Origin of the sequence: Azospirillum endophyticum, from assembly GCF_016595245.1 — a bacterium.
GTDB lineage: Bacteria > Pseudomonadota > Alphaproteobacteria > Azospirillales > Azospirillaceae > Azospirillum > Azospirillum endophyticum.
Window position 1 is genome coordinate 337,033 of the sequence record NZ_JAENHM010000073.1, and the last position, 54,197, is coordinate 391,229.

The following is a 54,197-nucleotide window of genomic DNA, read 5'->3' on the forward strand; positions in this document are numbered from 1 at the left end:
GACTTGTCGCAGGCGCTGGAAACCGCCCGGGCGGATCGCGCGACCGCCCAGGCCACCGCGGAGGCGGTGTCCCAGCGTCTGGAGGTCGCCATCGCCCGACTGCAACAAGTGCTGGAGAGCTGACGCCATGGCCCAGGTCGACATCGAAGTGAACGGCCGCTTCTATCGGATGCTGTGCGAGGACGGGCAGGAGGCGCGGCTGCGCGAATTGGCAGCCTATGTCGACGACCGGCTGCACCGGCTGACCGGCGGCGGCCGCAGCGGGTCGGAAGCGCAGATGATGCTGATGACCTGCCTGGTGCTGGCCGACGAGCTGCAGGACGTGATGTCCGGCAAGGGCATCGCCCCCGCGGTGGACGAGGGCGCGGTGGTCGGTGAACTCGATCGTGTCGCAAAACGCATCGAAGAGGTTGCCGCGCGGCTCGAACGCGCCTAGATTGGTACACGGAAGGACCGCTGCCTGGTTCGACAGGCTGCAATAATCCCCAGGGCCGATAACCTTGATCTCTAGGGAGCTGTCCCTGTCCGGCCCATCGGGCCGGGTACACGGCGCCCACCTGCTCATGCAGGCCATGGAGGATAGGCACATGGCCACCGGCCGAGGCGGCGCCTTCCACCCTTTTCCGGGGCCTCCCTCTTTTCGGGGCCGCTCCTCTCCCCTACGCAGTCCGCGATGACCGATCCGCAAGCCAAGGACGCCGCCCGACGCGAGGCGCGCGCCCGGCGCGATGCCATCGCAGCCTCCGACCATCCCGCCGCCGCCGCCGCCGTGCGCGACCGCATCGCCGAACTGGCGCAGGACGGCCATCTGCCGCGCGGCGCCGCCGGGGGATATTGGCCGCTCGCTTCGGAACTCGACGCGCGACCGGCCTTGCTCCATCTCAAGCGTCTCGGCCACTCGATCGGCCTGCCGGTGTCCGGGCCGCGCGGCACCGCGCTGCTGTTCCGCGACTGGGCTCCGGAGGCGCCGATGGCGACCGGCCGCTACGGCATCCGGGAACCCGCGGAGGGACGCGCGGTGCTCCGGCCCTCGGTCCTGCTGGTGCCCCTGTTGGCCTTCGACCGCTCCGGCCATCGGCTGGGCTATGGCGCCGGCTATTACGACCGGACGCTGGATGCGTTGCGGGACGACGGCGCGGTGATTGCGGTCGGCGTGGCCTTTGCGGCGCAGGAGATGCCGGCGGTGCCGGTGGACGCCCATGACGAGCGGCTGGACTGGATCCTGACGGAGCGCGAGACGCTCCGCATTCGTAAGTAGCCATAGCTCCGTCCGTTTAATATGAAACGCACGGAGCTATGGTTTTGTGTATGACGATCGGATTCACGCCTCAAATCGATACCGATTTTACGCGATCCGATCCAATCGGGAAGGTTGGGGCGATGCGGATTCTGTTCTTCGGCGATGTTGTGGGCCGGGCCGGGCGCGATGCGGTGCTGGCGCACATGCCGATGCTGCGCGAGAAGCTGGACCCCGACCTGACGGTGGTGAACGGCGAGAACTCGGCCGGCGGTTACGGGGTGACGGTCAAGATCGCCGAGGAGTTCTTCGAGGCCGGCATCGACGTGGTGACGCTGGGCAACCACACCTGGGACCAGAAGGAACTGGTCGGCACCATCGAGCAGCAGCCGCGCATCGTCCGCCCGGTGAATTATCCCGAAGGCACGCCCGGCCGCGGCTTCGTCCTGTTGCAGGCGCGCGGCGGGCGCAAGGTGCTGGTCGTCAACGTCCTGCTTCGCCTGTTCATGGAACCGATGGACGACCCCTTCGCCGCGGTCGACCGGGTGCTGAAGGCGCATCGGCTGGGACCGGGGGGCGTCGATGCCGTGCTGATCGACATGCATGGCGAAGCGACCAGCGAGAAGATGATCATGGGCCATTTCTGCGACGGCCGCGCCTCGCTGGTGGTGGGCACCCACAGCCACGTGCCGACCGCCGACCACATGGTCCTGCCGAAGGGCACCGCCTATCAGTCCGATGCCGGCATGTGCGGCGATTACGACAGCGCCATCGGCATGAAGAAGGAAGTGGCGCTGGCCAAGATGGTGCGCAAGCTGCCGACCGAACGGCTCTCGCCGGCGGAAGGCGAGGGCACCGTCTGCGGCTGCTACGTCGAGACCGACGACCGCACGGGACTGGCGGTCCGCATCGAGCCGTTGCGCATCGGCGGGCGGCTGAGCCAGACTTTGCCGGAACGGATGCAATAGCCGGAGCGCCGCGCCATGGGCTTCCATGCGAAGCATGATGAGGATTTCTACGCCTGGGCGATCGAGCAGGCGGCCCGCCTGCGCGAGGCCGCGGCGTCGGGAACCAACCTGCCGCTCGATTGGGAGAATCTCGCCGAGGAAATCGAGAGCATGGGTGGGCGGGACCGTCGGGAGCTTCTCAGCCGGCTCATCCGGGTGATCGAACATCTGCTGAAACTCGAACTGTCGCCGGCCGAGGGGCCGCGCGAGGGGTGGAAGCGCTCGGTTCGCCAGCAGCGCCTGTCCCTGGCGCGGCTGCTCAAGGACAGTCCCAGCCTGAAGGCGCGCCTGAGCGAGGTTCTGCCGGATGCCTGGGCCGGAGGACGCGAGGAGGCGTTGATGGGGCTGGAGTGCGACGGGCTCTATGAGCAGGACCTTCCCCGCGACTGCCCTTATGACGTGGGGGAACTCCTCGACCCCGCATTCTGGCCGGCCAACGGGCACGGGCTGACGTGACGGCGGCCCAGGGGCTCCGGTGGGGCTCCGGTCACGCCGCAATCTCGCCATATTGACTTTCTAATCCCGTGGGTGTCGTCTCCCGCGCCGAAGAGGTGCGGTGGGGCGGCAGACCTGTTACATGTGTCGTGCGCTCACCCCGCCCGATTGACCAATTCCGTTTCGAGGCTCGTTCGACCCATGGCCGGTCATTCCCAGTTCAAGAACATCATGCACCGCAAGGGCGCGCAGGACGCCAAGCGGTCCAAGATCTTCAACAAGCTCGCCCGCGAGATCACCGTGGCCGCCAAGAGCGGCTTGCCGGACCCGGCGGCCAACCCGCGCCTGCGCGCCGCCATCCTGGCCGGCCGAGCGCAGAACATGCCGCGCGACCGCATCGACCGCGCCATCAAGCAGGGCACGCCCGGCGGCGGCGACGACGCGAACTACGAAGAGGTGCGGTACGAGGGCTACGGCCCCGGCGGCGTCGCGCTGATCGTCGAGGCGCTGACCGACAACCGCAACCGCACCGCCGCGGAAGTGCGCTCCAGCTTCACCAAGTATGGCGGCAGCCTGGGCGAGACCAACTCGGTCAGCTTCATGTTCAGCCGCATCGGCGCGATCTACTACCCGGCCGCCGCGGCGGATGCCGACGCCGTGTTCGAGGTCGCGCTGGAGGCCGGCGCCGACAATGTCGAATCCGACGAGAACGGCCACGAGGTCACCACCACGGTGGAGAATTTCGGTGTCGTCCGCGACGCGCTGGAGGCCAAGTTCGGCGGTGCGGAGAGCGCGCGCCTGACCTGGCGCCCGCTGAACACCGTCGCGCCTTCCGAGGACGCCGCGGCCAGCCTGCTGAAGCTGCTGGACGTGCTGGAAGACAACGACGACGTCCAGGTGGTCGAAGGCAACTTCGACATCTCCGAAGAGCTGATGCAGAAGCTGACCGCGTAAGTTCGACGCGGGTCTTGCAAGCGGAGAGCGGGTGTCGTGTTTGCGCGGGCAGGACGAACTGGGGCGGCGGTGCCTTCGCCGGTGCGGCTGCTGGGGATCGATCCCGGCCTGCGCCATACCGGCTGGGGCATCATCGACGTGGCGGGCAACCGCCTGAGCCACGTCGCCGACGGCGCGGTGCATTCCGACGAGTCCTGCCCGCTGGCCGAGCGGCTGGTGCAGCTCCACGACGCGCTGTCGGCGGTGGTGGAACGCTATCGCCCCGACGAGGCGGCGGTGGAGGAGACCTTCGTCAACAGCAACGCGGTCTCGACGCTCAAGCTGGGGCAGGCCCGCGCCGTGGCATTGCTGGTGCCGGCCCAGGCCGGGCTGGCGGTGGCGGAATACGCCAACAACATGGTCAAGAAGGCGGTCGTCGGCCAGGGCCGCGCCGAGAAGGCGCAGGTCCAGACGATGGTGCGCCTGCTGCTGCCCGGCTGCGAGATCGGCTCGCCGGATGCCGCCGACGCGCTGGCCGTGGCGATCTGCCACGCGCACCACCGCGCGAGCTGGACGATGTGGCGGCGGAATGCCGAAGCGCCGAGACAAACCCTCTCCCCCCCGGGGAGAGGGCAGGGTGAGGGGGATGCACAATGTTCCTCTCCCAAGACTCCACGCGGCGCTTCCCCCTCACCCCGACCCTCTCCCCGGGGGGGAGAGGGGGAGAGCCCCGGGCGAGTGGGGGACATGGCGCTAGTTGCGAAAACCAAGCCCACTGACTACATAACGGGACGGGCGCGCGACCTGCGGATGAACGCCACGGATGTGGAAAAGATCGTCTGGCAGAAGCTGCGCAATGCCCAGCTCGGCGCGAAATTCCGGCGGCAGGAGCCGATCCTGGGCTTCGTCGCCGACTTCGTCGCCCACGACCATCGCCTGATCATCGAACTGGACGGCGGCCAGCATGCCGAGCAGCGCGCCGCCCATGACGAGCGGCGGGCGCGCATGCTGGAGCAGGCCGGCTTCCGCATCCTGCGCTTCTGGAACACAGATGTGATCGACAACCTTGACGGCGTGCTGGAGATCATCCGCGCGCGTCTCGAAGAGACTTCCATTCTTCGCAGCCAGCCCTCGGGCCGGGAGTTCCCATGATCGCCAAGCTGACCGGCATCGTCGATTCCACCGGCACCGACTGGGTCGTGCTCGACGTGAACGGCGTCGGTTACCTGCTGTCCTGCTCCAACCGCACGCTGTCGCGCCTGGCGGTGGGAGAACGGGCGTCGCTGGTGGTCGAGACCTTCATCCGCGAGGAACGCATCGTCCTGCACGGCTTCGGCGATCAGGCGGACCGGGAGTGGTTCAAGCTGCTGACCACCATCCAGGGCGTCGGCGCCCGGCTGGCGCTGTCGATCCTGGGTGTGCTCGATCCCGACCAGCTGACCCGCGCCATCGCGTCCCAGGACAAGACCGCGCTGGTGCGCGCCGACGGCGTCGGGCCGAAAGTGGCGGCGCGCATCCTGAACGAACTCAAGGACAAGGTCGGCAATCTGGCGCTCGGCCCCGCGGCGACAGCGGGCGCGCCGGCCGGCAAGGGTGCCCCCGCCGCCGTGCCGGGCGCCACTCCGGCGCTGGCCGATGCGGTGTCGGCGCTGGTCAATCTCGGCTATGGCCGGTCGGAAGCCTTCGGCGCGGTCGTCGCCGCCGGGCGGGTGCTGGGCGATGACGCCGGCGTGTCCGATCTGATCCGCCAGGGCCTCAAGGAACTGAGCCAATGAGCGACCCCAACCACGATCGTCTGGTCCAGCCGGGCCAGGGCCAGGGCGATTCCGCCGAGTCGTCGATCCGTCCGCTGTCGCTCGCCGAGTTCATCGGCCAGCGACAGGCGCGCGAGAACCTGTCGATCTTCATCCAGGCCGCCCGCTCCCGCAACGAGGCGCTGGACCATGTGCTGCTGTTCGGGCCGCCGGGTCTGGGCAAGACCACGCTGGCGCAGATCGTGGCGCGCGAACTGGGGGTGGGGTTCCGCGCCACCTCCGGCCCGGTCATCGCCCGGGCCGGCGATCTGGCGGCGCTGCTGACCAACCTCCAGCCGCACGACGTCCTCTTCATCGACGAGATTCATCGCCTTAATCCCGCCGTGGAAGAGGTGCTCTATCCCGCCATGGAGGATTTCCAGCTCGACCTCATCATCGGCGAAGGCCCGTCGGCGCGGTCCATCCGGATCGACCTGCCGCCCTTCACGCTGGTCGGCGCGACGACGCGCAGCGGCCTGATCACGCGCCCGTTGCGCGAACGCTTCGGCATTCCCGTGCGCCTGCAATTCTACGAGCCAGACGAATTGGAGTTGATCGTGCGCCGCGCCGCCGGCGTGCTGGGGATGGGGATCACGCCGGAGGGGGCGCGCGAGATCGCCAACCGGGCGCGCGGCACGCCGCGCGTGTCGGGCCGGCTGCTGCGCCGGGTGCGCGATTTCGCCGCGGTCGCCGGGGTGGAAGAGGTCGACAAGCGCGTCGCCGATGCAGCCCTCACCCGGCTGGAGGTCGACCGGCTGGGGCTGGACAGCATGGACCGCCGCTATCTGGGGCTGGTCGCCAACAATTACGGCGGCGGTCCCGTGGGCGTGGAGACGTTGGGGGCGGCGCTGGGCGAACAGCGCGACGTGCTGGAGGAGGTGGTCGAACCCTACCTGATCCAGCAGGGCTTCCTGCAGCGCACCCCGCGCGGGCGCATGCTGACCGACCAGGGCTTCCGCTATCTCGGCCTCAACCCGCCGAGCGCCCCGCTCCGGCAGCTCGACCTGCTGGACCGGGTTCCGGACGCGACGGAGGCGGAGGGCGATGAGTAAGGCCGCCCTTTCCGGATGGTTCGCGGAGGACGGCAGCCACCGCTATCCGCTGCGGGTCTATTACGAGGACACCGACGCCGGCGGCATCGTCTATCACGCCAACTATCTCCGCTTCGCGGAGCGGGCGCGGACGGAGATGCTGACCCTGATGGGCTTCCGTCAGGCGGAAATGGCGGCCGGTTCGGGCGATGTCACAGGTGTGTCATTTGCGGTACGGCGCCTGACCATTGATTTTGACGCCCCCGCCAAGCTGGAGGATACGCTTGAAGTGGAAACCCGAATCGTCGATATCCGCGGTGCCTCCTTCGCAGTTGCACAAGTCATCCGCCGCGACGGTCGCGTGCTGGTGCACGCCGACCTGCGGCTGGTGACGATCAACCGGGCCGGGCGGGCCGTGCGCCTTCCCGACCCGGTGAAAGCGGCGATGGAGACGCTGCATGCCAAGCAAAACGCCTCTTCGCCTGCGTCGACTGACTGACTGACCTTATCGACCGTTTCCTTCCACTCCCCGTGCCAACAGCGCAAACGCGAGACTCACTGCGATGGACGCCCTGCAAACCGCCCAGCTGGCCGGCAATGCCGCCGCCACGACGGCACATGAGATCACGATCCTCGGCCTGTTCTGGCAGGCCGACGCGGTCGTCAAGATCGTGATGATGATGCTCGTCATCGCCTCGATCTGGTGCTGGGCGATCATCATCGAAAAGCTGATGCGCATCCGCCGCCTGAACGCCCAGGCCGATTCCTTCGAGGAGGCCTTCTGGTCGGGCGGGTCGCTCGACGCGCTCTACGACCGCATCGGCCAGGCTCCGGCCGACCCGATGGCGGCGACCTTCGCCGCCGGCATGCGCGAGTGGCGCCACGCCGCCGACCGCGGCATCGGCGGCACGATGAAAAGCTCGCTGCAGCAGCGGGTGGAGCGGGTGATGGCGGTGACCATCGGCCGCGAGATGGCGCGGGCCGAACGTTACATGACCTTCCTGGCCTCGGTCGGGTCGACCGCCCCCTTCATCGGCCTGTTCGGCACGGTGTGGGGCATCATGAACTCGTTCACCTCGATCGCCGGGTCGGGCAACACCAGCCTCGCCGTCGTGGCGCCGGGCATCGCCGAGGCGCTGTTCGCCACCGCCATGGGCCTGCTGGCCGCCATCCCGGCGGTGCTGTCCTACAACAAGTTCTCCACCGACCTCGGCCGCTACGCCGACCGGCTGGACACCTTCTCGGGCGAGTTCTCGGCGATCCTGTCCCGCCACCTCGAGGAGCGGGGAGCCGCCTGAACCATGGCCGGACAACTCGCAGGCAAATCCCACGGGCGCGGCAAGCGCCGGGGCTATCGCGCGATGGCCGAGATCAACATGACGCCGTTCATCGACGTCATGCTGGTCCTGCTGATCGTCTTCATGGTCGCCGCCCCGATGCTGACCGTCGGCGTCCCGGTCGACCTGCCCAAGACCAACGCCGCTCCGCTGGAGCAGCAGAAGGACCCGCTGTTCGTCACCGTGCAGACCGACGGCCGCGTCTTCGTCCAGGAGACGCCGGTCGAGCTGACGAACATGGTGGCGCTGCTGATCGCGGTGACCAACAACAACCCCGAGGCCCGCATCCTGGTCCGCGGCGACGCCAAGATCGCCTATGGCAAGATGCTGGAGGTGATGGGCACGATGAGCGCCGCCGGCTTCAAGAAGGTCGGTCTGGTCGCCGAGATGCCGAACGGCCCGACCGCGTCCAGCGCGCGGGTCGGCGCGCCCAAACCGGCGCGTTGAGGCGGGCGGAACTCCCATGCGCAAGCCCCTGATCGCCTCGGCGGTGCTGCACGTCGCGCTGGTCGCGCTGATGGTGCTCGGCATGCCGCCCAGCGATCGCAAGCTCGAGATCGCCTCCTCGATCCCGATCGAGATCGTCGACATCGGCGAAGTCACCCAGGCCGCCCGGACCGAGAAGGGCGAGCCGAAACCGGCCAACGCCGCGCCGCGCCCGCCGATGCCGGAGGCCAAACCCGCCCCGCCGGCGCCCGAGCCGCCCGACGAGGAGGACGAGCCCCCGCCGCCCCCGCCGCCGCCCACCAAGACGCCGGAGCCGCCGAAGGTCGCCCAGGTGCCGCCGCCCCCGCGCGAGCCGACGCCGCCGCCCAAGCCGACTCCGTCGCCTCCTCCTCCGCCCCCCCCACCGCCTCCGCCCCCGGATCCGGCGCCGTCGCCGACTCCGAAGCCGCCGGAACCGCCGAAGCCCGAGCCGCCGAAGCCGGAACCGCCCAAACCGGAACCGCCCAAACCGGAACCGCCCAAGCACGAGCCCAAGCCGGAGCCTCCGAAACCGGAGCCGCCCAAGCCTGAGCCGCCCAAGCCCGAGCCGAAGAAGCCCGAGCCTGCCAAGCCGGAACCGCCGAAAGCGGAACCGAAGAAGCCGGAGCCGGCGAAGGAGCCCGCCAAGGAGGTCGCCAAGGCCGAGCCGAAGAAGGCGGAGACCCCGGCCAAGCAGCCGGAGAAACCGTCGGCCAAGACCGACCCGCTGTCCGACCTGCTGTCGAATGTCGGGAAGATCAAGCCGTCGGACAACCCGAAGGCGGACGGCAAGGCCTCGGCCAGCGCCAACAGCGACGCCAAGCCGAGCCAGAAGACCGCATCCGCGGCGCCGGCCGGGGCGGCGAAGGCAACGAACGGCCCCGATCGGCCGTTCAAGCCGTCGGGCCGCGCGCTGGACGCCATCCGCGGCCAGCTGAGCAAGAACTGGAACTTCGACAGCGGCCGCAAGGACGCCGGTTCGATGCAGATCGAGATCCATGTCGAGGTCGGTCGCGACCACAGCGTGGTCCGTGCCTGGATCGACGACAAGTACCGGTCGCGCTACATGTCGGATGCCGCCTTCCGGGCGTCGGCCGACGCGGCGGTGCGCGCGGTCAAGCGGTCCAGCCCGCTGGAACTGCTGACCAGCGAGTTCACGCCACAGACCTATGAAGACTGGCGCTTCATCGTGTTCAATTTCGACCCGAGGGACATGTTCTGACCATGACGACGAAGACGAGGCTTCTCCTGAAGCTGGCCGGGGCCACCGGCGCGCTTCTCCTCTCCCTCGGCGTTGCCGCTCCGCAGGAGGCGCGCGCCGAGTTGCGCATCGACATCACGCGGGGCGTGTCCGAGCCGCTGCCCATCGCGATCACCAGCTTCGCCGGATCGGGCGGGCGTGATGCGCAGATGGGCGCCGACATCTCCAAGGTCATCTCCGACGACCTGGAGCGCTCCGGCCTGTTCAAGCCGCTCGATCCGCGCGGCTTCCTGCAGACGCCCGACCAGCTGCGCAGCGGCGAGCCGCGCTATCAGGACTGGAAGGCGCTGGGCGCCCAGGCGCTGGTCGCCGGCAACACCACGACGGGCGGCGACGGCCGGATGAAGGTCGATTTCCGCCTGTGGGACGTCGCCGCCGGCCAGTACATGCAGGGGCTGAGCTACAGCGCCTCGCCGCAGGAATGGCGCCGCATCGCCCATATCGTGGCCGACGCCATCTACAAGCGCCTGACCGGCGAGGATGGCTATTTCGACACGCGCGTCGTCTACGTCGCCGAATCCGGCCCGGCGAACGCGCGCAAGAAGCAGCTGGCCATCATGGACCAGGACAGCGCCAACCATCAGTTCCTGACCGACGGCCAGACCCTGGTCCTGACGCCGCGCTTCTCGCCAACGTCCCAGGAAATCACGTACATGTCGTACTTCAACAAGAAGCCGCGCGTGTACCTGTTCAACATCGACACCGGCCGCCAGGAGGTCCTGGGCGACTTCCCCGGCATGACCTTCGCCCCGCGCTTCTCGCCGGACGGCAACAAGGTCATCATGTCGATGGCCCAGAACGGCAACACCGACATCTATACGCTGGACCTGCGCACCCGCCGCCAGACCCAGCTGACCGACGCGCCGGGCATCGACACCGGCCCCAGCTATTCGCCGGACGGCCAGCGCATCGTCTTCGAGTCGGACCGCGGCGGCACCCAGCAGCTCTATGTCATGGGCGCCGACGGCTCGGGCGTGAAGCGGCTGACCTTCGGCGAGGGCCGTTACGGTACGCCGGTATGGTCGCCGCGCGGCGACCTGATCGCCTTCACGCGCCAGCGTGGTAGCAGCTTTGCAGTCGGCGTAATCCGTCCGGATGGGTCAGGGGAACGAATCCTGACCGAAGCCTTCCACGTCGAGGGACCGACCTGGGCTCCCAACGGCCGTGTTCTCATGTTCTTCAAGGACTTGCCCTCGGGCGACGGCCGTGGCCGCAACGCGAAGCTGTACAGCATCGACATCACCGGCGCCAACGAGCGTCGCGTGAGCACCCCGGTTGACGCGTCGGATCCCGCGTGGTCGCCCTTGATTCCCTAGTGGAGTAGCCCTATTTTGCGGCGACGCGGGAGCAATGCTCAAGACAAAGGTCGAACGTCGTCTTTTCGTCGGGGATTGGCGGAAAGAAGCTGCTCCTGTGCAGACAAAGTTCGACCATCAAACAAGTTTCGTTCAAGGGGTCCCTGAACATGCGCATGAAGTTCCTCGCTCTCGCCGCGGTCGCTCTGCTCGCCGCTTGCGAATCCACTCCGAACGACGCCGCCAACGGCGCCAACACCGGTGCCCAGCAGACCTCGGTCCGTCCGGGCTCGGCGGAAGATTTCGTCGTCAACGTCGGCGACCGCGTCTTCTTCGGCCTCGACCGCTTCGACCTGTCGCCGGAGGCTCGCGCCACCCTCGACCGTCAGGCCAAGTGGCTGCAGACCTACGGCTCGGTCACCGTCACCGTCGAAGGCCATGCCGACGAGCGCGGCACCCGCGAGTACAACCTCGCCCTGGGTGAGCGCCGCGCCAACTCGGTGAAGAACTACCTGGCCGCCAAGGGCATCACCCCGAACCGCGTCAATGTCGTGTCCTACGGCAAGGAGCGTCCGGCGGTGGTCGGCTCGAACGAGGCCGCCTGGTCGCAGAACCGCCGTGGCGTGACCGTCGTCAACTGATGACGCCGGTCCCCGCCTGACGGGGAACAGGGAAGGGCGCCGCCGCCGGGAAACCGGGGCGGCGCCTTTTCTTTTGGCGGCCGGCTTTTTGCCATGAGGTCGGTTCTTTGCGCCGTCGCGCAAGTTCTGCTAAACAGCGGCCATCGCGCCGCCTTTATCGTTCGCCATGGTCGCCGTGGGCCCGTCCCCCGGCATCAGATCTCCTCAGGATCCCACGCGCATGACCAACATCCGTCCCGTCGCCGCCCTGCTGCTGGGTGGCATGCTCGCGGCAACCCCCGCCCTGGGCCCCGCCCTGGCCCAGTCGAAGGGGCAGATCGAGCGGCTGCAATCGCTGGAAACCCAGGTCGCGGCGCTGGGCGGTCCGGTGGAGGTGGCGCAGCTGTCGCCCTCCGTCGCCGCCGATTTCGAAATCCGGCTGCAGAATCTCGAACGGTCCATCCAGGACCTGACCGGGAAATACGAGGAATCGACCTATCAGGTCACCCAGCTGCGCGAAAGGCTGGAGAAGGTGAACGCCGACGTCGATTTCCGCCTGAAGGAGCTGGAGAAGGGCGGCGGGTCCACCGGAGGCGCCATGGGGGGCGCGATGTCCGATGCCGCCCCGTCCAAGCCCGCCAAGGCCGCCGCCGACGACAAGAAGGCGGCCGACAAGCCGGCGCAGAGCGCCGCGGCCAATCCGCCCTCCAGCGCCGGCCTGTCGCCGGAAAAGCAGTATGAGCAGGCGTTCGAACTGCTGCGCAACTCCGACTATGACCGGGCGGAGAAGGCGCTGCAGGAGTTCATCGCCAAGAACAAGTCCCATGCTTATGCCGGCAACGCGCAGTATTGGCTGGGCGAGAGCTATTACGTCCGCAACAAGTTCCCGGAAGCGGCCCAGGCCTTCGCCGAGGTGCTGTCCAAGTACCGCACCAACCCGAAGGCGGCGGACAGCCTGCTGAAGCTGGGCATGACCCTGCAGCAGATGAACAAGAAGTCGGACGCCTGCACCGCCTTCGGCCAGCTGCTGACCAAGTTCCCCGAAGCCTCGGCCAGCGTGAAGCGCCGCGCCGACACGGAGCGCAAGCGCATCAATTGCCCGGCCTGATGGGCGGTCCCGGCGGCGACCCGGTATCGCAGCCGGTATCGCGGGAGGAGTTCGCCCGCACGCTGGCGGCGCTGGGCGGTTTCGAACCGGCGCCCGCCGTCGCGGTCGGCGTGTCCGGCGGCGGCGACAGCGTGGGGCTGGTCGTGCTGCTGCGGCACTGGGTCGCGGAGCGGGGCGGAAGCCTGCTGGCGCTGACCGTCGATCATGGGCTGCGACCGGACTCCGCCGGCGAGGCGGCGGCGGTCGGGCAGGCGATGGCCCGACTCGGCATCCCCCACCGTATCCTGCGCTGGGAGGGGGAGAAGCCGCCGGCCGGAGTTCAGGCGGCGGCCAGGGTGGCGCGGCACCGGCTGCTGGCCGACGCTTGCGCCGACGCCGGCATCCTGCATCTGGCGCTCGCCCATCATCGCGACGACCAGGCGGAGACGGTGCTGCTGCGCCTGGCCCGCGGGTCCGGCATCGACGGGCTGGCGGGCATGGCGCCGGTGCGCGCCGATGGCAGGGTGCGGGTGATCCGGCCGCTGCTCGGCTTTTCCCATGACCGGCTGCTGGCGACCTGCCGCGCCGAGGGCGTGGAGTGGATCGAGGATCCCTCCAACCGCAACCCGCGTTTCGCCCGTGCCAGGCTGCGCGCTGCTCGCGACCTGCTGGGCGGCGAGGGGCTGGACGGTGCCCGGCTGGGCGAGGTCGCCCGCCGGGCCGGGCGGGCGCGGGCGGCGCTGGAGCAGGCGACCGCCGTGCTGTTGGCCGAGATCGCGACGGTCCATCCGGAAGGCTGGATCGCGCTGGCTCCCGCTCCCCTGTTCGCCGCCCCGGCGGAAATCGCGCTGCGGGCACTGGCCCGCGCGCTGGCGGTGGTCGGCGGCCCGGCCCACCCGGTGCGGGACGAGGCGCTGGAACGGTTGTTCGCCTCGCTGCCGGACGGGCAGGGCGGGACATTGGGCGGCTGCGTGGTGCGGATGCGCCGCGGTACGGTCATGGTCGCGCGCGAGCCGGTGGCGGCGACGGAGCGGCTGAGCGTGCCGCCCGGCGGGACCGTACGCTGGGACGGGCGATTCGACCTGCGGCTGTCGCCGCGGTGGGGCCGGCCGGTCACGGTCGCGGCGCTGGGGGCGGCAGGCTGGCGCGAATGGGGGGCGCGGCGGGCACCGGAGCGGTTGCCCGACCTGCCGGTTCCGGTGCGGGAAACATTGCCAAGCCTTTGGTCGGGAACGGAATTGCTTGGTGTGCCGATGATCGGTATGTGCTACGGGTTCGGCGCGGATGGGCAGCACCCGGTGGACCGCGCAAGCTTTTGTCCACTTTCGTCGTTGGGAAGACCAGCTTTTACGGTTGTTTCGGACCGGGACGGCATTATTTAATCAGGGAACGTGCCCGTAGGAGACCGGGGTGCGGCCTTGTCGGCGCACCGCATGGCGATGGGTTCGCAGAAAGGCGTGTGACGTGAACAATTTCGGCAAGAACCTCGCTCTCTGGATCATCATAGGGCTGCTCCTCGTGGCCCTGTTCAACCTGTTCCAGAGTTCCTCCACCCGCAGCCCGCAAACGACCGTTCCGTTCAGCGAGCTTCTCGCCGAAGTGGACCGGGGCCAGGTCGCCGACGTGACGATCAAGGGCAACCAGGTTTCGGGCCATTTCTCCGACGGCCGCTCCTTCAGCACCTATGTCCCGCCCGAAGCGGGGCTGGTGGAGCGCCTGACCAACAAGAACGTCCGGATCAACGCGGTCCCCGACGACAGCAACGTGCCGTCGCTGTTCTCGGTGCTGCTGTCCTGGTTCCCGATGCTCCTGCTGATCGGCGTCTGGATCTTCTTCATGCGCCAGATGCAGTCCGGTGGCGGCAAGGCCATGGGCTTCGGCAAGTCGCGGGCGCGCCTGCTGACCGAGAAGGTCGGCCGCGTCACCTTCGACGACGTCGCCGGCATTGACGAGGCCAAGCAGGAGCTGACGGAGATCGTCGAGTTCCTGAAGGACCCGCAGAAGTTCCAGCGGCTGGGCGGCAAGATCCCGAAGGGCTGCCTGCTCGTCGGTCCTCCGGGTACCGGCAAGACGCTGACCGCCCGCGCGGTGGCCGGCGAAGCCAATGTGCCGTTCTTCACCATCTCCGGTTCGGACTTCGTCGAAATGTTCGTCGGCGTGGGTGCGTCCCGCGTTCGCGACATGTTCGAGCAGGGCAAGAAGAACGCCCCCTGCATCATCTTCATCGATGAAATCGACGCGGTCGGCCGCCATCGCGGTGCCGGCCTGGGCGGCGGCAACGACGAGCGTGAGCAGACCCTCAACCAGCTGCTGGTCGAGATGGACGGCTTCGAGGCGAACGAGGGCGTGATCCTGATCGCCGCGACCAACCGTCCGGACGTTCTCGACCCCGCTCTGCTGCGTCCGGGCCGCTTCGACCGTCAGGTCGTGGTGCCGAACCCCGACGTGCTGGGCCGTGAGAAGATCCTCAAGGTCCATATGCGGAAGGTCCCGCTGTCGCCTGACGTCGACGCCAAGGTCATCGCCCGCGGCACCCCCGGCTTCTCCGGCGCCGATCTGGCGAACCTGGTGAACGAGGCGGCGCTGCTGGCGGCCCGCATCGGCAAGCGCGTCGTCGGTATGAGCGAGTTCGAGAACGCCAAGGACAAGGTCATGATGGGCGCGGAACGCCGCTCCATGGTGATGACCGAGGACGAGAAGAAGCTGACCGCCTACCACGAGGCCGGCCACGCCATCTGCGCCATCCACTGCGCCGACAGCGACCCGGTCCACAAGGCCACCATCATCCCGCGCGGCCGTGCGCTGGGCATGGTGATGCGCCTGCCGGAAGGCGACCGCATCAGCCTGTCGCAGGCCAAGCTGCTGGCCGACCTGACCGTCGCCATGGGCGGCCGCATCGCCGAAGAACTGATCTTCGGCAAGGAGCGGGTGACCACCGGCGCCTCGGGCGACATCAAGATGGCGACCGAAATGTCGCGCCGAATGGTGACGGAGTGGGGCATGAGCGACAAGCTCGGTCCGCTGCTCTACGGCGAGCCGACGCAGGAGGTGTTCCTGGGCCATTCGGTGACCCAGCACAAGAACATGTCCGACCGCACCGCCCAGCTGGTCGACGAGGAAATCCGCCGCATCGTGGACGAATCCTACGACCGCGCCCGGATCATCCTGACCGAGAACATCGACCAGCTGCACACGCTCGCCAAGGGCTTGCTGGAGTATGAGACGCTGAGCGGCGACGAGATCAACCGCCTGCTGCGCGGCGAACCGATCCTGCGCGACGACGAGCGCGAGACGATGCCCGTCCCGCCGCGTCCGACCACCGGCAGCGGCCGCCGGTCCTCCGTCCCGCCGAGCGGGCAGGAGAGCGGCGGCATGGGCCCGGAACCGCAGGGCACCTGAGGGTTCGGGGTTCAGATATGAAGAAGGCGGCGCTGCGAGGCGCCGCCTTTTTTGATGGGCCAGAAGGTTATTGGTAAGAGATTGACGATTTGCCGGTTCGGTATCAGACTCCGATGCCTGGAAGGGGAGAGGTGGCATGACCGGTCAGAACTTCAGCCTGACGGACCGTTTGAGCGACTTCATTGACCAGCAGGTCGAACACGGGCGGCATCAGGACGCCAGCGAGGTCGTTCGCGAGGCGTTGCGCCGCTATCAGGACGATCTGGAGGCGGAGCAGGCGAGCCTTGCCGCCATTGGCGCCATTGCCAACCGAGGCATTGTAGCTGTCGAGCAGGGTGATTTCCGCCTTGTGCAAGGCGAGGAAGGGCGGCGCGACCTGCTGGCCGACCTGAACCGCCGTGCTGCCACGCGTGCCGCGGCTGGACGGGGATGACGTTGAATGCCTTCCGCCTTACCGGTCCGGCGGAGGCCGAATTGGATGACATCCTGGACTGGAGCGAGCAGAACTTCCACGAAATCGGGCGCATACGCTACGCGGCCCTTCTCGTCCAGGCGATGCAGGACATTGCAGACGATCCGCAGCGCTATGGCGCCGAGTGGTTGCGAGCGGCAGGGCAGCGGGTCGGGCTCTATCACGCGTGGCACAGCCGTACCCACACTGCCGATCCTGCGGATCGGATCCAGGCTCCGCGCCACCTGATCGTCTTCCGGACCGCAGAGGATGGCGTCGTCGATATCCTGGGCTTCGTCCATGAGAGCATGCTGCGCGGCCGTGCGCTCAGCAGGATCGTCCGGGCGAATGCCTGACAATATCTCCGCCGCCCGATAGCCCAGGTAGGACCGTCAGGCGGCGGAGAAATGCCTCAGAGCGAGCCCTTCTGCTCGCGGCGGCGGTCCAGCGCGACGTCGAACTGGCGCAGCAGCTTCTGCATGCCCTCGAAGTAGAGCTTGCGCGACGGCGTGTTCTTCATGCACCGGGCATCGAGATGAGCGACGCTGGTCAGGGCCGACACGCAATAGCCGAGCAGCCAGTAGCGCGAGCGGATGCTGCGCAGGTAATCACGGAAGGGCTCGGGCTGGCCGTTCATGAAGCTGCTGAAGGCCGTCTCGTAGTCGGACAGGATGGTGCGGATGTCGAGCAGCGTCGTTTCCAGCAGCTTGCCCACCCGTTCGATGTGCATCAGCAACTGGGTTTCGTAGGGCTTGTGCATGCGGATGTCGACCGGGATGCACTCGCGCGACTTCAACCAGGTCAGGATGGTGCGGGCGCGCGGCGCGATGCGGCGCAGCTGGTATTCGTAGAAGGTGGTGCCCTTCCACGCGCTGAAAATGGTGTCGGCCTCTGAGCGCTCGATGCCGAAGGCGGAGACGAACAGGCCGGCTTCCTCGAGGTTGGGGTTCCAGATCGCTTCCAGGAAACGTTCGACGCTGCCGGCGCTGCCCTGGCTGCCGGACAGGGCCTTGCGGACGATCGGCTCGATGCGGGCGCGGATCAGGCGGCGAAGCTGGTGGTCTTCCTCGTTGCTGATCAGCCAATGACGCGCATCGATATTGACCTTCTCCGCTTCGAAGCAGGTCTTCAGCAGGAAGGCGTCGAGCGACGGCACGTCGTCGATCATCGACAGCATCTTCAAGTCGCCGATGATGCCGTTTTCCTGCGGCCCGTGCTTCAGGCCGAACTGCTCTTCCAGCAGCGCCGCGCTGTTGCGGCCGCGCAGGTAGATGGCGAGGCCTCCGGCCTCCGGCGCACGGGCGTTGTGCGGCACGTAGATGCCGGTTTCGACCGGGCGCTCGCCCCCTTCCATGTCTTCGTCTTCGGCCATGGGATCGCCGCCGCCGTCATCGTCGCGGTCGTCGAAGTTCGGGTACTTGAACAGGATGCAGTTGTTCAGGCCCTGGGCCTTGAACATGCGCTGCTCTTCGGGGATCTCGCGCGTGATGGCGATGAGATTCATCGACACGCTGGACCCGCCATAAAGGATCTGTTCAAGGATCGGAGAAACCGAGTCCATTTTCTTGCGAGCGCGCATGAATATTACCCAATCCGGCGAATATTGCGCAAATCATAAACGTCGCCTTCGCAAACGCAAAGAGGGATCGGCGGACCGATCCCTCCCTTCGTCATACGATGGCGGGCACATTGGTCCCGCCCGACCGCTCCGGGCTTAGCCCACGGCCTTCGGCGTGCCGCCCAACGAGCCCAACAGGCTGGCGACCTCGGCCGCCTTGTCCACCGCGACCATGCCGACGGTGTGATAACCGCTGTCGACATGCATCACCTCTCCGGTGACGCCGCTGCCCAGATTGGACATCAGGAACAGGCCGGCGCCGCCGACCTCCTGGATGGTGACGTTGCGCTTCAGCGGGGCGTTCAGCTCGTTCCACTTCAGGATATAGCGGAAGTCGCCGATGCCGCTGGCGGCCAGCGTCTTGATCGGACCGGCCGAGATGGCATTGACACGGATGTTGCGGCCACCCAGATCGACGGCCAGATACCGCACGCTGGCTTCCAGCGCGGCCTTGGCGACGCCCATCACATTGTAATGGGGCATGACACGCTCGGCGCCATAGTAGGATAGGGTAAGCAGGCTGCCGCCGTCCTTCATCAGCGGCACGGCGCGCTGCGCCACCGCGGTGAAGGAGTAGCAGGAGATGTCCATGGTGCGCAGGAAGTTGGCCCGCGTGGTGTCCAGGTACAGCCCGTCCAGCTCGTTCTTGTCGGAAAAGGCGATGGCATGAACCACGAAGTCCAGCCCGCCCCATTCCTTCTCGATGGCGGCGAAGGTCGCGTCGATGCTGGCCTCGTCCGTCACGTCGCAAGGCAGGACGAGCTTGGCGCCGACCTGCTCGGCCAGCGGCTTCACCCGCTTCAGCAGCGCGTCGCCCTGATAGGTGAAGGCAAGCTCCGCCCCGTGCTGGGCCAGGATGGAGGCGATCCCCCAGGCCATCGAACGATCGTTGGCCACGCCCATGATCAGGCCACGCTTGCCGGCCATGAGCGGCATCGGATTGGACATCGGAACCTCGTGAACGACGGATGTGCTGCGGCTCCAGCCGCGAAAAGTGCCGCGCATCCTACACGAAAGCGCCCGATGGTCAAACCGGCGCGGGCCTCCCTGCCACAGGAGGCGTCGCATGGCTCACGCTAAGGACGGTTCCGGCCACGACGAGGAGCGCAGCCGCCTCCTGGCCGGGCTGAGGGAGCTTGGCGGCTTCTTCGGCCATTCGATGCTGCGCTTCTACAACGACAACTGCTTCCAGACCGCCGCGGCGCTGACCTACACCTCACTGCTGGCCATCGTGCCGATGATGACGATCGGCTTCGCCATCTTCTCCGCTTTTCCGGCCTTCAGCGCGCTGCAGTTGCGCATCCAGACGGCGCTGGTCAAGAATCTGGTGCCGGAGATCGGTGACGCGATCCTGGAATATCTCGGCCGCTTCATGGCGAATGCCGGGCAGATGCCGATCTTCGGCGTGATCGGGCTGGCGGTGTCGGCGGTGCTGCTGATCTGGACCATCGAGGGCTCCTTCGCCACCGTCTGGCGCGTTCGGGAACCGCGGTCCTACGTCACCCGCATCCTGTCCTTCTGGGCGGTGGTGTCGCTGACGCCGCTGTTCGCCGGCGCCAGCCTGTCGCTGTCCAGCACGCTGTGGACCGCGCTGGAGGTGGCGCATCTGGAAGGCGTGGTCCATCCGCTGGCGGGAATCGGCATGCTGCTGCCGTTCGGCCTGCAGCTGCTGGGCTGCTCGCTTTTGTATCTGATCATCCCGAACCGCGACGTGTTCTGGCTGGATGCGCTCTGCGGCGGCGCCATCGGCTCGATCCTGCTGGAGGGATCGAAGGCGATCTTCGGCTGGTACATGCGCGAATATCCGGCCTACCAGACGATCTACGGTGCCCTGTCGGTGGTGCCGATCTTCCTGTTCTGGCTCTACATCGCCTGGTCGACGATTCTGTTCGGCGCGGTGGTCGCCGCGTCGCTGCCGGAATGGCGGGCGGGCAAGGTCACCCGCGGCGGGATGGAGGGGCTGCTGCCAGCCCAGCGTCTGGCGCTGGCGCTGGCGGTCCTGCACGAGCTGATGGAGGCGAGCCGGCTGGGGGTGGGCATGCGCCGCCGCACGCTGGTCGGGCGGGTGCCGGTGGGCACGCTGCTGATCGACGGCATCCTGGAACAGCTGCGGGATGCCCATTGGGTCGCTCACACCACCCGGGACGCCTGGGTGGTGACCCGCGACATGGGCGAGGCGACGCTGCTGGAGCTGATGAAGGCGCTGGGCATCGGCATGCGCGGCTCCGTGCATGGGCTGGGCGGGCTGGATCTGCCCTGGCAGGAGCGCACCGCCCGCCTGCTGGATGCCGCCGAGACACGGCAGAGCGACCTGCTCAACGTGCCGCTGAAGGCGCTGCTGAACGACGACCTCCCGCCGGAAGGGCAGCCGGCCGGGCAGGGGAGCGTAGGGGGGGCGGCCGGGCCGGTGCCGCTGCGGGCGGTGAAGAAGTGACGGTCAGGCGATGGCCGGCGAGCCGGGGGCCGGCTGCGGTGGCGGGCCGAAACGATTGGCCGTCGCGTCGCCCCTGGTCGCCGTCCAGACGAGCAGGATGATCCATCCGACCAGCGGAACCACGGCCAGCAGCAGCCACCAGCCGGACCGGCCGATGTCGTGCAGCCGACGGGCCGACACCGCCAGCCCGGGCAGGAGGAGCACCAGGTTGGTGATGGAGTTCAAGGGGCTGACATTGCTGAATGGAAAGAGAGCGTAGTCGAGAATGCTGGTCCCTATGCTGACCAGCACGGTGAACAGGACCCAATACCAGTATTCCGACCGCAGGGCGCGGCCGGAAAAGCCGACATACTGGGAAAGCACCGATCTTATCGCATCAAAGAAGTTCATTTTCCTCCGCCTTGGCGAATGGCCCGTTGTGAATGACGGTGAAGACGGACCGAGGTTCGCCAGGCAATCAGTGCGATGCAACACTCTCCATTGGGGTAGAAGCGCCCGGCATTGTGTCGCAGGGTGGAGGAAACGAGGAGAGGTCGGGGGAGCCGCCGGTGCGAGCCCTACTCCAGCCCGGCCTTCTTGCGGACGTCGTAGCTGCGGGTCTTGGACCACTGCTCGACGAACTTGACCAGTTCGGCGTCGGGCGGATCGGGCAGCACCACCTTCAGCTTCACATACTGGTCGCCCGGCTGTTTGGTGGCCTGGTTCACCACCCCCTTGCCGCGCAGCCGCAGGACGGAGCCGGTGTTGGCGCCGGGCGGCACCTTCACCGCCACCTTACCGCTGATGGTCGGCACATGGATGGTGGCGCCCAGAACCGCTTCGTTCAGGGTGATCGGCAGCTCGACATGGATGTCGCCGTCCTGCCGGGTGAAGAAGGGGTGGGATTCGACATGCACCTCGACGATGGCGTCGCCGTTGGGCATGCCGCCCATGCCGGGAAGGCCCTGACCCTTCAGGCGAAGCTTCGACTCGTTCTCCGTCCCCGGCGGGATGGCGACGTCGATGCTCTTGCCGCTGGACAGGTTGATGCGGCGCTTCGATCCGTTGGCCGCCTCGACGAAGGAGACGGTGACCGAATAGGAGATGTCGCTGCCCCGTACCCGGGGCCCGGTGGAACCGCCGCCGGCCCCGGTCCCGGCCCCGGCGGGGCGGCGCCGGCCACCGCCGAACAGGTCGGAGAACCAGTCGTCGCCACCGCCGAAGAAACTGTCGTCGGCGGTGCTGCTGTAGGCCTGGCTGCGGTTGCCGCTGCGGCCGCGCGGGCCGAAGCCCGCGTGCCGTTCCTGCCCCGACGGGTCGATCTCGCCGCGGTCGTAGCGGGCGCGCTTCTCGGCATCCGACAGCAGCGTGTAGGCTGCCGAGATTTCCTTGAACCGCTCCTCGTTGGCGGCATCGCCCGGCTTCAGGTCCGGATGATGCAGCTTGGCGAGCTTGCGGTAGGCCTTCTTGATGTCGTCGGCAGTGGCGGACCGGCTGACGCCGAGAACGCTGTAGGGATCGCGCGTTGCCACGGGCAGAGAATTCCCGCCCCAAGGGGGCTCAAAGGTTGCGAGTGGGGTTGCGGGTCGGCGGTGTTACGAGTTGCCGACGATCTTCCACGTACCGTCGGCCTGTTTGCAAGCGGTTCCGTAAGCCTGCTCGGTCCGGCCCTTGACGACGATGGTCTGCTGGAACTCGCGGCAATAGGTGCCGACGTTGCTGTAGCCGTCGCGGGTGGTGACGATGGTGCCGGAATTGCCCGACTGCGGGTTGTTCCAGTTGATGCGGTCGCCGAGCGGAGCGGCATAGGCCTGACGGGCCGCGGTCTCGGCATAGCCGGCGTCGGCCTTGTCGAGCGAGCCGCCGATCTCCTTGCCGATGAAGGCGCCCAGCAGCGTGCCGACGCCGGTCGCCACCAGCTTGCCCGTTCCCCCGCCGATCTGCGAGCCGATCAGGCCGCCGGCGACCGCGCCGCCGACCGTGCCGACCGTTTCCTTCTGACCGCCCAATTGGCACCCGGCCAGCAGGCCGGCGACGATCACGGCCGGAACGACTTTCTTCACGAACATCCTTGCGCCTCGAAAAGGTTGGTTCCGCGGCACCCAATCGGTGGCTTCGCGGTGGACAGTGATATAAGCGACCCTATGCTTGCTGTGAATTGTGATGAGGCTGTGACCCTTGCGCTTTTTGCACGGAAGCCCGCTCCCGCGCCGGCCGCCCGGCGGTGCGGGACCCATCGAGACAGGACCACAGGCATGACGGACACCAACGACCGCAATCCCTACGATCTCTTCGCCGAATGGATGAAGGAGGCGGAGCAGAGCGAACCCAACGACCCCAACGCCATGGCGCTGGCCACCGCCGATGCCGGCGGCATTCCGTCGGTGCGCATGGTGCTGCTGAAGGGGATCGATCCGCGCGGTTTCGTCTTCTACACCAACACCGAAAGCCGGAAAGGCGGGCAACTGCTGGCGAATCGGAACGCCGCCCTCTGCTTCCACTGGAAGAGCCTGCGCCGCCAGGTGCGGGTGGAGGGGCCGGTGGAGACCGTCACCGACGCCGAGGCCGACGCCTATTTCGAAAGCCGCCCGCGGGAGAGCCGCATCGGCGCCTGGGCCTCGCTGCAGTCGCGCCCGCTGGAAGGCCGCTGGGAGCTGGAGAAGCGCGTGGCGCAATTCGCCGCCAAGCACGCCATCGGCACCGTGCCGCGCCCGCCGCACTGGACCGGCTTCCGGGTTCTGCCGTCACGGATCGAGTTCTGGCGCGACCGTCCGTTCCGGCTGCACGACCGCCTGGTGTTTCTCCGCGCCGGGGGGACGGACGACAATCCGCCGGTTTGGACCACAGAACATCTTTATCCTTGAACGGGTGCCGGCCGTAAGCGACCCGTAAGGGCGGGCCGCTACGGTCGCGCGCCGGCCATGGCGGCCGGTTCTGCGGATCAACCAGTCCTGCCGATTCATCCGACTTGCGATTCAGGGGGAATGTTGAGCGACAAAGCGGGAAACGCGGCATCGGCGGATCGCCTGCGCCGCTATGCCACCTATGCCAGCGTGTCGGTGGCGTCCACCCTGATCGCGGCGAAGCTGGGCGCCTATCTGCTGACCGAGTCGGTCAGCATCCTGTCCTCGCTGATCGATTCCTGCACCGATCTGATGGCCTCGGTGGTGACGCTGCTCGGAGTGCGCCATGCCCTGCGGCCGGCGGACGCCAACCACCGCTTCGGGCACGGCAAGGCGGAGGCGCTGGCCGCCCTGGCCCAGGCCGCCTTCATCGGCGGCTCCGCCCTGCTGCTGAGCGTGGAGGCGGTGCGGCGGCTGATCCGGCCGGAGCCGATCGGCGAAGGAGCGATCGGCATCGCCGTGATGGTGCTGTCGATCGTGCTGACCGCCGGCCTCATCACCTTCCAGCGCCGGGTGCAGGCTGCCACCGGCTCCGTCGCCATCGGGGCCGACCGGCTGCATTATTCGGGCGACCTGCTGATGAACGGAGCGGTCATCGTCGCCATCCTGCTGACCGAGGCGACGGGATTGACCGTCGTCGATCCGCTGTTCGGCGTCGGCATCGCCCTGTTCCTGCTGAACGGAGCCCGCGGCGTCGCTCGCGACGCGCTGGACGTGCTGATGGACCGCGAACTGGGGCAGGAGGAGCGCGACCGCATCGCGGATCTGGCACGGGCCGAACCAGGGGTGCGCGGCCTGCACGACCTGCGCACCCGCAATGCCGGCACCGGCTGCTTCATCGAACTGCATCTGGAACTGGACGGTGGCCTGACCCTGACCGCTGCGCACGAGATCGCCGACCGTGTCGAACGGCGGTTGCAGGAAGCCTTCGTCAATTCCGAAGTGATGGTCCACCAGGAGCCGGCCGGGCTGGTCGACGAGCGGCTGGACCACAGGATTTCCGGCTGATCGGGCAGGCGCCGGGCCGCCTCCGGACGGCTGTGTGGGGTGCGGCCGACGATACGGATCCGTATTGCGGGATAACCCGTATTTCGCGTCCAAAGAGGCTTACTGCACAATCCTTAGGCGTGGCTTCTCCTTAGGGTATCCTACCAAAGGACAGGGGGTGCGGGATCGACTCCGGCACCCCGTTCGTTGCGGATCTGTATCAAAAGCGCAATAATAGTTCCTGGGAGAAAGCGCTCAGCTACAAAACAGCAAAAATGGTGGGTCTCATGGAGGGAAGCTTTGAGCTTCGGCCGCATCTGATCGCGGACATCGCGCAGGAAGCGGGCAATCTCGGCATCGAGATCGCGGATATCGCCGGCCATATCGAGGACGTGAACGCCCGCGTCACCCACCAGTCGGAGGTGTTCACGCAGCTTCGCGACACCGGTGCCAAGATGTCGCGCAGCACCCAGCGGATCTCGGAGGCTTCGGCGGTCGCCCGTTCGGTTACCGAGCAGGCTCGGCAGGAGGTCGACGGGTCCCACGACCGGGTGCAGCAGTCGCTGTCCGACATCCATGCGCTGGTGTCGTCCGTCACGGGAATCGAAGGGCAGATCGCCGGTCTCCGTGATGCGCTGGAGCGCGTCGGCAAGGTCGCCAAGGAGATCTTCACCATCGCCAAGCAGACCAACCTGCTGGCGCTCAACGCCACCATCGAGGCGGCCCGGGCCGGGGATGCCGGACGCGGCTTCGCCGTGGTGGCGAACGAGGTGAAGTCGCTGTCCACCAAGACCAGCGAGGCGACGACGGAGATCGATGCGACGCTGAAGGTGCTGAACGAGCAGGCCCAGCGCCTGATGGTGGAGAGTGCCTCGAGTGCCGCCAAGGCCCGCGCGGTCAGCGAGGGCACCAGCGCCATCGGCACGGTGATCGAGACGGTCGGCCGGGCCATGCGCGAACTGAACGGCGAGACCGACAAGATCGACGCCGCTTCGGCCGAGATCGGCGGCAACTGCGGCGAGTTGGAGCGCGAGATCGCCGATCTCGCGGTGGGCGTGAAGCTGTCCAGCGAGAATCTGGCCCAGGCCCGCGACCGGGTGAACACCCTGGTCGGCATGAGCGAGCGGCTGATCGGCATCACCGCGGAACTGAACATCGAGACGGTCGACACCCCCTTCATCGCCACCGTCAAGGAGGCTGCCGCCAAGGTGTCCGCCGCTTTCGAGGAGGCGCTGGCCCGCGGCGACATCAGCGTATCCGACTTGTTCGACCGCGATTACCAGCCGGTGGCCGGTTCGGACCCGCAGCAGGTGACGACCCGCTATACCCAGCTATGCGACCGCGTGCTGCCCGGCATCCAGGAACCGGTGCTGTCGGCCAACGGCCGCATCGTCTTCTGCGTGGCGATCGACGAGAACGGCTATCTGCCGACTCACAACCGGCAGTTCAGCCATCCCCAGGGCCGCGATCCGGTGTGGAACGCCGCCAACTGCCGGAACCGCCGCATCTTCAACGACCGTGTCGGCCTTGCCGCCGGCCGCAACGCCAAGCCCTTTCTGCTGCAGACCTACCGGCGCGACATGGGCGGCGGGACTTATGCCCTGATGAAGGACGTTTCCGCCCCCGTCATCGTCCAGGGACGCCATTGGGGCGGGCTGCGGCTGGCCTACAAGGTGTGATGGGCGCGGTCTGATGGGCAAGCCGCGGCAACGCGGCTTTCCGGACTTCCCTCTTGATCCGTATCAACGCATGGGATCAGCCTTGCGGGTGAAATGGCGGGGCAGAGGGGGCGACCATGAAATATGTCGAAGAGTTCCGCGATCCGGTTCTTGCCCGCAACGTCGCCGCCGCCATCGCGCGGGAGGTGCGGGCGGAGCGCTCCTATCACCTGATGGAGTTCTGCGGCGGCCATACCCATGCCATCTCCCGCTATGGCATTCCCGACCTTCTGCCGGACAATGTCCGGATGATCCATGGACCGGGCTGCCCGGTCTGCGTGTTGCCGGTGGGACGGATCGACGACGCGATCGCGCTGGCCCGCCGGCCGGAGGTGACGCTGTGCACCTATGGCGACGTCATGCGCGTTCCCGGATCGGGGCGGCTCAGCCTGCTGAAGGCCAAGGCGCAGGGTGCCGACGTGCGCATGGTGGTGTCGGCCGACGCGGCGGTGCGGATCGCCGCGGAGAACCCGGAGCGGCAGGTGGTGTTCCTCGCCATCGGATTCGAAACGACGACCCCGCCCACCGCGCTGGCGGTCCGTGCCGCGGCCGCGCAGGGGCTGAGCAATTTCTCGGTCTTCTGCAACCATGTGCTCACCCCTTCGGCCATCCAGGGGATCCTGTCGGGAAAGGACGAGGGGCTGTCGCTCGACGGCTTCGTCGGGCCGGCCCATGTGTCCGTCGTCATCGGGTCGGAAGCCTATGCTCCCGCCGCGGCCGAGCATGGCAAGCCGGTGGTGATCTCCGGATTCGAGCCGCTGGACGTGCTGCAATCGATCCTGATGCTGGTCCGCCAGATCAACGACGGGCGGGCGGAGGTCGAGAACCAGTTCACCCGTGCCGTCACCGCCGACGGCAACCGCAAGGCCCAGGCGCTGGTGCTGGAGATCTTCGAGACCCGGACGTCCTTCGAATGGCGCGGCCTGGGCAGCATCCCGCATAGCGGGCTGAAGCTGCGCGAGGCCTATGCCGCCTTCGACGCCGAGCGGCGCTTCCCCATTGCCGGGGCCAGCGTGCCCGACCACAAGGGCTGCGATTGCGGCGCCATCCTGCGTGGGGTGAAGCGGCCGACCGACTGCAAGCTGTTCGACACCGTCTGCACGCCGGAAAACCCGATGGGCTCCTGCATGGTCTCGGCCGAGGGGGCCTGTGCCGCCCATTACACCTATGGTCGGTTCCGCGACGCCTGACCGGGGCGGCGGCGCCCCAGGCCGTCGCGGCCTTTCACCGCAGGCTGGACGAACGCCGTCCGGCCAAACATGATGCATATGAAACAATCCGCCGGAGCGGTCGTCGGTCCTGCGGAGAATGGCGGATGTCGGAAGACGGCGCATTCCATACCGGGAGGACCCGCATGACTTACAAGCACATCCTCGTCCATCTCGACAGCAGCCCGCATGTCGAGGCGCGGCTCGACGCCGCCGTTGCGCTGGCCCAGCGCCACGGCGCCTTCCTGCGCGGCCTGTTCGCGCAGGGCGACCGCAATGCCACCAGCGTGATCGCCCGCCGGTCCAGCGACCATCTGGTCGAGGCGGCATCCCGCAGCGAGGCGCTGTTCAAGGAAAAGCTCGCCGCCTCCGGCCTGCAGGGCCAGTGGCACGGCCTGACCCATGGCGAGTACAACCACGTCATCCGCGAGGTCATCATCTGGTCGCGCTTCGCCGACCTGACGGTGCTGGGTCAATACGACCGCGAGGCCGGATCCCAGGCGGCGCCGGAGGAACTGAACGAGCAGGTGGTGCTGAATTCCGGCCGCCCGGTGCTGGTCGTTCCCTATGCCGGCCGCTTCGCGGTGATCGGCAAGCGCGTCGCCGTCGCCTGGAACGCCGAGCGCGAGGCCGCCCGCGCCCTGTCCGACGCCATGCCGATGCTGGAGAAGGCCGACGAGGTGACGGTGATCACCGTGCTGACCCAGGCATCGAGTTCGGCGGCCGAGGCGCCGCGGGTCGGCGTGCTCGATCATCTCGCCTTCCACGGCGTGACGGCGGAGCAGACCCACTTCACCGTCACCGACATCGGTGCGATGGACGCGCTGCTGGCCCGCGCCATGGACACCGGCGCCGACCTGCTGGTGATGGGCGCCCACGGCCATTACGGCTTCCCGTTCCTGCACCGCGGCAGCGGCACCCGGCATGTCCTGCGCACCTGCCCGGTGCCGCTGCTGCTGTCGCATTGAGCGATCGCCGGGCTTTGAGGAGAGTGGGGGAGGGGGCGTCTTGCCGATGCTCCCTGCTCGACAATCTCGCTTGAGGGGGCGTTCGATCCGTCGTGCCGCGACCCCTCGCGGTCCGGCGATCCAGGGTCAGCGCCGCAGCCGCATATCGATGTGGAGGATGCCGAAGTCGTCATAGGGTTCGGTTTCCCGAACGAAGCCGAAGCTGCCGTAGAAGCGCTCCAGGTAAAGCTGCGCGCCGATGACCACGTCGAGGCCGGGCCAGCGTTCCGACAGCACCGCCAGCGATTCCACCACCAGCGCCCGCCCCAGCCCGGTGGAGCGTTGCGACCGGTCGACCGCGAGCCGGCCGAAGGAGACCGTCGCATCGGGCGCCTCGCCATCGGGTTCGAGGCAGCGGGCGCAACCGACGATGTCACCTTTCCCGTCCGTCGCGATCAGGTGAAGGGCGGCGGGATCGCGGCCGTCGATGTCCGGATAAGGGCAGGACTGCTCGACGACGAAGACGCTGCTGCGAAGCGCCAGCAGGTCGTGCAGGTCGGTCAGCGTCAGGGCATCGAAGGCGGTGCGGCGGATGGGAGGAGCGGGCATTGTTCCGGGAGACTCAGGCAGTCGCGTTGCGGATCATATAGTCGGCGATGTCCTTCGGCTTGACCTTGACGTCGGTCAGCGGCTCGTCGGCGGTCATCGCCTTGGCGACCAGCATGCTGTTCTGCACATTGGTCAGGGTGATGCGGAACACGCCGGCAGCCCCCTTGAGACGCGGATAATAGGTGGGATCGATCGCCTTCTCGCGCCGGGCGAGACGGGCCAGTGCCTCTTCCTCATCCGATTCGTCGACCTGCTTGGACTGGATGAGCTTCCAATCGGTCTCCCCACCCCATCCGGCGGCGACCGCGGCGTTGACCGCGTCGTCGTCCACCGCGATCCCCAGCTTGTAGATGTGCTTTCCCTGTCCGACATCGGACGCCCATTTCGTCAGGGCGGCACTGCGCGCGACATAGACGACGGCCATGGTGACTCGATCCTTCCGGCACGAAGTTGGGAGTGGTTTCTTGCGGCGACGCTCTATTGCAGCGAGGACTGGCGCGCGATCGGCGTGATGAGGATGCGGGTGACGACATCCTTGCCGAACATGGCGACGACCGATTCGTCGATGCGACGGCGCAGGGCGGGAACGTTCGCGATGTTGCCGCGGACGATCCAGCCTTCGTCGACTCCCTTGTAGATGGCGGTCAGGATGGCGTCCTGCAGGCGGGGAATGCTCAGTTGCACCTCGCCCAGCTTCAGGGCGTCGCCGACTTCCAGGTTCACTTCGACCTGGGTGTATTTCTCGATCCGGCCGGCATTCACCACCGGGACCATCAGCGGCTTGATCCGCACCGACGGCGGCAGGGCGCCCGGCGCCCCTTCGTTGGCAATGGCCGACTGTGCCGACGGGAGCGTCAGGACCAGGGCAAGGCTGAGGGCAGACAGAAGGCCGCGCATGACAGGATACCGCGAAGGACCGGATGGCGGCGATGCTACCGGTCCGACGCGGTGGTTGCAACCGGGGCCCGGCCCTTAGTCAGGGCCGGGAGGATTGGTCACAGTGGGCTTTGCTTCAGGAGAGATTTCGCCTTTTGGGGAAACTTCGGGCTTCGGATGGAACTCAGGCGGCTTTCTTGCCGCTGGCCGCCATCGCCTTCTTGTTGACGTCGCCGATCGCCAGCTTGTTCAGCAGGGTGTCGGTGTCCTTTTCCTCCTGCAGAGTCTCGTCCAGCAACTGGGCGACCGTGTCGAGGCCGCAGGCGGTGGCATAGGCATGCAACGTGCCGTAGCTGGCGATCTCGTAATGCTCGACCTTCTGGGCGGCGGCGATCAGGGCGGCGTCCTGGACCTCGGGGGCAAGGCCCATTTCCAGGATTTCCTGCGCCTCGCTGATCAGTCCTTCCATGGCGTCGCAATGCTTGCCGCGGGGACGGGTGTCCAGTTCCTCGAAGACCTGCTGCAACCGTTCGATCTGGCCGTTGGTCTGTTCCAGATGGGCTTCGAACGCTTGACGGAGCTGGGCGGAACTGGCGGCCCTCGCCATCTTGGGCAGGGCCTTCGCGATCTGCTTCTCGGCGTGGTAGATGTCGCGAAGATCCTCGATCAGCAGATCCTGCATCGTCTTGGCGGCCATTGTGATGGTCCTTCCTCGCTATGGGTGTTGGCGGAGCCTGGGCTCCTTCGCGCCGAATGGCAGCGTGGACAACAGCGACCGCCACCGGATGTTGCGGTCTCGAAGGGAGATCGGCTTTTGGGCAAGGGAGTGCGCGGATCATGACGGCAGCGGGTGGGACGGCAGGTGGTGATGGCGAGGTGCTGTTCGAGTTCCAGCGGGTCGGCAGCTATCTGAGGGTCACCGCCATCGACGGCCGGACGGGCGTCGAGGTGACGGTGGCCGGCCCGGCGACCGGCAGCCTGGAGTTGCTGAAGCGGACCGCGATCAGCAAGCTGCGTTTCGTCCAGAACAAGGACGCCAAGGACGCCGGAAAGGATCCCGGCAATGGCGGACCGGGAAAGCCGGGACCCAAGCGGGGCGGCCTTTACTGACGTCTGGCGTCGGGGGGCGCCTTTCCCGACAATTTTTTCCGGCAGTGGGGCAAAGAAAACGCGCCGCCGGATGGGACCGACGGCGCGCGTGGAAGTCTGGCTTTTGCTGATGGTGAGCGCCGGCATACCTCCGCCGGCAATCATGGCCTCGGGCCTCGCTTGTGCATAAGCCCTGGACCGGACTGCCGGTCGTAGAGCGAACCGCTCGACCCCGACAGTAGACCTATGCCTGCCCGTTGACACTGGCGCAGCGGATGTAACGCTTGTAGAACCGCCCATCTCCGAACGAATGGCGCATAGATAAGGCCCTTTTCCTGCGCCGTCCGTCCGTTTAAGCGGAAGTGCCGGCCGGGGCCGCTTCCAAACCGGCTTTCGGACAGAGGAACGAAACACCAGAGGATCGAGGCCATGGTTCGTGTGACGGCTTTCCTGCGCGTGTCGCTGATGTCGGCGGCGTTGACGGCAACCGCCTTGGGGGCGGCCCTGCCGGTGCTGGCGACGACAGCGACGACAGCCGCCGCGGCTTCCAGCCAGGGCGCGGGGAGCCAGAAGCCGGGACATGGAGGGCAGGACCATGGCGGAAAGCCGCCGACGGCCGGTGCCGCATCGTCAAATGCGGGAGCGCAGGCCGGTGGTGCGGCATCCGCGCCCCAGGCGACGACACCGGCCGCGGGCTGCCTGAAGCCGGGGGTGCCGCTGTGCATGGACGACCAGTCGACCTTCCTCAGCGCCGACAAGATGTCGTCCTGTCAGGGCGAGGTGAAGGAGTATGTCGACAAGTCGATGGCGTACCTGACTTGCCTGAATGAAGAGAATGTGGCGACCGGGCGGGAATTGAGTCGCAACGTCGATCGTTTCAACTGCCGCCTGTCGGGACGGAAGGGCTGCGCCAACTGAGGCGGGCGGCCCGCCCGCCATGGGGATGCGCGGCGGGCGTTATCCCCAGGAGACTGGTGAAAACCGGGACGCGGGAGGCGCACCTTCAACCAATTCGACGGGCTTGCCGTCGCCTTGACACGCACGCGGGCCGCATCCCGGGGGGATCGGCCCGCGTTGCATACGGACTTTTCTCGGTCAGCCGGCCTTGCGGCGGGTCTGACGGCCAGAGCTGCGGCCGAGGCCGATGCGCTTGGCGAATTCCGAACGCTGAGCGGCATAGTTCGGCGCAACCATCGGATAGTCCGGCGGAAGTCCCCAGCGGGAGCGATATTCGTCCGGCGACATGTTGTAGGTGGAGCGAAGGTGCCGCTTCAGCATCTTCAACTTCTTCCCGTCTTCCAGGCAGACGATGTATTCGGGCGTCACCGACTTGCGAATCGGAACGGCGGGCTTCAGCGGCTCCGCCGCGACCTCACGAGGCTGACCATTCAAGCCGGTCAGCGACGAGTAGACCGTATTGATCACGTCGGGAATTTGCTGAGCAGGCAACACGTTCTTGCTGACATACGCCGATACGATGTCGGCGGTCATCCGCAGCAGCGCATTGTCCGGTACATCGGCGCGAAGCTGGTCGCTCATTGCACTGTGTCCTGGTTTTTCATTTGTCCGTACGAACCAAGTTGCATACCGTGATTTGAGTGTCAATATAATTTCCGCGAACGGCAAATTAGTTGCTCTTGGCGGCCAGAACAAAGGAACGAGGCGCAAATCAGCTTTCGCTGAAAATCGTTGCCGGGTTGTGGCTGTGTCGCGGCTTTAGGGCACGTCTAGTAAGCGCGGGCTTGCGATTTTCCCCCGACCCCGCTCCGGCAATTGGCTGATTTCCCGCTCCTATAACGAATCGGTTATCTCCCTTGTTTCGAGCGCCCGGCAACGAAGAGGCGAAAACCGCCGCCACACTTTCTTGGCGCTCGAAATGCCGATCCACCGGTACTGGGAGCGAGGGAGCGGATAGGCGGCAAAGGGCGTCCGGGCTTCACGCCCGGTTCTCCAGTCTCGCATCTCGGGCCGGAAATTCAATTTTTGGTTTAGTTTCGGTTTCGGTGCCGGTTTTCAGTCCGGGTTTAGCCATGCATCCACGTCATGGTGTGGCTGTGGCGGTTGGCACCGACATCTGGTAGGGTGCTGGCGTCTTTCGCCGCATTGCCGGCCGCATTGCCGCCCCTGTCGCGGTTTGTGCATCCGTTACCGTACGCACCGGAGTTTCCGCCGTCATGACCGTCCGCACCGTGGCACTCGCTTCCGATCACGCCGGCTATGAGCTGAAGGCGCAGATCGCCCGGCAACTCGAGGGCGCCGGCTACACCGTTCTCGATCTCGGTACCGACGGGCCGGCCTCGGTCGATTACCCGGACTTCGCCGCGGCGCTGGCCGCCGCGGTGACGGATGGCCGAGCGCAGCGCGGCGTGCTGATCTGCGGCAGCGGCATCGGCATCAGCATCGCCGCCAACCGGCACCCCGGCATCCGCGCCGCCCTGGTCCATGACATGACCACCGCGCGCCTGTCGCGCGAGCACAACGATGCCAACGTGATCGCGCTGGGCGCCCGCGTCGTCGGGCCGGAGATTGCCAAGGATTGCGTCGACATCTTCCTGAAGACCGAATTCGAAGGTGGCGAGCGCCACAGCCGCCGCATCGCCAAGATGGGCTGAGCGCGTTTTCGCGCCGTTTCTCCTGGCCGATATTTGGCCACCAAGGCCCGCAACCGGGACGCGACAGCTCCCGGAAGAACCTGCTCGGGCCGCAAAGCCCGGAAACCCGATGGAAGCCGGCCCGACCGGGTGTCCGGCCGGCTTTACGTCCTTCGATGAGGAACCTTCCGCCATGACCAGCAGCAACAGCGCCGAGATCGGCCGCTTCTTCGCCGCCTCGCTCGCCGAGACCGATCCCGAACTGGCCCGCGCGGTGCGCGACGAGCTGGTCCGCCAGCAGGAGCAGATCGAGCTGATCGCGTCCGAGAACATCGTCTCTCAGGCGGTGCTCGAGGCGCAGGGCTCGGTCCTGACCAACAAATATGCCGAGGGCTACCCGGGCAAGCGCTACTACGGCGGCTGCGAGTTCGTCGACGTCGCCGAGACCCTGGCGATCGAGCGCGCCTGCAAGCTGTTCGGCTGCGATTTCGCCAACGTGCAGCCGAACTCCGGCTCCCAGGCCAACCAGGCGGTGCTGCTGGCCTTGCTGCAGCCGGGCGACTGCGTGCTGGGCATGTCGCTGGCCGCCGGCGGCCACTTGACCCATGGCGCCGCCCCCAACCTGTCGGGCAAGTGGTTCAAGGCCGTGCAGTACGGCGTGCGCAAGGACGACCACCTGATCGACTTCGACCAGGTCGAGGCGCTGGCCCGCGAACACAAGCCGAAGCTGATCATCGCCGGCGGCTCGGCCTATCCGCGCGTGCTGGACTACGAGCGCTTCCGCGCCATCGCGGACGAGGTCGGTGCCTTCTTCATGGTCGACATCGCCCATTATGCCGGCCTGATCGCCGGCGGCGTCTATCCGAACCCGTTCCCCTATGCCGACGTGGTGACCACCACCACCCACAAGACGCTGCGCGGCCCGCGCGGCGGCATGGTGCTGACCAACAAGGAAGACATCGCCAAGAAGATCAACTCGGCGGTGTTCCCCGGCCTGCAGGGCGGCCCGCTGATGCATGTCATCGCCGCGAAGGCGGTGGCCTTCGCCGAGGCGCTGCGTCCGGAGTTCAAGACCTACGCCCAGGCGGTCGTCGACAACGCCCAGATCCTGGCCAAGACGCTGATCGCCGGTGGGCTGGACATCGTCTCGGGCGGCACCGACAGCCACATCGTGCTGGTCGACCTGCGTCCGAAGAACCTGACCGGCAAGGCGGCGGAAGCCAGCCTCGAGCATGCCGGCATGACCTGCAACAAGAACGGCGTGCCGTTCGACCCGCAGAAGCCGATGATCACCTCCGGCGTCCGCCTGGGCAGCCCGGCGGCGACCACCCGCGGTTTCGGCACCGCCGAGTTCAAACAGGTCGGCGAAATGATCGTCGAGACGCTGGACGGTCTGGCCGCCAGCAACTCCGGCGACAACACGGCGGTCGAGGCGGCGATGCGCGAGCGGGTGCGCGGCCTGTGCCGCCAGTTCCCGATCTACCCCACTCTGTAATCGCCTGTAATCGACGGGGAAATCACCAGATGCGCTGCCCGTTCTGCGGAAACGAGGACACCCAGGTCAAGGATTCGCGCCCGACCGAAGACAACTCGGCAATCCGCCGGCGGCGCTTCTGTCCCAGTTGCAGCGCCCGTTTCACCACCTTCGAACGCGTCCAGCTGCGCGAGCTGACGGTGGTGAAGAGCAACGGCCAGCGCGAGCCCTTCGACCGCGAGAAGCTCCTGCGGTCGATGAGGGTCGCGCTGCGCAAGCGTCCGATCGACGGCGACCGCATCGACCGGGTGGTGAACAGCATGGTCCGCCAGCTCGAATCCTCCGGCGAGAGCGAGATCCCGTCGAAGCAGATCGGCGAGAAGATCATGGAGGCGCTGCAGACGATGGATCAGGTCGCCTACATCCGCTACGCCTCGGTCTACAAGGACTTCCGCGAAGCCTCCGACTTCAACGAGTTCGTCGGGCAGCTGGGCCCGGACGCCTCGCCGGGGATGTGAGGTCTTCCCGCGGGAGAGGGGCGGGCGATTGCACCGCCCCTCCCGCGGTCTTCACCCGAACTGCGCCAGGATCGCCAGCAGCAGGATCGCCACGATGTTGGTGATCTTGATCATCGGGTTCACCGCTGGGCCGGCGGTGTCCTTGTAGGGGTCGCCGACGGTGTCGCCGGTCACCGCCGCCTTGTGGGCGTCGGATCCCTTGCCGCCATGGTTGCCCTCCTCGATGAATTTCTTGGCGTTGTCCCAGGCGCCGCCGCCCGACGTCATCGAGATGGCGACGAAGATGCCGGTGACGATGGTGCCCAGCAGCATGGCGCCCAGCGCGGCGAAACCGGCCGGCCGGCCGCCGATGGCGGCGATCACCACATAGAGGACCACCGGGGCCAGCACCGGCAGCAGCGAGGGAATGATCATCTCCTTGATCGCCGCCTTGGTCAGCATGTCGACGGCGCGGCCGTAGTCGGGCTTGGCCGTGCCCTCCATGATGCCGGGGATCTCGCGGAACTGGCGCCGCACCTCCACCACCACCGATCCGGCGGCGCGGCCGACGGCGGTCATGCCCATGGCGCCGAACAGATAGGGCAGCAGGCCGCCCACCAGCAGCCCGACGACGACATAGGGATCGTTCAGCCGGAACTCGACCGCGATGTTGGGGAAGTAATGGCCGAGGTCCTGGACATAGGCGGCGAACAGGACCAGCGCCGCCAGACCGGCGGAGCCGATGGCGTATCCCTTGGTCACCGCCTTGGTGGTGTTGCCGACGGCGTCCAGCGCGTCGGTGGTGACGCGGATGTTGGCGGGCATGTCCGACATCTCGGCGATGCCGCCGGCATTGTCGGTGACCGGGCCATAGGCGTCGAGCGCCACCACCATGCCGGCCAGCGCCAGCATCGTCGTCGCGGCGATGCCGATGCCGAAGACGCCGGCCTGCCCATGGGCGATCAGGATGCCGGCACAGATGACGATCACCGGCAGGGCGGTGGACTCCATCGAAACGGCGAGGCCCTGGATGACGTTGGTGCCGTGCCCGGTCTCCGACGCCTTGGCGACGCTGCGCACCGGGCGGTAGACGGTCGAGGTGTAGAATTCGGTGATCCAGACCAGGAGGCCGGTGACGCCGAGCCCGACCAGGGCCGAGACCAGAAGGTTGAAGCCGGTGATCGACACGCCGTCGGTCATGGTGATGGCGCGGGTGAAGCCGAACAGGATCGCGGTGACGATCAGGATCAGCACCAGCGACAGGCCGGCCGCGACGATCAGCCCCTTGTAGAGCGCCTTCATGATGGCGTTGTCGGGGCCGAGCTTCACCGCGAAGGTGCCGGCGATCGAGGCCAGGATGCAGACGGCGCCGATCAGCAGCGGATAGATCAGCATCATCCGCAAGACGCCGCCGGTAAAGAAAATCGCCGCCAACAGCATGGTGGCGACGATGGTGACGGCGTAGGTTTCGAACAGGTCGGCGGCCATCCCGGCACAGTCGCCGACATTGTCGCCGACATTGTCGGCGATGACCGCCGGGTTGCGCGGGTCGTCCTCCGGGATGCCGGCCTCCACCTTGCCGACGAGGTCGGCACCGACGTCCGCTCCCTTGGTGAAGATGCCGCCGCCCAGCCGGGCGAAGATCGAGATCAGCGAGGCGCCGAAGCTGAGCGCCACCAGCGCCTCCAGCACGGTGCGGACCTCGACGGGATCGTTGACGCGGTAGACCAGCGTCAGGACGCCGAAATAGCCGCCGACCCCCAGCAAGCCGAGCCCGACCACCAGCATGCCGGTGATCGCCCCCGACTTGAAGGCGATGTCCAGCGCCGGGGCCAAGCCGCGGGTGGCGGCCTCGGCCGTGCGGACATTGGCGCGGACCGAGACGTTCATGCCGACATAGCCGGCGCTGCCCGACAGCACGGCGCCGATCAGGAAACCCAAAGCCACCGGAAAGCCCAGCGTCGCCCACAGGATGACCAGCAGGACGGCGCCGGCGATGGCGATGGTGGTGTATTGGCGGTTCAGATAGGCGCGCGCCCCTTCCTGCACCGCGGCGGCGATGGCCTGCATCCGTTCGGATCCCGGCGACGCGGCCATGACTTCTTTTCCGGTCCGATAACCGTAGGCCAGCGCGAGCAGGCCGGCGGCGATGATGACGATGAACGCTAAAGCCATCGCATCCCCCGATTGATTTTAAGGTCGCGCCCCGGAAAGGCTGTCTCCCGACCTTGGTCAAGTGGGGGAGAAGTCGGGCGCAAGTATTATCGGGAAAAAGCATGCGCCCGGCTTCGGCGCTTTGCAACCGCCGGACGGGCCGACGGGACGCGGCGAAATGGCTGGGGGTGGGCCTGGCCTTTATGGGTAGTGCCGGGAGTCTGCACTGCGAAATGGGCGCAAATTGCGGGTGCTGCAGGGGACGGTCAGAGATTGCGCTGGGTAACCGCCTGGACAAGCACGTCATGGACCGCATCCTTGCCCACGACTTTACCGGCCGCCTCGACCAATTTGGCCTTTACGGCAGGAATATTGACCAAAGCGCCGTTCAGGATCGACTTGTCGCCGATGCCGCCATAGAGCGCGGTGAGGAAGGCGTCGGTCAGGCGGGGCTGGTTGGCCTGGACCATCGGCTGCTTCTCCAGGATCACCTCCACCGTGACCACCACGGTCACGAACTGCTCGACTCGGGATGGTCCGATCATCGGCACGACCAGCGGGGCCAACCGGACGAAGGCGGTGGGCGGCTTGGGCGGCGGCTCGACCTTCTTGGGCTCTTCCGGATGCGCGGTGAAGTATTTCTGGTAGACGAACCAGCCGCCGAAGCCGGCGCCGCCCAGCAGCAGGATGCCGAGCACGAGCACGATCAGGGCCTTGACCACGGCAGCACACCTTACACAGACGAGAAAGCGCCGAACCCTGCGCCGCCGATGCTTTCGATTGTCTTAAGTGAGCGGCCTCGGATGGGACCGTATCAGAAATGGTCCCAGCCGCGCCTTGTCAGCGGCAGGGGCGTTGTGGCCGCATCCAGCACCGAGACCTCGCCGGGCGTGCCGGGGTGGAGTTCGCCGATCTCGGTGATGGCGACTCCGCAATCCGCCGACAGGGCGGCCAGATCGTCGCGGGCCGCGGCGGGGGCGGTAAAGAGAAGCTCGTAATCGTCGCCGCCGGTGATGGCGAGCGCCAGCCGTACCGGGTCGCCGTCGATGGCACCGCGGGCGGCGTCCGACAGCGGCACCGCTTCGGCCCGCAGCAGGGCGGCGCAGCCGGATTCCCCGCAGAGATGGCCGAGGTCGGCGACCAGCCCGTCCGACACGTCCATGGCGCCGCCGGCCAGCCCGATCAGGCGCGGCCCGATGGTGGTGCGTGGGTCCGGCCGGCGCAGGCGGCGCAGGAGATGGGCGCTGGTTTCCTCGTCCGGGACGTCGAGCCTGCCATAGGCGATCTCCAGCCCGAGGGCGGCGTCGCCGATGCTGCCGGTGACGAAGACGCGGTCGCCCGGCCGGCCTCCCCAGCGCGGCAGGGCGCGGCCGGCGGGGACCAGCCCGAAGGCGGTCACCGACAGGGTGACCGGCCCGGTGGTGGAGACCGAATCGCCGCCGGCCAGCGCGATGCCGAATCGCCGCTGGTCCTCGCCGAGGCCGGCGGCGAAGCCTTCCAGCCAGGATTCGTCCAGCCCGCGGGGCAGGGCGGTCACCAGCGTGTAGGCCAGCGGCTCCGCCCCCATGGCGGCGAGGTCGGACAGGTTGCTGCGCATCAGCTTGGCGGCGATGTCGGCCGGGGCGTCGTCGGGGAAGAAATGCACCCCGGCGACCATGGCGTCGGTGGTGACCACCAGTTCCCGGCCCTCCGGCACGCCGAACACGGCGGCATCGTCGCGCAGACCGCGGGCGCCGGGGAACCCGGCGGCCAGCGGCTTGAAGAAGCGGGAGATGCGGCCGAACTCGCCGAGGGGCTTGGTCATTGGGGGAGTGCCTTCACACTCCCTCTCCCGCCCCGGGAGAGGGAAGGGGCCCAAGCTCAGCTTGGGAAGGGTGAGGGGTGATCCAAGGATCAGAGCGGATCCATGTCCGGATCACCCCTCACCCTCCCGCCTTCGGCGGGTCCCTCCCTCTCCCGGGGCGGGAGAGGGTATTTTCTACTCCTCGGCCGCGCCGCGGCCGGGGTCGGGCTTGGCGAGGTCTTCGGCGCGCAGCGCGCGGGCGACATGGTCGAGCACGCCGTTCACCATCGCCGGCTCGCGGCCGGAGAAGAAGGCGCGGGCGACGTCGACATACTCGCTGATCAGGATGCGCGGGTGGGTGTCGAGATGGACAGCGATCTCATAGGCGCCGGCGCGCAGGATGGCGCGCAGCAGCAGCTCCAGCCGGTCGAGCGGGAAGCGCGGGTCGAGCGCCGCGCCCAGCACCCCGTCGACCTCGGCCCGGCGGTGGATCGCGCCGCGCACGATGTCGGCGAACAGCTGCGGATCGCCGGCGACGAACTTGTCGCCGTCGATCTCCTCGCCCAGCCGGTGGGCGACGAACTCGCCGACGACGTTCTCGACCGGGGCCTGGGCCAGATCGATCTGGTACAGCGCCTGGGCCGCGGCCAGACGGGCGGCCTTGCGGCGCGCCTTGGCCGAGCCGCCGCCGGTCTTGTTCTTGCGGGACTTCGATTTGCCCTTGGAGTCGCCGCCCTTGGGGGCGTGATCGGGTGTCACGGGGCTGCCCGCGTCGTCGTTGCTCATGGCCTGCAGTCGCTAAAAGAGAGGAGATGTCGGGATCAGCGCGGATAGAGGCGGAATTTGCGCTTCAGGTCAATCATGTCAAGACAGGCCCGCGCGGCGCGGCCGCCCATGTTGACCGATCCGACATTGGCCCGCGCCCAGGCCTGCTCGCGGTTTTCCACCGTCAGGATGCCGTTTCCGACCGCCAGGCTGTAGCGCAGGGCCAGATCCTGGAGGCCGCGGGCGCTTTCGGCGCAGATGGTGTCGTAGCGCGTCGTCTCGCCCCGGATCACGCAGCCCAGCGCGACATAGCCGTCGAAGCGCTTGCGGGCGGTGAAGAAATCCATCGAGCGGATGGCGTACATGATCGCCGCCGGAAGCTCCAGGCAGCCGGGCACGCCATAACGGATGTGCGTGGCGCCGGCGCGGTCCAGTTCCGCGACGGCGCCACGCGCCAGTTCGTCGGCGACGTCCTCGTGGACGCGGGCGTCCACGACCATGATATGGGGCGTGTCGGTCATCCGGCGGCGTTCTGGTCCTCAGTCCTCGCCCGGGTCGCTGGCACCCGGGTTGATGGCGCGGTGGCCGACCACGGTCAGGCCGTAGCCCTCCAGCCCGATGATCGGCTTCTTGCGGTTGGAGATCAGCACCATCTTGCGCACGCCGAGATCCAGCAGGATCTGCGCGCCGATGCCGTAGTCGCGCAGTTCCGGCATGCTGCCGGCCTGGCCTTCCAGCCGGGCCTTCAGCGTGACCGACAGGCCGTTCGGGTTCGGCTCGCGCAGCAGCACGACGACGCCGCGGCCTTCCTTGGCGATCAGTTCCATCGAGGCGTGGAGGTCGTTGTCGCGGCCGGAATTGCGGTCGCCCAGCACGTCGTCCAGCACCGACTGGGCATGCATGCGCACCAGCACCGGCTCGTCGCCGGAGATGTCGCCGCGCACCAGGGCGATGTGCTCGGCATACTGGATCTTGTTGATGTAGACGTAGCTCTGGAAGCGGCCGCCGTAGCGGCTGTCGAGATTGCCGGCCAGCACCTGTTCGACGATGGTCTCGGTGCGGCGGCGGTAGGCGATCAGGTCGGCGATGGTGCCGACCTTCAGCCCGTGGAACTGGGCGAACTGCACCAGATCGGGCAGGCGGGCCATGGTGCCGTCGTCGTTCATGATCTCGCAGATCACGGCCGAGTTGGAATGGCCGGACAGCCGGGCGATGTCGACCGACGCCTCGGTATGGCCGGCGCGGACCAGCACGCCGCCGTCACGCGCCAGCAGCGGGAAGATGTGGCCGGGGGTGGCGAGATCCTGCGGACCCGACGACGGGTCGATGGCGACGGCGATGGTGCGGGCGCGGTCGGCGGCCGAGATGCCGGTGGTCACCCCCTCGCGCGCCTCGATCGAGACGGTGAAGGCGGTCTGGTGGCGCGAGGCGTTCTGCTGCGCCATCAGCGGCAGGCGCAGCCGTTCGATGTTCGGCCGGTCCATGGTCAGGCAGATCAGGCCGCGCCCATGCTTGGCCATGAAGTTCACCGCGTCCGGCGTGGCGCAGGAGGCGGGGATCACCAGATCGCCCTCGTTCTCCCGGTCCTCGTCGTCGACCAGGATGAACATCCTGCCCTGACGCGCCTCTTCGATGATCTCTTCGGCGGTCGACAGGTAATGGTGAAACTCGGACGTCATTCCTGCCCCGCGAGCCGGGCGACGTAGCGCGCCAGCATGTCGATTTCGAGATTGACCGCATCGCCCTCCGTCAGCCCGCCGAAGGTGGTGGCGGTCTGGGTATGGGGGATGATGTTGACGCCGAAGCGGCTGCCGTCGACCTCGTTGACGGTCAGCGACACGCCGTCGATGGCGACCGAGCCCTTGGGCGCGATGTATCTGGCGAGGCCGGCCGGCGCCTCGAAGGTCAGGCGCAGCGATTCGCCCTCGGGGCGGATCGACAGCAGCCGGCCGACGCCGTCGACATGGCCGGACACGATGTGGCCGCCCAGCTCGTCGCCGACCTTCAGCGCGCGCTCCAGGTTGATGCGCGTGCCGGGCTCCCACCCGCCGAGCGTCGTCTTCGACAGGGTCTCGCCTGAGGCCTGGATGACGTAGGCCCCCGGTCCCTTTTCGATGACCGTCAGGCAGACGCCGTTGTGGGCGATGGACGCCCCGATCGCGATCGTCTCCGTATCGAAGGCGGTCTCGATGGTGAACCGGGTGTCGCCCTGCCGTTCCACGGCCTGGACGCGCCCGACATCGGTGATGATTCCGGTGAACATGCCGGGAATTTAGCAGGTTTCGCGGCCAGGGGAAGCGGGCGCGACACCGCGGGCGGCGCAACGGTCTGTTGCGTGCATCACACCGGCGGCGAGCCGGTGGTCAGGAGGCGGTGCGGCGGTAGCTTTCGGCCAGATCGGCGCCGGCACTGCGGAGCTCGATGCGCTCGAAGCGTGCCATGGCGGCCAGCGCCGCGACTCCGAAGCCGGCGACCGCCGGCAGCCCGTCGCCGCCGATCAGCGAAGCGGCGCGGAACCATTCCAGCCGGTCGACCAGCCCGGCGCCGAGCAGGGCGCCGGCGATTGCCGCACCGCCTTCCACCAGGACGCGGGTGATGCCGCGGGAGGCGAGGGCGGCCATCGCGGCGGCCGGGTCGACGTGCCCGTCCGCGCCGATGGCGGTCGGGATCACCTCGACGCCGCGCGCGGCCAGCGCCGCGGCACGGGCGCCGTCGGGAGACGGGCCGGTGACGACCCAGGTCGGGATGCGTCCGGCCCCGGCGGCAAGCTTCGCCGTCGGCGGCAGGCGCAGGCGGCCGTCCACCACCACGCGCACCGGGCTGCGGTCTTCCAGGCCGGGCAGGCGGCAGGTCAGCTCGGGATCGTCAGCCAGCGCAGTGCCGATGCCGACGAGGATCGCGTCATGGCCGGCGCGCAGCCGATGGCCCCAGGCACGGGCGGTGGGGCCGGTGATCCATTGCGATTCGCCGGTGGCGGTGGCGATGCGGCCATCGAGCGTGCTGGCGATTTTCAGCGTGACCAGCGGGCGGCCCAGCGTGATGCGGCTGAAGAAGCCGTGGTTCAGGGCCAGCGCCTCGGCTTCGCAGACGCCGGTGACGACCGCGATCCCGGCGTCGCGCAGCCGGGCCAGCCCGCCGCCGGCGACCCGCGGGTCCGGATCCTGGCAGGCGACGACGACCCGCGCCACCTTCGCCTCGACCAGGGCCAGGGCGCAGGGCGGCGTCTTGCCATAGTGGTTGCAGGGTTCGAGCGTGACATAGGCTGTGGCGCCCTCGGCTCCGCCCGACAGGGCGCGGGCGCGGGCCAGTGCCTCGGTCTCGGCATGGGGGCGGCCGCCGGGCTGGGTCCAGCCGCGGCCGATCACCGCACCGTCGCGGACCAGAACGCAGCCGACCGCCGGGTTGGGCCAGGTCCGCCCGAGCCCGCGCGCGGCGAGCGACAGGGCGGCGCGCATGTGGCGCAGGTCTGTCCCGGTGTCGTGAGACGGCAAGGAGGGGCGCTCTATCGGCGACGCGTCAGCTGCCGGGGCCTTTGCCCTTGGTGTCCTTGGCCGAGAAGCGGCCGACGTTGCCCATCATCTGTTCCAGGAAGCCCATCTCGCGGCCGGAGGTCGGCGTGGTCCGCTCCACCAGGTCGATGTCCTGGCCGTTCGACTTGTCGAGCGTCTTGATCTCGCGCAGGATGCCGGCATCGTCGAAATGGGCGACGACGACGCGGCGCTCCGTCACCTCCGGCTCGAAGAAGGCGGTCTTCTCGGTTTTCTGGCCGATGTAGTACCAGACGTTCGGATCGAAGGTGCCGACCGAGGTCGGCGTGCCCAGCACCGCGGCGACGTCGTCGCGCCGGCTCTGGCCCGGCTGCAGCTCCGCCACCAGCTGCGGGTCCGTCAGGTTGCCGCGGGTGGCGAGGGTGGGCGAGCAGCCGGTCGCGGCCAGGCCGGCGAGCAGGACGCCGCCCAGCAGGGTGGTGCGAATGACGGCGCGGGGGGCGGAAAAGTTCGATCTGGTCATGGTGCTCGGGCTATGATGGAGCCGGCGGGGCAGGGAGGCCGTCCACGGCAGTGGATGGTCTCCAGCCGGGACAATCGCACCGGCCGCTTCGCCCTGTCAACGAGACTCCGAGTCGGGGAAGGGCTGCCGTTCGTGTCAGGAAGCTTCATCGGCCGTCTGCTGGGCCCTTTGCTGGATCATGTCGGCGGCGGCGCGCGTGCCCGCAACGCCGCCGCGGTGGGCGGGCTGTTCACCGCCATCGTCGGCCAGGCCCGCGAACCGGGCTTTTACCGAGCGCTCGCCGTGCCCGACACGCTGGACGGCCGCTTCGAGATGGTGGCGCTGCACCTGCTGCTGGTGATGCGCCGGCTGAAGGGGCAGGGCGCCGAGGCCGCCGATTTGTCACGGCGCCTCTATGAGGCGATGGTCGACGATTTCGAGAAGTCGCTGCTGGAGATGGGGGCCGGCGACAGCGGCATCCCCCGGCGCGTCAAGACGATGGCCCGCGGCATGGCCGGGCGCATCCGCGCCTATGACGAGGCGCTGGCGGGGTCCTACGGCGGCGGGCTGGAGGTCGCGCTGGACAACAACCTCTACGGCACGGTCGACCCGGTGCCCGACGGGGCGCTGCCCGCGATGGCCGCCTATGTCCATGCCAGCGCCGCCGCGCTCGACGCCCAGCCGCTGGAGTCGCTGATGCGGGGCGAGGTCCGCTTCGCAACCCTGCCGGCCTGAGCGGCACACTATATATGTAGAGTGCCGCCGCTGATTGCCCTCTCCCGGGGCGGGAGAGGGACTTCAATGGATTGCCGGAAGGCTTGCCTTTCCGGCCCGGCGGCGGCATGTGAATCGGGTTGCGGGCGCCCGCCGCGCCCGCCATTTTGTTTTCGACCAGAGAGTCTTCGCCATGAGCCCTGCCAACGGCGCCCTGCCGGCCTCGGAATTCCAGCGCTTCGTCAGTGCCGACGCGGTGCGCCGCGCCGACGTGACCGAAACCATCGAAGCGACGGAGGCGGAGCGCCGCGCGCTCGCCGAGCGGCTGGAGCTGGAGGCGATCGGCAGCCTGACCGCCACGGTGAAGCTGCGCGCGGTGCGCGGCGGCCAGATGATCCGGGTGTCCGGGACGCTGGAGGCCGACGTGGTCCAGACCTGCGTCGTCACGCTGGATCCGGTGCCCGCCCATGTCAGCGAGAGCTTCGAGGCCCTTTTCGCGCCGGAGTCGATGATCGAGGACGAGGGGCTGGAGATCGATATCGACCCCTCTCTGTCGGACGAGGACATTCCCGAGCCGATGGAAAACAACCGAATCGACATCGGCGAGCTGACCGCGCAGCACCTGTCGCTCGGCCTCGATCCCTATCCGCATGCCGACGGAGTCGAATTCGTCGACCACGAGGAGGACCCGGCGGAGGACGAGGTGGTGGAAGAGCCCGAAAAACCCAATCCCTTCGCCGTCCTGCAGAAGTTGAAGCCGCAGGACTGAACGGACTGTTGCTTTCCCCGCGGTCCCTTGTATAAGGGCCGGCGTTTCCACCCCCACCAATGAGCGGCGCGGGGTTGCGAAATGGGGGTTGTTCGGGCTTGCCCTTTGGGGGCATTTGCCTTATTGAATGCCGCTCGCGCTGGGCGGCCCTTGTTCGGGCCGCCCTTTCCAATGAAGAGAGTTCACGGTCATGGCTGTTCCGAAGAAGAAGACCTCCAAGTCGCGGCGCAACATGCGTCGTTCGCACCACGCTCTGCCGACCTCGGCCTACAACGAGTGCCAGAACTGCGGCGAGCTGAAGCGTCCGCACCACGTCTGCGGGTCTTGCGGCCATTACGACCAGCGTGAAGTGGTTCAGAGCGGCACCGCGGCCGCTTGATCCGGATCGCGTTGTCTGAGGTCCCGATGACCGGGGGCGCCAGCCGCCCCTGCCGGGGTCCTAGCCGGGGAGCCTGTTCGCGGTGAGCCAGCGCCTGACCATCGCCCTGGATGCCATGGGTGGCGATCTCGGCCCCGACATGGTGATTGCCGGGGCGGACATCGCGCGCGAGCGTCATCCCGACGTGCGCTTTCTGCTGTACGGCGACCAGCAGCGGATCGAACCGCTGCTGAGCCAGCGGCCTGCGTTGAAGGCGGTGGCGGAAATCCGCCACACCGCCGACTTCGTGGCCGGTGACGCCAAGCCGGCGGTGGCGCTGCGCGCCGGCCGCCAGTCCAGCATGAGGCTTGCCATCGACGCCGTCGCGGCGGGCGAGGCGGCCTGCGTCGTGTCGGCCGGCAACACCGGCGCCCTGATGGCGATGGCGAAGTTCGTGCTGAAGACGCTGCCGGGCATCGACCGGCCGGCGATGGCCTCCTTCTTCCCGACGCAGCGGGGCGAGAGCGTGATGCTGGACCTCGGCGCCAACGCCGAATGCCAGCCGGAAAACCTCGTCCAGTTCGCCGTGATGGGGGCCGTCTTCGCGCGTGCCATCCTGGGCCTGCCGGAGCCGTCGATCGGCGTGCTGAACATCGGCTCGGAAGACATGAAGGGCAACGAGGTGGTGCGTGCCGCGGCGACGAGCCTGCGCGACATGCCGCTGCCCGGCCGCTTCCATGGCTTCGTCGAGGGCACCGACATCGGGCTGGGCACGGTGGACGTCATCGTCACCGACGGCTTCACCGGAAACGTGGCGCTGAAGACGGCGGAGGGGACGGCCAAGCTGTTCTCCGAGTTCCTGCGCCGCACCTTCGCGACGTCCTTCCTGGCACGGATCGGCTATCTGCTGGCACGCGGCGCCTTCAAGCGCTTCCGCGAGCGGATCGACCCGCGCCGCTACAACGGCGCGATGTTCCTGGGACTGCGCGGCGTCTGCGTGAAGAGCCATGGCGGCACCGACGCGGTCGGCTTCGCCAATGCCGTGGCGGTCGCCATCAACCTGGCGACGCACGGCTTCAATGAACGCATCAAGGAAGAGATGGCGCGCATCGGCGACGCCAGCCCTCTTCCCGACACGAAAGCGGCGGCGGGCTGAACCATGGTCATGCGTTCCCGAGTTCTGGGCTGCGGCATCTTCCTGCCGTCCAACGTCGTCACCAACCAGGATCTGGAACAGCGGGTCGACACGACGGACGAATGGATCGTCCAGCGCACCGGCATCAAGTCCCGCCACATCGCCGCGGAGGGGGAGAAGACCTCCGACCTCGCCATCGCCGCGGCGGCCCGGGCGCTGGAGCATGCCGGGGTTCCGGCCGCCAGCATCGACTGCATCATCCTGGCGACCACCACGCCGGACAACACCTTCCCGGCCACCGCCACCAAGGTGCAGGCGGCGCTCGGCACCATCGGCTTCGCCATGGACATCCAGGCGGTCTGCGCCGGCTTCGTCTATGCCATGTCGGTGGCCGACAATTTCCTGCGCAACGGCCAGGCGCGCCGCGCCCTGGTGATCGGGGCGGAGACCTTCTCCCGCCTGCTGGACTGGAACGACCGCACCACCTGCGTGCTGTTCGGCGACGGCGCCGGCGCCATCGTCCTGGAAGGCTATGAGGCCAAGGGCGATTCGAGCGACCAAGCCGTTCTGTCCACCCATCTCCATTCCGACGGCAGCCAGTACGACCTGCTCTATGTCGACGGCGGCGCGTCGTCGACCGGCACCATCGGCCATGTCCGCATGCACGGGCAGGAGATCTTCCGCCACGCCGTGTCCAAGCTGTCGGCGGTGGTGGAGGAGGCCCTGGCCGCCAACGGGCTGGAAGCGACCGACATCGACTGGATGGTTCCGCATCAGGCGAATCGCCGCATCATCGACGGGTTGGCCCGCAAGATGAAGCTGTCGCCGGAAAAGGTCGTGCTGACGGTCGACCGCCACGGCAACACCTCGGCCGCGTCGATCCCGCTGGCGCTGGGCGAGGCGGTGGCCGACGGCCGCATCAAGCGCGGCGACCTGATCCTGATGGAAGCCATCGGCGGCGGCCTGACCTGGGGGTCGGCGCTGATCCGCTGGTAAGGCGCGGCGGCTCCTCTCCCACCGTCTCCGGTTCCATGCTGCGCTGCACTCCCGGCCGGGCTTCGGCCGGGCCGTATGCGGCTGCCAAGCTTTTGAATTGACGGACCTTCTTTCCCCGGATTACCGTCTTCGCAATGGTTGCGGGGGGAGGCCGAACAATGTCGCAAAGTACCGTCACGCGCGCCCAGCTGAGCGAAGCCGTCTACCAGGAGGTCGGGCTTTCGCGCAACGAATCGGCCGATCTGGTCGAAACCGTCCTGGACGAGATCTCCGACGCGCTGGCCCGGGGGGAGATGGTGAAGATCTCCTCCTTCGGCAGCTTCCAGGTTCGTCAGAAGGGCGAGCGGGTCGGCCGCAACCCCAAGACCGGGGAAGAGGTGCCGATCCTGCCGCGCCGCGTCCTGGTCTTCCGCGCCAGCCATGTGCTGAAGCACCGGATCAACGAGGTCCAGGAGGGTGGGGCGCCGACGCCCGCGCGGGCGCTGTCCTGACGCCGGCCGCTGACCGATGACCCGGACGCTTCGTCCATCGCCGTGCCGTGCCGCCTCGCGGATCGCCGCCACCGCCGGCGCTTGCCGGGCGGTGTCCTGCCGGCCGGCGATCTGATCCCATCATGAAATCCGCCACGGCCTATCGCACCATCAGCGAGGTGTCGACCGACCTCGGCGTGCCCCAGCATGTGCTGCGGTTCTGGGAGACGAAGTTTCCCCAGATCCGCCCGCTGAAGCGCGGCGGCGGCCGGCGCTATTACCGGCCGGAGGATGTCGAGCTTCTGCGGCGCATCCAGGCGCTGCTGTACGAGGACCGCTACACCATCAAGGGCGTGCAGCGCCTGCTGAAGGAAGGGCGCATGTCCGACCCGACGCCGCCGCTGCCGGAGGATGCCGACGAGGGCGGGGCCGGCGATGGCCCCGCATCGGCGGACGAGGCATTCGGACGCTACGGCGACGAGGGCGCGGAAGAGGGGGATGGCGACCATCCGCCGCTGTCGGCGGCACTGCGCCACGAGATCACCATGGTTCTGGACGAGCTGAAATCGCTGCACTCGGTGCTGTCCCGCCTCTCCGAAAGCGGGGGCAAAAAAAGCTGAAAAATCATCACGGGAGATGTTGCATCGGCGAAAGCCCGCGGCTATAGTCCCGTTCCCTTCAGGAGCCAAGCCGCAAGCACTGCGGTGAAGTTGACGGAGCGTAGCGCAGCCTGGTAGCGCATCAGACTGGGGGTCTGGGGGTCGCAGGTTCAAATCCTGTCGCTCCGACCAGTTCCGGAGGGAACGAAAAAGCCTTGGAACCCAACGGTTCCAGGGCTTTTTCTTTGGGCGCGCGGTGAGGCGTCGCCATCGACGCCATTCCATCTGTTTGTCGCTCTTGTTTGCGACTTCGCCGTGATATGGCGCAGCTTGCGCGGTGGTTCGGCCGCGCTCTCGCCGGACGGTCGGAGACGTTGAACCCGACGCTGTAGAGCCCAGTTGAAGAAGGGCTCCGAAGCGGGTCCCATGCAGGTGCAGGAAGGTCTCTCCGTGTCGCTCTACGACTCCGACTTCTATGGCTGGACACAGGATCAGGCGGCAGCCTTGCGCCGGCTGGCGAATGAGCGTCCGAACGTCGGTGCCGGCATCGACTGGGAGCATGTCGCGGAGGAAATCGAGAATCTGAGCAGCGACACCCTGGAGAAGATCGAGGATCTTGTCGCCCAGATCGTCGCGCATCTGCTGCGGCTGGAATATTGCCCCGATGCCGCTTCCCGGAACCATTGGCGCGGTGAAGTGACGGCGTGGCGCAACACGGTGCGGCGATGGGCGAAGCGTTCGCCCGCCGCCCTGAAACGGCTGGATATCGCCGAATTGACGGAGGATGCGGTGGCCGAGCTGCGCGCCCGGTATGACGACCAGCCTTGGGTCAAGGAGTTGCCTGCCGGCAGTGCCTATACGATTACTGAACTGCTGGATCGCGACTGGTGGCCGGTGAACCGGACGGGTCTGGAGGATTGATCGGGGCAGGGAAGCTCCGCGTGCCCGTATCTTCTGGAATGCCGTAAAGCGGATGCTACCTGCCGCCATCCGCTGCCGACATCGGGTGCGATGGCCACGCCCGGATCGCCCGCCGGATCGGTGCCGTCCAGCATGCGACATGGTTCTGAGAATGTAGGCTTGGGCTGTGCGCGGGGCAGGCTGACCATCGCCACGCCGAAGCGCCGCGTCGCCAACCGGATTCGGGCGGCTTGCGAGCTGGAGCTACTGCGGCTGTTCCATGTCGAGGCGGTGGACATCACTGTCGCCGTTCCGCGGATTGCCGCCGCTTCGTTCTTCCCGCTGATCAAGGGAGGGCCTGAACCATGCCCGTGGCCCGGCACCCTGTCACGCCGCCGGCCCGAGCTGCAACTCCGCCTGGATCTAGGCGATCGGCCCCGCACCGCGCGCCACCGGCCGGTGCAGCCCCAGCGAGAGGTCAGACGCCCTCTATCGTGCCGTCTAGGCCCTCCGCGCCACCGGCCGTCAGGTCTATCGCTGCGGCGCGCTGCACCGGGTGGATGAGCGCCTATTCACCATGGCAGACCTTATCCGGCTGCGCCACGCCGATCCGCGTTGCCGACGGATCGAGGGGTTGCTGGGGCGGGCGGACGTGACGATCCTGCTGCCGGGCCTGCGCCGGGAACGGCAGCGATCCGATGCGGAGTGACGCCGCCGGCCCGGTCAGGCGGCGCGGGGGGCGATGCTGCGCTGGATCTCCTCGCCATGGTCGGCGGCGGTGACGGACAGGTCGTGCGCCATCTGAAGGTTCAGCCAGAATTCCGGCGTGGTGCCGAAATAGCGCGCCAGCCGCAAGGCGGTGTCGGCAGTGATCCCGCGCCGTTCGTTGACGATTTCCCCGATGCGGGTCGCCGGCACGCGCAGAGCCAGGGCCAGCGCATGGGCCGAGAGATCAAGCGGGGCGAGGAACTCTTCGCGCAGAACCTCACCGGGGTGGGTCTTGATCCGCATTGCGCCCTCCTTAGCGTCGGCCGGTCAGTGGTAATCGACGATTTCGACCTCGTGCGCGCCGCCATCGCGCCAGACGAAGACGATGCGCCATTGGTCGTTGATCCGAATGCTGTACTGTCCGGCGCGATGGCCCTTCAGCGCCTCCAGCCGGTTCCCCGGCAGTGAGCGCAGATCGTCCAGGCCGGTCGCGGCGTCGATCATGTCGAGCTTTCGCACGGCCACCTTGGCGATGGCGGCGAACCGCTTGCCGGTGCCGGTCCGGTGCAGATCCTTAGTGGCCTTGTCGCCGAAGCTCTTGATCATAGGTGGATAATATAACGTCGGACGTTAAACGTCTAGCATGCAACGTTGTTCCGTGGGGGCCGGCTGCAATTGCTTGTGGTTCCTATAAACGTTCTCCACCTCGGTGTTGGTGGGCGGAGTTGGCTATCGGCAATAGGGCGACTCCCTAACGCATAATGCGAGGTTGAGGATTCTTCAACCTTTCGTCTATAGAGGGCATTATGTCTTCGAAGCGCGACACCACTGTAACTCCATGCCGCTTGGCAGGCAATCTAACAAAATTCGCAGTTCTCTTATCGCAAGAAAATATGTCAACGTAAGGAATATAGCCCGCATGCATCCCGTCTGCATAATCACTTTCAGATAGCTTTGATTTGTTTTTGATTTGTAACGCACGGTCTACGGCAAATCCAAACATGCTGTCGCATACGCTGTCAATAAACGGCATGTGTCCATGCTCGCTGCCAAGAACTTTTTCTGAAGATTTAGATGGGCCACCAAATTTATAAAATCTCTTCTTTTCTCTCTCTAAAAATATTTCTAAAATTCTATCCCTTACGCTAAACTTTTTTAATGATTTTCGGCACATTTGGATGACCTCTTCTTCCGAGAGCCCAGCATTAAGGCCTTGTGAAATTATATTATCTATTTTGTTTCGAGCATCTGCAATGGAAGAGATGAATTTGGTTCCCGCATTAAAAAGAACACTTGTTAAGCCATGGGTGTCCTCATATCTATCGTAAATCCATCCAGCTAAATTCTCCAAGTCACATAGCCCGCTTATTAACTCTTTAACAAAGACTCGCTCTTCTATTTCTCCACTAACCACCTTTATAAAATAATCCTCTACCCAAAATTTTCTAGTTAACGGAAATTGACCGTTTAATGCGTTTAGTAATGCGTGGCGATCAGACTGGAGAATTGATATTCCCCGTTTGGTAAATGTTCCGTTCGGCTTAATGATTGATCCTATTAGATTTCTTCTGGACCTTGAATCAAGTGGTGCCTTTGATATTTCATCAGTGAGCATTTTTCGAATTGTGTTTAGAACATTGAAGTCAGAAGCTCCCAGATAGGGCGCCCAATTGCCATCATCGCTAAATGCATATTCCGGAAAAGGGTGTTTTTGTTTATTTTTTTCATCTTTCAGGAAAAAATCAATATCCTCTAAAACTACTCTCTCGTAATAAATAAATGCATTTTTGTCACATAGTGCTTTAGCAGTAGAAGCTCTTCGTAGTCCTGCATCTTTGTATTCTGGGCTTCTTGGAAGTAGTTCTCCTACATGAAAAACGGAAATTCTGATCTGAATTTCTTCGGATCGTACTTTCGAGATTAGATAGTCGAAAGTCTTGGCGCAGATTTGGTCGTCAGTCCTTTTCTCTCTATCTGCCATCCGCGAAAAATCTTTACTATCGAGGTATATTTGGATCGGTATCTGCATGGTTCCTTCCACATTGGAATTGGGCTGAGACGGTGTGGGGGCAAGACGATGTAGGGTTACCGCTCTCTCAGAAGTGAGTACTGTGCCATAGTCACCCACGCTCTCGCGTCAGCCTCAAAAAACGACTGCCAGACAAGGGCGGTTAGCGATTAAGCAGGTTTCTCCAGATCGGGCCACAGGCCCGGCCTGGAGAAACCTGCGAACTCTATGGTTTTGCGGGTTTTCCGAGTCCGCCCATCTGTGGGCGGAGTTCGGAAAACCTGCTTAACAGCCGAGCTGTGAGCCGGCTGAGGTTATGGCCGTACCAAATCCTGCGCGCATTTTCCCCTCTGTGTTCCACCTATTTTCCCTACGATAACCTGCGCAGGCAGAGCTAGCCAGTCTACGTGGCAGCAGGCGGCACGTTTGCGAGAGTGTTTGCGAAACAGGGGCATTGCAACCCTAATTCAGTCTTATTGGTCGGGAGAAAACGCGTGCCAGTCCAGCCTACAGCGTCTCCCAAGGTGAAAATCTTTGAACGATATTACGTTTAAGGATATTTCTTTGCTGGAAAGCACATAGTATCCAGAGAGATAAAAATGCCCGAAGACGTCGATGCCCAGCAATTCCTGACGCAGATTCAAAACAACCCGGATACGTTCTTCAGTCGAAATACGGTCTATTGGATGTGCGCTCCGTCGGCAGCGGGCGGGCCGAGCCTTTCCAATTTCAGGGTCAGGCGGCATGACTCGCAGGTCGAGCATTACTCCTCCGGAATGCTCGGCCTGTTCGGCGGCTGGACTGCCGGTGGGCATTCCTACGAAGTCGTACCGGATGGGGCCGGGGCGGCGCAGGGCTATTTCCTGCCCTGGAAGGAGGATTCCGGCTACTCGACGGTGCTCGAAGGGCAGGCGGGGTTCTTCATGAACGCCATGATGGACGGCTGTTCCTTCGGCTGCGTCGCCGGTCCCAACAACTCGGTCAAGGTCGCCCACCACAACATCCAGGGGGCCGACGGCGGCACCGACCATCAGGCGATGACCGGCACGCTGTCCGCCTTCGGCTATCGCCACAGCTTCGCGCGGAACGATTACCGCACTCTGGGCAACGGCCAGGGCTATGGCTTCGTCACCGGGGTGCGCATCGGCGGAACATGGCGCATCTACGCCCAGGCCGTCTATTTCGCGCAAGGGCGCGAGCGCATCGCATCCTGCCGCCGCCTGCTGTGACGGGACCATCCGGCGAAAGCCGAATTCCCAGGCAGTGAACGCACGCTCCCGTGCCGATCCGCACGGGATGGGAAGACCCATCGCCGCGATGGCGGTGGGGCGGAATGACGCCATGCACCAGACGCATTGCGCGCAATCGAATAGCGCACGATAAAATACATTGCGCGCAATTCGATTGTGCGCGATATTCGTCCTCACCAGATCGACGGGCGCCGGTTCGCCCCGCCGCCCCGGAAACCAAATCCCGCTACCAAGCGTCCAAAAATCAACCAAGGAGCACACGCCATGAAGACCCTCTATTCGACCAAGGTGACCGCCACCGGTGGCCGTGACGGCAA

Annotated in this window: 64 protein-coding genes, 1 tRNA gene and 1 other RNA gene (2 of these 66 only partly in view); 44 read left to right on the top strand and 22 right to left on the bottom strand. The window is 66.8% G+C overall.

The window, feature by feature from the left end; translation table 11 throughout:
* The 21 genes from JHL17_RS28470 to JHL17_RS28570 form a co-directional block, all read left to right on the top strand.
* Positions 1-123, top strand: partial view of a hypothetical protein gene (locus JHL17_RS28470; RefSeq protein ID WP_085088803.1) — the 3' portion only. 102 nt of this gene lie to the left of the window's left edge; the window shows 123 of its 225 coding nt (coding positions 103-225); its start codon lies off the left edge, out of view; it ends in the stop codon at positions 121-123.
* A 4-nt stretch (positions 124-127) separates the two neighbouring features.
* On the top strand, positions 128-436 hold the full coding sequence (locus JHL17_RS28475) for a cell division protein ZapA (protein WP_200198013.1): 309 nt from the start codon (positions 128-130) through the stop codon (positions 434-436).
* A gap of 14 nt (positions 437-450) precedes the next feature.
* Positions 451-614, top strand: a non-coding RNA gene (gene ssrS, locus JHL17_RS28480) — 6S RNA.
* A gap of 59 nt (positions 615-673) precedes the next feature.
* The gene (locus JHL17_RS28485; protein WP_200198014.1) at positions 674-1,258 is read left to right on the top strand and encodes a 5-formyltetrahydrofolate cyclo-ligase; all 585 of its coding nucleotides are present in this window, start codon (positions 674-676) and stop codon (positions 1,256-1,258) included.
* Positions 1,259-1,380: 122 nt separating this feature from the next.
* Positions 1,381-2,205: a TIGR00282 family metallophosphoesterase gene (locus JHL17_RS28490; protein WP_200198015.1), complete on the top strand. Its 825-nt coding sequence runs from the start codon at positions 1,381-1,383 to the stop codon at positions 2,203-2,205.
* Between the two features lie 15 nt (positions 2,206-2,220).
* Positions 2,221-2,700: a DUF29 domain-containing protein gene (locus JHL17_RS28495; protein WP_200198016.1), complete on the top strand. Its 480-nt coding sequence runs from the start codon at positions 2,221-2,223 to the stop codon at positions 2,698-2,700.
* A 180-nt stretch (positions 2,701-2,880) separates the two neighbouring features.
* The gene (locus tag JHL17_RS28500; protein ID WP_200198017.1) at positions 2,881-3,633 is read left to right on the top strand and encodes a YebC/PmpR family DNA-binding transcriptional regulator; all 753 of its coding nucleotides are present in this window, start codon (positions 2,881-2,883) and stop codon (positions 3,631-3,633) included.
* 69 nt (positions 3,634-3,702) lie between these two features.
* Complete coding sequence (gene ruvC / locus JHL17_RS38045) at positions 3,703-4,764, top strand: crossover junction endodeoxyribonuclease RuvC (RefSeq protein WP_425599657.1); 1,062 nt, start codon at positions 3,703-3,705, stop codon at positions 4,762-4,764.
* Positions 4,761-5,387 (top strand): Holliday junction branch migration protein RuvA, encoded by a 627-nt coding sequence (ruvA, locus tag JHL17_RS28510; protein WP_098740239.1) that lies wholly within the window; start codon positions 4,761-4,763, stop codon positions 5,385-5,387. The genes ruvC and ruvA overlap by 4 nt, the downstream gene beginning before the upstream one ends.
* Positions 5,384-6,457: a Holliday junction branch migration DNA helicase RuvB gene (ruvB, locus tag JHL17_RS28515; RefSeq protein ID WP_200198018.1), complete on the top strand. Its 1,074-nt coding sequence runs from the start codon at positions 5,384-5,386 to the stop codon at positions 6,455-6,457. The genes ruvA and ruvB overlap by 4 nt, the downstream gene beginning before the upstream one ends.
* A complete protein-coding gene (gene ybgC / locus JHL17_RS28520; protein ID WP_200198019.1) occupies positions 6,450-6,935 on the top strand; it encodes a tol-pal system-associated acyl-CoA thioesterase in 486 nt (161 codons plus the stop codon). Before ruvB ends, ybgC begins: the two co-directional genes overlap by 8 nt.
* A 64-nt stretch (positions 6,936-6,999) precedes the next feature.
* Complete coding sequence (tolQ, locus tag JHL17_RS28525) at positions 7,000-7,734, top strand: protein TolQ (RefSeq protein WP_200198020.1); 735 nt, start codon at positions 7,000-7,002, stop codon at positions 7,732-7,734.
* A gap of 3 nt (positions 7,735-7,737) precedes the next feature.
* Complete coding sequence (gene tolR, locus JHL17_RS28530) at positions 7,738-8,220, top strand: protein TolR (protein WP_200198021.1); 483 nt, start codon at positions 7,738-7,740, stop codon at positions 8,218-8,220.
* Positions 8,221-8,236: 16 nt separating this feature from the next.
* Entirely contained in the window at positions 8,237-9,460 is a 1,224-nt protein-coding gene (locus tag JHL17_RS28535; RefSeq protein ID WP_200198022.1) for a hypothetical protein, read from the top strand.
* A 2-nt stretch (positions 9,461-9,462) separates the two neighbouring features.
* Positions 9,463-10,815, top strand: coding sequence for a Tol-Pal system beta propeller repeat protein TolB (gene tolB, locus JHL17_RS28540; protein WP_200198023.1), 1,353 nt, complete (start codon positions 9,463-9,465; stop codon positions 10,813-10,815).
* Positions 10,816-10,964: 149 nt separating this feature from the next.
* Positions 10,965-11,435, top strand: a complete 471-nt coding sequence (pal, locus tag JHL17_RS28545; RefSeq protein WP_200198024.1) for a peptidoglycan-associated lipoprotein Pal — start codon at positions 10,965-10,967, stop codon at positions 11,433-11,435.
* Between the two features lie 220 nt (positions 11,436-11,655).
* Positions 11,656-12,522, top strand: a complete 867-nt coding sequence (gene ybgF, locus JHL17_RS28550) for a tol-pal system protein YbgF (protein ID WP_200198025.1) — start codon at positions 11,656-11,658, stop codon at positions 12,520-12,522.
* Positions 12,510-13,883, top strand: a complete 1,374-nt coding sequence (gene tilS / locus JHL17_RS28555; RefSeq protein ID WP_247893875.1) for a tRNA lysidine(34) synthetase TilS — start codon at positions 12,510-12,512, stop codon at positions 13,881-13,883. Before ybgF ends, tilS begins: the two co-directional genes overlap by 13 nt.
* A gap of 82 nt (positions 13,884-13,965) precedes the next feature.
* Positions 13,966-15,900, top strand: coding sequence for an ATP-dependent zinc metalloprotease FtsH (ftsH, locus tag JHL17_RS28560; RefSeq protein WP_200198026.1), 1,935 nt, complete (start codon positions 13,966-13,968; stop codon positions 15,898-15,900).
* Between the two features lie 136 nt (positions 15,901-16,036).
* Positions 16,037-16,333, top strand: a complete 297-nt coding sequence (locus JHL17_RS28565; protein WP_200198027.1) for a type II toxin-antitoxin system ParD family antitoxin — start codon at positions 16,037-16,039, stop codon at positions 16,331-16,333.
* Positions 16,330-16,707 (top strand): type II toxin-antitoxin system RelE/ParE family toxin, encoded by a 378-nt coding sequence (locus tag JHL17_RS28570; RefSeq protein WP_282189369.1) that lies wholly within the window; start codon positions 16,330-16,332, stop codon positions 16,705-16,707. Before JHL17_RS28565 ends, JHL17_RS28570 begins: the two co-directional genes overlap by 4 nt.
* 56 nt (positions 16,708-16,763) lie before the next feature.
* Here JHL17_RS28570 and JHL17_RS28575 read toward each other — a convergent pair whose 3' ends face one another.
* Both JHL17_RS28575 and fabI read right to left on the bottom strand, forming a co-directional pair.
* Entirely contained in the window at positions 16,764-17,855 is a 1,092-nt protein-coding gene (locus JHL17_RS28575; protein ID WP_247893913.1) for a hypothetical protein, read from the bottom strand.
* 210 nt (positions 17,856-18,065) lie between these two features.
* Positions 18,066-18,917 carry an enoyl-ACP reductase FabI gene (gene fabI / locus JHL17_RS28580; protein WP_282189370.1) on the bottom strand — a complete coding sequence of 284 codons (852 nt, stop codon included), beginning with the start codon at positions 18,915-18,917 and terminating at the stop codon, positions 18,066-18,068.
* Between the two features lie 118 nt (positions 18,918-19,035).
* On the opposite strand from fabI, the gene JHL17_RS28585 reads away from it, so the two are divergent.
* A complete protein-coding gene (locus JHL17_RS28585) occupies positions 19,036-20,403 on the top strand; it encodes a YihY family inner membrane protein (RefSeq protein WP_211113579.1) in 1,368 nt (455 codons plus the stop codon).
* Positions 20,404-20,406: 3 nt separating this feature from the next.
* Here JHL17_RS28585 and JHL17_RS28590 read toward each other — a convergent pair whose 3' ends face one another.
* The 3 genes from JHL17_RS28590 to JHL17_RS28600 form a co-directional block, all read right to left on the bottom strand.
* Complete coding sequence (locus tag JHL17_RS28590; protein ID WP_200198031.1) at positions 20,407-20,793, bottom strand: DUF805 domain-containing protein; 387 nt, start codon at positions 20,791-20,793, stop codon at positions 20,407-20,409.
* A 167-nt stretch (positions 20,794-20,960) separates the two neighbouring features.
* Complete coding sequence (locus JHL17_RS28595) at positions 20,961-21,914, bottom strand: DnaJ C-terminal domain-containing protein (RefSeq protein ID WP_200198032.1); 954 nt, start codon at positions 21,912-21,914, stop codon at positions 20,961-20,963.
* A gap of 63 nt (positions 21,915-21,977) precedes the next feature.
* Entirely contained in the window at positions 21,978-22,451 is a 474-nt protein-coding gene (locus JHL17_RS28600; protein ID WP_200198033.1) for an RT0821/Lpp0805 family surface protein, read from the bottom strand.
* Positions 22,452-22,637: 186 nt separating this feature from the next.
* Here JHL17_RS28600 and pdxH point away from each other — a divergent pair, with 186 nt between their 5' ends.
* The 5 genes from pdxH to JHL17_RS28625 all read left to right on the top strand — a co-directional run bounded on the left by pdxH (position 22,638) and on the right by JHL17_RS28625 (position 28,166).
* Positions 22,638-23,246 (top strand): pyridoxamine 5'-phosphate oxidase, encoded by a 609-nt coding sequence (gene pdxH, locus JHL17_RS28605; protein ID WP_200198034.1) that lies wholly within the window; start codon positions 22,638-22,640, stop codon positions 23,244-23,246.
* 120 nt (positions 23,247-23,366) lie between these two features.
* On the top strand, positions 23,367-24,293 hold the full coding sequence (locus tag JHL17_RS28610) for a cation diffusion facilitator family transporter (RefSeq protein WP_200198035.1): 927 nt from the start codon (positions 23,367-23,369) through the stop codon (positions 24,291-24,293).
* Positions 24,294-24,559: 266 nt separating this feature from the next.
* Complete coding sequence (locus JHL17_RS28615) at positions 24,560-25,951, top strand: methyl-accepting chemotaxis protein (protein ID WP_200198036.1); 1,392 nt, start codon at positions 24,560-24,562, stop codon at positions 25,949-25,951.
* Between the two features lie 116 nt (positions 25,952-26,067).
* Complete coding sequence (gene hypD / locus JHL17_RS28620) at positions 26,068-27,180, top strand: hydrogenase formation protein HypD (RefSeq protein WP_200198037.1); 1,113 nt, start codon at positions 26,068-26,070, stop codon at positions 27,178-27,180.
* Between the two features lie 164 nt (positions 27,181-27,344).
* Positions 27,345-28,166 carry a universal stress protein gene (locus JHL17_RS28625; RefSeq protein ID WP_200198038.1) on the top strand — a complete coding sequence of 274 codons (822 nt, stop codon included), beginning with the start codon at positions 27,345-27,347 and terminating at the stop codon, positions 28,164-28,166.
* A 126-nt stretch (positions 28,167-28,292) separates the two neighbouring features.
* Here JHL17_RS28625 and JHL17_RS28630 read toward each other — a convergent pair whose 3' ends face one another.
* The 4 genes from JHL17_RS28630 to JHL17_RS28645 all read right to left on the bottom strand — a co-directional run bounded on the left by JHL17_RS28630 (position 28,293) and on the right by JHL17_RS28645 (position 30,327).
* The gene (locus JHL17_RS28630; protein ID WP_200198039.1) at positions 28,293-28,754 is read right to left on the bottom strand and encodes a GNAT family N-acetyltransferase; all 462 of its coding nucleotides are present in this window, start codon (positions 28,752-28,754) and stop codon (positions 28,293-28,295) included.
* A gap of 13 nt (positions 28,755-28,767) precedes the next feature.
* A complete protein-coding gene (locus JHL17_RS28635; RefSeq protein WP_200198040.1) occupies positions 28,768-29,178 on the bottom strand; it encodes a hypothetical protein in 411 nt (136 codons plus the stop codon).
* Positions 29,179-29,231: 53 nt separating this feature from the next.
* Entirely contained in the window at positions 29,232-29,651 is a 420-nt protein-coding gene (locus JHL17_RS28640) for a hypothetical protein (RefSeq protein WP_200198041.1), read from the bottom strand.
* A gap of 163 nt (positions 29,652-29,814) precedes the next feature.
* Positions 29,815-30,327, bottom strand: coding sequence for a YciE/YciF ferroxidase family protein (locus JHL17_RS28645; RefSeq protein WP_200198042.1), 513 nt, complete (start codon positions 30,325-30,327; stop codon positions 29,815-29,817).
* Positions 30,328-30,467: 140 nt separating this feature from the next.
* On the opposite strand from JHL17_RS28645, the gene JHL17_RS28650 reads away from it, so the two are divergent.
* Positions 30,468-30,740, top strand: coding sequence for a DUF6898 family protein (locus JHL17_RS28650; protein WP_200198043.1), 273 nt, complete (start codon positions 30,468-30,470; stop codon positions 30,738-30,740).
* Positions 30,741-31,148: 408 nt separating this feature from the next.
* On the top strand, positions 31,149-31,637 hold the full coding sequence (locus tag JHL17_RS28655; protein WP_200198044.1) for a hypothetical protein: 489 nt from the start codon (positions 31,149-31,151) through the stop codon (positions 31,635-31,637).
* A 177-nt stretch (positions 31,638-31,814) separates the two neighbouring features.
* Here the strand turns inward: JHL17_RS28655 and JHL17_RS28660 are convergent, their stop codons facing one another.
* Positions 31,815-32,258, bottom strand: coding sequence for a Ros/MucR family transcriptional regulator (locus JHL17_RS28660; protein WP_042701716.1), 444 nt, complete (start codon positions 32,256-32,258; stop codon positions 31,815-31,817).
* 635 nt (positions 32,259-32,893) lie between these two features.
* Between JHL17_RS28660 and rpiB the strand changes: the two genes are divergently transcribed.
* From rpiB to nrdR, 3 genes are all read left to right on the top strand, one after another.
* Entirely contained in the window at positions 32,894-33,331 is a 438-nt protein-coding gene (gene rpiB / locus JHL17_RS28665) for a ribose 5-phosphate isomerase B (protein ID WP_200198045.1), read from the top strand.
* Positions 33,332-33,503: 172 nt separating this feature from the next.
* Complete coding sequence (glyA, locus tag JHL17_RS28670; RefSeq protein WP_200198046.1) at positions 33,504-34,805, top strand: serine hydroxymethyltransferase; 1,302 nt, start codon at positions 33,504-33,506, stop codon at positions 34,803-34,805.
* Between the two features lie 29 nt (positions 34,806-34,834).
* Entirely contained in the window at positions 34,835-35,302 is a 468-nt protein-coding gene (gene nrdR, locus JHL17_RS28675) for a transcriptional regulator NrdR (RefSeq protein WP_200198047.1), read from the top strand.
* 51 nt (positions 35,303-35,353) lie between these two features.
* Here the strand turns inward: nrdR and JHL17_RS28680 are convergent, their stop codons facing one another.
* The 9 genes from JHL17_RS28680 to JHL17_RS28720 all read right to left on the bottom strand — a co-directional run bounded on the left by JHL17_RS28680 (position 35,354) and on the right by JHL17_RS28720 (position 43,994).
* The gene (locus JHL17_RS28680) at positions 35,354-37,456 is read right to left on the bottom strand and encodes a sodium-translocating pyrophosphatase (RefSeq protein WP_200198048.1); all 2,103 of its coding nucleotides are present in this window, start codon (positions 37,454-37,456) and stop codon (positions 35,354-35,356) included.
* Between the two features lie 245 nt (positions 37,457-37,701).
* On the bottom strand, positions 37,702-38,157 hold the full coding sequence (locus tag JHL17_RS28685; protein ID WP_200198049.1) for a hypothetical protein: 456 nt from the start codon (positions 38,155-38,157) through the stop codon (positions 37,702-37,704).
* Positions 38,158-38,249: 92 nt separating this feature from the next.
* The gene (gene thiL / locus JHL17_RS28690; RefSeq protein WP_200198050.1) at positions 38,250-39,239 is read right to left on the bottom strand and encodes a thiamine-phosphate kinase; all 990 of its coding nucleotides are present in this window, start codon (positions 39,237-39,239) and stop codon (positions 38,250-38,252) included.
* Between the two features lie 174 nt (positions 39,240-39,413).
* A complete protein-coding gene (gene nusB / locus JHL17_RS28695; protein ID WP_200198051.1) occupies positions 39,414-40,004 on the bottom strand; it encodes a transcription antitermination factor NusB in 591 nt (196 codons plus the stop codon).
* Positions 40,005-40,039: 35 nt separating this feature from the next.
* Positions 40,040-40,504 carry a 6,7-dimethyl-8-ribityllumazine synthase gene (gene ribH, locus JHL17_RS28700; protein WP_200198052.1) on the bottom strand — a complete coding sequence of 155 codons (465 nt, stop codon included), beginning with the start codon at positions 40,502-40,504 and terminating at the stop codon, positions 40,040-40,042.
* A gap of 18 nt (positions 40,505-40,522) precedes the next feature.
* Positions 40,523-41,662: a 3,4-dihydroxy-2-butanone-4-phosphate synthase gene (ribB, locus tag JHL17_RS28705; protein ID WP_200198053.1), complete on the bottom strand. Its 1,140-nt coding sequence runs from the start codon at positions 41,660-41,662 to the stop codon at positions 40,523-40,525.
* Positions 41,659-42,246 (bottom strand): riboflavin synthase, encoded by a 588-nt coding sequence (locus JHL17_RS28710; protein WP_200198054.1) that lies wholly within the window; start codon positions 42,244-42,246, stop codon positions 41,659-41,661. Before JHL17_RS28710 ends, ribB begins: the two co-directional genes overlap by 4 nt.
* 100 nt (positions 42,247-42,346) lie before the next feature.
* Positions 42,347-43,438, bottom strand: coding sequence for a bifunctional diaminohydroxyphosphoribosylaminopyrimidine deaminase/5-amino-6-(5-phosphoribosylamino)uracil reductase RibD (ribD, locus tag JHL17_RS28715; RefSeq protein WP_200198492.1), 1,092 nt, complete (start codon positions 43,436-43,438; stop codon positions 42,347-42,349).
* Between the two features lie 61 nt (positions 43,439-43,499).
* Complete coding sequence (locus JHL17_RS28720; protein WP_200198055.1) at positions 43,500-43,994, bottom strand: outer membrane protein assembly factor BamE; 495 nt, start codon at positions 43,992-43,994, stop codon at positions 43,500-43,502.
* A gap of 132 nt (positions 43,995-44,126) precedes the next feature.
* Between JHL17_RS28720 and JHL17_RS28725 the strand changes: the two genes are divergently transcribed.
* The 10 genes from JHL17_RS28725 to JHL17_RS37755 all read left to right on the top strand — a co-directional run bounded on the left by JHL17_RS28725 (position 44,127) and on the right by JHL17_RS37755 (position 50,623).
* Positions 44,127-44,708, top strand: a complete 582-nt coding sequence (locus tag JHL17_RS28725; RefSeq protein WP_200198056.1) for a ubiquinol-cytochrome C chaperone family protein — start codon at positions 44,127-44,129, stop codon at positions 44,706-44,708.
* Positions 44,709-44,880: 172 nt separating this feature from the next.
* A complete protein-coding gene (locus JHL17_RS28730; RefSeq protein WP_200198057.1) occupies positions 44,881-45,456 on the top strand; it encodes a YceD family protein in 576 nt (191 codons plus the stop codon).
* 190 nt (positions 45,457-45,646) lie between these two features.
* Entirely contained in the window at positions 45,647-45,835 is a 189-nt protein-coding gene (gene rpmF, locus JHL17_RS28735) for a 50S ribosomal protein L32 (protein ID WP_085088893.1), read from the top strand.
* Positions 45,836-45,917: 82 nt separating this feature from the next.
* Entirely contained in the window at positions 45,918-46,970 is a 1,053-nt protein-coding gene (gene plsX, locus JHL17_RS28740) for a phosphate acyltransferase PlsX (protein ID WP_200198058.1), read from the top strand.
* A gap of 3 nt (positions 46,971-46,973) precedes the next feature.
* Positions 46,974-47,945 (top strand): beta-ketoacyl-ACP synthase III, encoded by a 972-nt coding sequence (locus tag JHL17_RS28745; protein WP_282189372.1) that lies wholly within the window; start codon positions 46,974-46,976, stop codon positions 47,943-47,945.
* A gap of 158 nt (positions 47,946-48,103) precedes the next feature.
* On the top strand, positions 48,104-48,436 hold the full coding sequence (locus tag JHL17_RS28750; RefSeq protein ID WP_200198060.1) for an integration host factor subunit alpha: 333 nt from the start codon (positions 48,104-48,106) through the stop codon (positions 48,434-48,436).
* A 122-nt stretch (positions 48,437-48,558) separates the two neighbouring features.
* Positions 48,559-49,035, top strand: coding sequence for a MerR family transcriptional regulator (locus JHL17_RS28755; RefSeq protein ID WP_200198061.1), 477 nt, complete (start codon positions 48,559-48,561; stop codon positions 49,033-49,035).
* A gap of 94 nt (positions 49,036-49,129) precedes the next feature.
* A tRNA-Pro gene (locus JHL17_RS28760) sits at positions 49,130-49,206 on the top strand.
* Between the two features lie 234 nt (positions 49,207-49,440).
* Positions 49,441-49,935, top strand: a complete 495-nt coding sequence (locus JHL17_RS28765) for a DUF29 domain-containing protein (protein ID WP_200198062.1) — start codon at positions 49,441-49,443, stop codon at positions 49,933-49,935.
* 556 nt (positions 49,936-50,491) lie between these two features.
* Positions 50,492-50,623 carry a hypothetical protein gene (locus JHL17_RS37755; RefSeq protein WP_282189373.1) on the top strand — a complete coding sequence of 44 codons (132 nt, stop codon included), beginning with the start codon at positions 50,492-50,494 and terminating at the stop codon, positions 50,621-50,623.
* 14 nt (positions 50,624-50,637) lie between these two features.
* Here JHL17_RS37755 and JHL17_RS28770 read toward each other — a convergent pair whose 3' ends face one another.
* The 3 genes from JHL17_RS28770 to JHL17_RS28780 all read right to left on the bottom strand — a co-directional run bounded on the left by JHL17_RS28770 (position 50,638) and on the right by JHL17_RS28780 (position 52,651).
* Positions 50,638-50,925 carry a HigA family addiction module antitoxin gene (locus tag JHL17_RS28770; protein WP_200198063.1) on the bottom strand — a complete coding sequence of 96 codons (288 nt, stop codon included), beginning with the start codon at positions 50,923-50,925 and terminating at the stop codon, positions 50,638-50,640.
* Positions 50,926-50,949: 24 nt separating this feature from the next.
* Positions 50,950-51,228, bottom strand: coding sequence for a type II toxin-antitoxin system RelE/ParE family toxin (locus JHL17_RS28775; protein WP_200198064.1), 279 nt, complete (start codon positions 51,226-51,228; stop codon positions 50,950-50,952).
* A 145-nt stretch (positions 51,229-51,373) separates the two neighbouring features.
* Complete coding sequence (locus JHL17_RS28780; protein WP_200198065.1) at positions 51,374-52,651, bottom strand: hypothetical protein; 1,278 nt, start codon at positions 52,649-52,651, stop codon at positions 51,374-51,376.
* 755 nt (positions 52,652-53,406) lie between these two features.
* Between JHL17_RS28780 and JHL17_RS28785 the strand changes: the two genes are divergently transcribed.
* Complete coding sequence (locus tag JHL17_RS28785) at positions 53,407-53,859, top strand: hypothetical protein (protein WP_200198066.1); 453 nt, start codon at positions 53,407-53,409, stop codon at positions 53,857-53,859.
* A gap of 285 nt (positions 53,860-54,144) precedes the next feature.
* Positions 54,145-54,197, top strand: partial view of an organic hydroperoxide resistance protein gene (locus JHL17_RS28790; protein WP_200198067.1) — the 5' portion only. The gene runs 367 nt beyond the window's last position; the window shows 53 of its 420 coding nt (coding positions 1-53); its start codon is at positions 54,145-54,147; its stop codon lies beyond the right edge, outside the window.

Coding starts and splice junctions, on each gene's coding strand:
- JHL17_RS28475 (WP_200198013.1), top strand. CDS start 128: ATGGCCCAGGTCGACATCGAAGTGAACGGCCGCTTCTATCGGATGCTG.
- JHL17_RS28485 (WP_200198014.1), top strand. CDS start 674: ATGACCGATCCGCAAGCCAAGGACGCCGCCCGACGCGAGGCGCGCGCC.
- JHL17_RS28490 (WP_200198015.1), top strand. CDS start 1,381: ATGCGGATTCTGTTCTTCGGCGATGTTGTGGGCCGGGCCGGGCGCGAT.
- JHL17_RS28495 (WP_200198016.1), top strand. CDS start 2,221: ATGGGCTTCCATGCGAAGCATGATGAGGATTTCTACGCCTGGGCGATC.
- JHL17_RS28500 (WP_200198017.1), top strand. CDS start 2,881: ATGGCCGGTCATTCCCAGTTCAAGAACATCATGCACCGCAAGGGCGCG.
- ruvA (WP_098740239.1), top strand. CDS start 4,761: ATGATCGCCAAGCTGACCGGCATCGTCGATTCCACCGGCACCGACTGG.
- ruvB (WP_200198018.1), top strand. CDS start 5,384: ATGAGCGACCCCAACCACGATCGTCTGGTCCAGCCGGGCCAGGGCCAG.
- ybgC (WP_200198019.1), top strand. CDS start 6,450: ATGAGTAAGGCCGCCCTTTCCGGATGGTTCGCGGAGGACGGCAGCCAC.
- tolQ (WP_200198020.1), top strand. CDS start 7,000: ATGGACGCCCTGCAAACCGCCCAGCTGGCCGGCAATGCCGCCGCCACG.
- tolR (WP_200198021.1), top strand. CDS start 7,738: ATGGCCGGACAACTCGCAGGCAAATCCCACGGGCGCGGCAAGCGCCGG.
- JHL17_RS28535 (WP_200198022.1), top strand. CDS start 8,237: ATGCGCAAGCCCCTGATCGCCTCGGCGGTGCTGCACGTCGCGCTGGTC.
- tolB (WP_200198023.1), top strand. CDS start 9,463: ATGACGACGAAGACGAGGCTTCTCCTGAAGCTGGCCGGGGCCACCGGC.
- pal (WP_200198024.1), top strand. CDS start 10,965: ATGCGCATGAAGTTCCTCGCTCTCGCCGCGGTCGCTCTGCTCGCCGCT.
- ybgF (WP_200198025.1), top strand. CDS start 11,656: ATGACCAACATCCGTCCCGTCGCCGCCCTGCTGCTGGGTGGCATGCTC.
- JHL17_RS28565 (WP_200198027.1), top strand. CDS start 16,037: ATGACCGGTCAGAACTTCAGCCTGACGGACCGTTTGAGCGACTTCATT.
- JHL17_RS28570 (WP_282189369.1), top strand. CDS start 16,330: ATGACGTTGAATGCCTTCCGCCTTACCGGTCCGGCGGAGGCCGAATTG.
- JHL17_RS28575 (WP_247893913.1), bottom strand. CDS start 17,855: ATGAATCTCATCGCCATCACGCGCGAGATCCCCGAAGAGCAGCGCATG.
- fabI (WP_282189370.1), bottom strand. CDS start 18,917: ATGTCCAATCCGATGCCGCTCATGGCCGGCAAGCGTGGCCTGATCATG.
- JHL17_RS28585 (WP_211113579.1), top strand. CDS start 19,036: ATGGCTCACGCTAAGGACGGTTCCGGCCACGACGAGGAGCGCAGCCGC.
- JHL17_RS28590 (WP_200198031.1), bottom strand. CDS start 20,793: ATGAACTTCTTTGATGCGATAAGATCGGTGCTTTCCCAGTATGTCGGC.
- JHL17_RS28600 (WP_200198033.1), bottom strand. CDS start 22,451: ATGTTCGTGAAGAAAGTCGTTCCGGCCGTGATCGTCGCCGGCCTGCTG.
- pdxH (WP_200198034.1), top strand. CDS start 22,638: ATGACGGACACCAACGACCGCAATCCCTACGATCTCTTCGCCGAATGG.
- JHL17_RS28610 (WP_200198035.1), top strand. CDS start 23,367: ATGTTGAGCGACAAAGCGGGAAACGCGGCATCGGCGGATCGCCTGCGC.
- JHL17_RS28615 (WP_200198036.1), top strand. CDS start 24,560: ATGGAGGGAAGCTTTGAGCTTCGGCCGCATCTGATCGCGGACATCGCG.
- hypD (WP_200198037.1), top strand. CDS start 26,068: ATGAAATATGTCGAAGAGTTCCGCGATCCGGTTCTTGCCCGCAACGTC.
- JHL17_RS28625 (WP_200198038.1), top strand. CDS start 27,345: ATGACTTACAAGCACATCCTCGTCCATCTCGACAGCAGCCCGCATGTC.
- JHL17_RS28630 (WP_200198039.1), bottom strand. CDS start 28,754: ATGCCCGCTCCTCCCATCCGCCGCACCGCCTTCGATGCCCTGACGCTG.
- JHL17_RS28635 (WP_200198040.1), bottom strand. CDS start 29,178: ATGGCCGTCGTCTATGTCGCGCGCAGTGCCGCCCTGACGAAATGGGCG.
- JHL17_RS28640 (WP_200198041.1), bottom strand. CDS start 29,651: ATGCGCGGCCTTCTGTCTGCCCTCAGCCTTGCCCTGGTCCTGACGCTC.
- JHL17_RS28645 (WP_200198042.1), bottom strand. CDS start 30,327: ATGGCCGCCAAGACGATGCAGGATCTGCTGATCGAGGATCTTCGCGAC.
- JHL17_RS28650 (WP_200198043.1), top strand. CDS start 30,468: ATGACGGCAGCGGGTGGGACGGCAGGTGGTGATGGCGAGGTGCTGTTC.
- JHL17_RS28655 (WP_200198044.1), top strand. CDS start 31,149: ATGGTTCGTGTGACGGCTTTCCTGCGCGTGTCGCTGATGTCGGCGGCG.
- JHL17_RS28660 (WP_042701716.1), bottom strand. CDS start 32,258: ATGAGCGACCAGCTTCGCGCCGATGTACCGGACAATGCGCTGCTGCGG.
- rpiB (WP_200198045.1), top strand. CDS start 32,894: ATGACCGTCCGCACCGTGGCACTCGCTTCCGATCACGCCGGCTATGAG.
- glyA (WP_200198046.1), top strand. CDS start 33,504: ATGACCAGCAGCAACAGCGCCGAGATCGGCCGCTTCTTCGCCGCCTCG.
- nrdR (WP_200198047.1), top strand. CDS start 34,835: ATGCGCTGCCCGTTCTGCGGAAACGAGGACACCCAGGTCAAGGATTCG.
- JHL17_RS28680 (WP_200198048.1), bottom strand. CDS start 37,456: ATGGCTTTAGCGTTCATCGTCATCATCGCCGCCGGCCTGCTCGCGCTG.
- thiL (WP_200198050.1), bottom strand. CDS start 39,239: ATGACCAAGCCCCTCGGCGAGTTCGGCCGCATCTCCCGCTTCTTCAAG.
- nusB (WP_200198051.1), bottom strand. CDS start 40,004: ATGAGCAACGACGACGCGGGCAGCCCCGTGACACCCGATCACGCCCCC.
- ribH (WP_200198052.1), bottom strand. CDS start 40,504: ATGACCGACACGCCCCATATCATGGTCGTGGACGCCCGCGTCCACGAG.
- ribB (WP_200198053.1), bottom strand. CDS start 41,662: ATGACGTCCGAGTTTCACCATTACCTGTCGACCGCCGAAGAGATCATC.
- JHL17_RS28710 (WP_200198054.1), bottom strand. CDS start 42,246: ATGTTCACCGGAATCATCACCGATGTCGGGCGCGTCCAGGCCGTGGAA.
- ribD (WP_200198492.1), bottom strand. CDS start 43,438: ATGCGCGCCGCCCTGTCGCTCGCCGCGCGCGGGCTCGGGCGGACCTGG.
- JHL17_RS28720 (WP_200198055.1), bottom strand. CDS start 43,994: ATGACCAGATCGAACTTTTCCGCCCCCCGCGCCGTCATTCGCACCACC.
- JHL17_RS28730 (WP_200198057.1), top strand. CDS start 44,881: ATGAGCCCTGCCAACGGCGCCCTGCCGGCCTCGGAATTCCAGCGCTTC.
- rpmF (WP_085088893.1), top strand. CDS start 45,647: ATGGCTGTTCCGAAGAAGAAGACCTCCAAGTCGCGGCGCAACATGCGT.
- JHL17_RS28745 (WP_282189372.1), top strand. CDS start 46,974: ATGGTCATGCGTTCCCGAGTTCTGGGCTGCGGCATCTTCCTGCCGTCC.
- JHL17_RS28750 (WP_200198060.1), top strand. CDS start 48,104: ATGTCGCAAAGTACCGTCACGCGCGCCCAGCTGAGCGAAGCCGTCTAC.
- JHL17_RS28755 (WP_200198061.1), top strand. CDS start 48,559: ATGAAATCCGCCACGGCCTATCGCACCATCAGCGAGGTGTCGACCGAC.
- JHL17_RS28765 (WP_200198062.1), top strand. CDS start 49,441: ATGCAGGTGCAGGAAGGTCTCTCCGTGTCGCTCTACGACTCCGACTTC.
- JHL17_RS37755 (WP_282189373.1), top strand. CDS start 50,492: ATGGCAGACCTTATCCGGCTGCGCCACGCCGATCCGCGTTGCCGACGG.
- JHL17_RS28770 (WP_200198063.1), bottom strand. CDS start 50,925: ATGCGGATCAAGACCCACCCCGGTGAGGTTCTGCGCGAAGAGTTCCTC.
- JHL17_RS28775 (WP_200198064.1), bottom strand. CDS start 51,228: ATGATCAAGAGCTTCGGCGACAAGGCCACTAAGGATCTGCACCGGACC.
- JHL17_RS28780 (WP_200198065.1), bottom strand. CDS start 52,651: ATGCAGATACCGATCCAAATATACCTCGATAGTAAAGATTTTTCGCGG.
- JHL17_RS28785 (WP_200198066.1), top strand. CDS start 53,407: ATGCTCGGCCTGTTCGGCGGCTGGACTGCCGGTGGGCATTCCTACGAA.